A 56142-nucleotide genomic window follows, 5' to 3' on the forward strand; every position below is an offset into this window, starting at 1 on the left:
CAACGGGGGTGGGCGGGCGACACGAGATCCCAGATCGAGCCCCCAAGCATGAGGGCCAGACCGATATAGAGCAGCCAACCGCTCCGCCAGCCATAAGCCCGCATCAAAAACACCGCAGCCAAGACCAGGACAGGGCCTATCAGGCCGAGTGCAGTTCGCTGCCACTGCCGATGTTTGAGCCAGCCAAGGGAATTGACGAGCAGCGCCAGGGCCGCAAACAAGGGCAGTAGCGTGGTGATGAACAGGCCTTCCCACTGGCTCAAAAAGCCCAGACCGATTGCAGCGCCTAAGCTAGCCAGAGCAGGAAAACACGCGGCGCAGCCTAGGGCTGAAACCAGCACACCGACGGAACTGGCTTTGTCACCGATCCGCGTGAACAGATTGAGAGGATTTCTCATTGGTATTTCCTCCTATTGCTTGATGGTAGATGGATAGCCGGCATCCTCGGTCGCCTTGGTCAGGGCCTCGGAGTTGGTCTTGGCATCGTCGAAGGTCACGATGGCTTCGCGTTTCTCGAAACTCACCTCGGTCTTGGTCACGCCCTCGACCTGGGTCAGCGCTTTCTTGACCGTGATCGGACAGGCGGCGCAGGTCATGCCCGGTACCGACAGGGTGACGGTTTGGATGGCGGCCCACACCGGGGAAACCACGGCAATGAGCGCGAGAGCGGCAAACAGCTTTTTCATGGGAGACTCCTGCCTGATCAGTAAAACAACGGGAGGATGTAGGGGAAACCGAGCGCGACCAGCACGAGTGCCATCACGAGCCAGAAAATGAACTTGTAGGTAGTTCGTACCTGCGGAATTGCGCAGGTCTCACCGGGTTTGCAGGCTTGAGCCGGGCGGAAAATGCGCCGGTAAGCGAAGAACAGCGCCAACAATGCCGCGCCGATGAAAAACGGGCGGTAGGGCTCCAGAACGGTGAGATTACCGATCCAGGCGCCGCTGAAGCCCAGGGCAATTAGCACCAGCGGGCCCAGGCAGCAGGTGGACGCAAGGATCGCCGCCAGACCTCCAGCGAGGAGTGCACCACGGCCCTTTTGTGATTCAGACATGGGTTCAACCTTTCGAATGTTTGATCGATGGGTTAAGGTTATTTCCGTAGTCAGGTACGGAGTCAAGCGGTATGAAAAACACTGCGGAAAGCCTGACCATTGGCGTCTTTGCCAAGGCAGCCGGGGTTAACGTGGAAACCATTCGGTTCTATCAACGCAAAGGGCTGTTGCCCGAACCGGACAAGCCCTACGGCAGCATTCGTCGCTACGGCGAGGCGGATATTGCACGGGTGAAATTCGTGAAGTCCGCACAACGGCTGGGCTTCAGCCTCGATGAAGTGGCCGGACTGTTGCGGCTCGATGACGGTACGCACTGCAATGATGCGCGTGTGCACGCCGAGCAGAAGCTCGAAGACGTGCGGGGGAAACTTGCGGATCTGCGGCGGATCGAGTTGGTCCTGGCGCAGTTGGTTGATGACTGTTGCGCGAGCCACGGGACGGTTAGCTGCCCGCTGATCGATTCGCTGCATGGAATAGATAGCCACGAAAACTTCGCGCCTTAGCCTACGATTTCCCGTTTCATTGCCCCCCTGTTTGTCGGCTTGAACAGGAAAAGAGCGGCGCTCAATGAGCCCCGTTGACTGGCCAAACCTACGGTCTGCTTTTAGCCACGCTCTTACCCTACAGAGCCGAGAGTCCTGATCACTTCGAATGCAAATGATTGGTCAGTTGCAACGCAAATGGGTGGTCAAGTGGGGTGCAATTTCGCAGTTTTTGAGTGTGAGCGCGTCAATCAGCGGTTAAAGGGGATTAAGGTCTGAGATGCAAGGCGGTGTAGTTCGGACGCTTACTCTATACCGGGGTGAATGTGCAATCGGCTTCGCGTACGGCGGTGGACTATGCGAACAGCTTCTATGCGCCCTCCTACACAATCTTCGGGGCGAACGTGGGGTATGAAACGCCGAGCAAGGACTGGAAGGTGTCGCTGGATTTGAAGAACCTGACCAATCAGAAATACGTGACGGCGGTGCAGCCGTTGTATGACGCGAAGGGGCAGGATACGGCGTCGTTGTATCCAGGGGATGGGATTGGGGCTTATGTGGCGGTGGAAATGCGCTATTGAGGCCTCTGCGTCAACCGTCGACAGAACCCGTTAGGCGCTGTCGACGATTTAACTCAAATCTTGCCTAGAAGACGAATGACAAACACAGCCCCTTGCCCGACCGAATGATCTACCGCGTGCATCAACGCTTTCGCAGCATCTGAAGAGAAGCCAGCCGAAATGGTGACCGACGCCAGGATACCTAGAAAATAAATAACCCAATCTTTTCGGCTAAGACGGTTAGCTGCCTGTGCAGCCGTATCCAGTTGGTTTTTCAGTATCGCAAATTGTTGTGCGCTAACATCGGCATTGCTCTTTAACTCATCGAGTACCTGCTTAAACCCCTGCTGAATCCTGGCTATATCTTGGGGTGTAAACGAGGTTTGTTGACTCTCGATTTCGATGCTACCGAACAATTGAGCCTGAATCGACACGCCAGTAAGCAAAACATCTGCTTCGCTGTAACTGCTGCCCATGAGCCTTAGTTGTAAATAACCGTCGCTACCGGCGTCGACTAGAACAGATGTTCCAATAGTCAACGTCTCTTTCCGGTCCGGAAACTTAGCACCTCCGATCACAAAATCGGCACCGTCTGTTGTGCAGTTAATCGCGGTGATAACAACGTCGAAAGGGGTGAATTCTTCAGCTACTTTTTTTCGAAGTACCTTGCGGACAGGTTGAGATGGAGGGGTCATGAGCGTCCTTATGTATGGATTGCCTTAGGCGTTAGATGGTTACGGCGAAGCGCTGAGCATCAAGGGCAGGAACGGCCGAAAATCCGGCGCCCTTCTTGAAACTCATGTTATGGACAAAATTCCTCATAGCATCAGATGGATCGATGGTTTCGAGGTTAAGTCCGTCAACAGTTAACCTAGAGAACGCAACACTCAGAATTGGCTGTTCCTCCATATGACCTGTCGAGCTGTTGAGCACATTGTCAAGAGCGGTGACGATGACCAGGTCATCCGGCAGGATTGCCAACAACTCTCGACCTACTCGCAGCGCGCAGCTGCACACGTAGTCCTGATGGAGTTCGTTGAACCGACCAACTGGCATAGCTTTGGTCGACAACTTGCCGCTTTTGAGTAGAGATTTGATTTCGGCAGGAATCACGTCGGAGCCATGGATAGCGACTTTGGCTTCTAGGACACCACCTTCATGAACAATCATCTGAATAGCTGAGCCGAGGTGTGATATTTCTGCAAACGACTCGAAAGCTTCGATGGCATCTAGCTTGGCCTGACGATCACCATCAAGGATACGGATAGCAATGTCCCTCTCCTCTGCCCACTCGGTATGGGCAGTTTTCCATCCATCAAGCTGAGCCTGATATCGCCTTTCGTCTTCCGCCTTCGCGGCGCCAATCTTGCCTACCAGGGCTATACGCTGACGAGCCTCTAGCTTGAAGAGCCGAGCCCAGAAATTGGGGTGATATGTAGCGGCCGCATGCGTAGCTTCTTGCTCGAGAGTATTGCTTTTGAGTGGCTGTCCAGGTTCAGGGTTGGAGAGAAGTCGCTTCCATTTTACGGGCTCGGCACATTCCTTGTGCATCGAAAGGAGGATGTCTACGTGATTTTCGTAAACCTCACATTCATACGCTGCTTGCTCCAGCGCTTCCATCTTTGCGTACTCTTTCTGTCGCTTTTCAAGTTCGCGCTGACGGCGATGAGCGTTTCGTTCCGATCGCCGCGCAGACGCTTGCAGCGAACGTACAGTCCCTTTCCAACCCATCACGACTCTCCATAACGTTCATATGACGGCACATTAATATAACTCCTAGCGTTGCCTGAATCACCTGCGCATTTCGTAACCGAAACATCAGTTAGCCCATAAAAAACGCATTTGTACTCTACGCTTCTCAGAGCAAGGGCACGTTCAGTTTCCCAGAAGTAAGAGGACCTTCACGGCCCCCTTGTTTCTCGTTTACTCCGCCATTAGACGTACGGCCCTCTCAATCCGTTGACGTCCAGCATGAGCAAGCTTGCTTACACCAGCTTCCTTCGCGACCGCATATATTAGGGCCTCTCCTTCGTGCCCCCGCTGCGCCATCTCGTCAACCAAAGCACGTAGTTCTGGCAGGCAGATTTCAGATAGCCCTCTCGTGGTGTCTTCATCGCCGGGCTTACGAAAGACGACACTGGCATCCGACTCGATATGAGTCGGCCAGAAAAAGACTCCTGTCTGTTCCTCTTCATGTGAGCGGAATCGCGCCCGGGCAATTTGGTCAACGCGATCACGTATCCGTGAGCCGGTTCGTACCCAGCCATGAGCGCGGGCAATGCGCCTTGCAAGCGCCGTGTCCAGAACCGGTCCCTCTTCCGCCACGACATGAGCAATCATCTGCTCCAGCGTTTCCGTGTAGCTCGCCTCAAAGAACTGATCTGGATCGACCAACCTTACCGCCTGACGAGGGTCGGATTCTTTGTAAATCAAATATTCAAGGGGACGAGCAAAAGCCAGGACATCCTCATCTGGTTTGACAGATGCCGACTTGGCATACTTCAAATCAGGAAACGCACCTGAGGGGTCATTGGATTCGCCCACACTATCGACTGTGGCGACCACAGTAACCTGACTTACTACCTCAATGACCTCAGCCATAGCTGCGTCGATTTTCAGTCGCTCTGCCTCTTGAGCGGCGTCGATGACAGCCTGCTTGGCTCGGGACTCAGCAAGGAGTCCGTTCAGACGTTGATGTACCTTTTCGGCAGTTCCAATTGCATCAACCCACCAGTCCGTCGACCATATCCTAACAATCTCCCAGCCAAGTCCACGCAGTACAAACTCACGGAGTTTGTCACGATCACGAGCGGTCGCACTGCGGTGATAGGTAGCGCCGTCGCATTCAATCCCGGCAAGGTACCGTCCAGGTGCGTCAGGGTGGACAACCCCAAGGTCTATTCGAAAGGAGGAAACGCCAATTTGGGTAAATATCTGCCATCCCTTTTTAGCCAAGGCCGCTGCAACTGCCTCTTCGAATGGGCTGTCAAAACTACCCACGCTACCAAAGTCAGCTTCTGCGAGAGCCCGTGGACCACGCTCTGCAAACTCCAAGAAGTGCTTAAGATCTCGAACCCCGATCGCTTGCGTACGAGCTAGATCAATATGCTCTGGGCGCAAGGTCGAAAACACCACAAGCTCCTGGCGAGCACGGGTTATTGCCACGTTCAGTCGACGCTCACCACCAGGGCGGTTCATCGGACCGAAGTTCATGGACAGCACACCGGCAGCGTCTTTTCCGTAGGTGGTCGAGAAATAGATGATGTCTCGCTCATCGCCTTGAACGCTCTCAAGGTTCTTGACGAACACAGGCTCCAGCTCGGACTCAGCGAAATACGAATCGAGTGATGGGTCTTTCCGGCAAGCCTCATCCAGCATGTCCATGATGAGCTTCTGTTGCTCGCCGTTAAAGGTTACGACCCCCACGGTCCGACCGCTTTCGCGGAAGGCCGGAGACTGTAGGCGGGCAACCAAATCAGCAACTAAATATCTTGCTTCAATTAAGTTTGTTCGCGCCCCACCCTTGTCATATACACCCGGGACTGGGCATAACCGTACTGCTTTGTCGGCCGTAAACGGTGATGGGAAGGTCACCAGCTTCGACTGGTAGTATCGCTGGTTCGAGAAAGCGATCAGACTTTCGTGGCGGCTACGGTAGTGCCAGTTAAGATTACGCATTGGCAGATTGGCACTGATGCACTCGTCCAGAATACTCTCGAGATCAGCCTCTACATCCTCATCTTCAGCGGTCGACTCAGCGCGGTTAAAGAACGAAGTTGGAGGGAGCTGTTTGGGGTCGCCCACCATCACCACTTGCTTCCCTCGGGCCATGGCGCCGATGGCATCCCAGACAGGTATTTGAGATGCCTCATCGAAGATAACGAGATCGAATGGCGTTGAGGCAGGAGGCAGATACTGAGCAATGGATAGAGGACTCATGAGCAAGCATGGAGTCAGCTTGGTTAGCGCTTCTGGCGCACGACTCATCAGCTCCCGCAATGGAATGTGCTTAGTCTTCTTGCCCATCTCATGTCGCAGGACTCCCCACTCTGAAGAGCGACTTACACTGTCTTGGCTTGGTAGGTCGGAACATAGCCGAGCCCGGAGCCAGTCCTTGGTCAACTCGGTGAACTTGTCATCCAAAGCCCGGAAATCACGAATGCGCTGCTCATGCTCCACGCTGACGAACGTCCGGATCACCTCTTCGTTGTCGACCGTCGTGTTCAGCCACCAGCGAGCATAATTTACTTCTAATACACGACGGACCTTTCCAAAGGCGATGCCTCCTGTTTCCATAGCTTGAACAATCGGCGCCAGGCCGGCAGCGTAAGCTTCATCGCGAACCTTCCGCCAAGCACACCATGCCTTAAGGCGCGATTCAGACGAAACAACAGTTTCGCAGTTTGTCTTGATATCACGTAGCGCCAGGTGAGCGGTTTCGATGACGCCCATTTCGGTGAAATGACCGACAGCCGTCAGGTGCGCCGCTCGTGCCTGTAGCAACTCAAGCTTTTCTCGAAGAGCAACACCGGCATTGGCTATAGCAGCCTCCGGTTCAAGTAGTGCGTTACCATCCCCCAACAGAGTTTGAAGCGGTATTTTGTAGGCCGCGACCTGCTCAGGATTGAGTGCCAGCTTCGCCACCGCGGTAGCTATCTCCCCCTGAAACGCTGACGCACTGCGCACGACGTCAACTTTCGTCTTCAGGTCATTCCAGGCAGGAACGATTTCTCGCAAATCGGCCAGATCTACCAACTCTCGCTCAACTGCTGCTCTGTTCTTAAGCAACTCAAAATCTGCTTTTAACGACGAGCCACAACGCCCCTCCTCTACATAAGGATGGTCGTCGACAAGTCGGCCACATTCTTCTATGTCACGTCGTTCAGCCTGGAAGCGCAGAGCTGCAGTCAGCACGTCAATATCCGTGGTCAACCCGTTCCAAAGAGAGTTAGTTGCTGAGCTGAGATCAACCAGCTCATCTAACCCCGCATCGAGACGAGTCAGCGCACGCAGCCGGTGAAGTTCCTCTCTCAGCTCATCACCTAGCTGGCCCTGCTCAACCATCTGCAAGCCGTCATCGATCCAAGCAGCGTTACTTTTCTGAAGCCGAATAGCCTCTTGCAGCTTGATCGCTGTCGCGAGATGCGTTGCTTCGGATTTGGTACCTTGCCAAACAGCAACACACTCATGACCTGGCTCCAGCTCATCGATTGCTCTGCGCACCGACCGAATCTCTGACCAAGTAGCGAGATCCTTGCCATTGTCGACTTCACCTGTTGACGTCTGCGTCGGCGCCAATAGCCCAGCGATGCGGCGTTTTCCGAACCAGGACTTAGGCCAGAAAGACTCCTCCGCTTCTTTCCATTCGCGCAGTAGGAGTTCGGTATCAAGTACTTCAATCGCATCCCCGTAGGACGCCGTTAGCTGGTGCTTGAGGTCGTCTATCTGACGCAGCAATGTGACAGCTTGCCCGAGAACGTCAGTGACATTTTCTGGCCAGGCCGGGCCTAGATCAACGAATGTAGCGCGGCGTTGCTGCAGCAGATCAATGCCTTGTTTAGCTTCAGCAGTAATACGAGAGGACCAGAAGGATGAGAGTCTGGAGTTAATGTTCCGGTGTTCGTCGACCCAAGTGCAGCCGTCACTCAGGCGTTTAGAAATCGAGCGAGCATCGGGGCGCAGTGCGAAACGCCAATCATGCCCAGCGGCAGCAGGAAGTGCTCGAGAAAGGATCGATAGCCCCTCAAGCGCTGTTGGGGTGTACTCCGTAACAGGAAGCCCAGACAGCTCAACAAAGCGATCGGCAGCTCTCTGGACTTCAAGCACAGCGGGAAGCACGTCACGAGCCGCCTGCACGAATTGTTGCTGCCAATGAGGCGACCACTCTGCTTGGCCTACCCCGGACAAAGCGTTGCCTGCCAGCTGACTGTAACCCACAGCCTGTGCGTTCACTTCAAGGCGGTCGCCCAACTCTCGAAGTTCAAGCATGGCCTTCTGATCATGCGTTTCCGGAGATGGCCAACCAAGTGGAGCTACTGCCTCATCAACACCCGATGTCACCGTCCCGATGGCATCGTAGATGGTGTAGCCGTTGCGGTGCCGGCGATGCAGACGCTCGACATAAATATTGAGGCTGTCACGCAGGGACGCGAGCCGCTGCGCTTCCACCTCCCATGCGGCAGCATCTACCTGCCCTTTCGCTTCCCAAGCCGACTGTAACTGAGCAAGGACATCCGTTTTCCGAGCTTTGCTGGAGTGAAGTTCAAGGCAGAACTCACCCAGACCGATTTCACGCAAGCGCCGGTACACGACATCCAGGGCAGCAATTTTCTCAGACACGAACAGCACCCGGCGCCCTTGAGCGATCGACTGGGCGATCATGTTGGAAATCGTTTGGCTTTTACCCGTGCCAGGTGGGCCGATGAGAACGAAGTCTTTACCCTTGGCTGCGGCCATCACAGCCGCAAGCTGAGATGAATCAGATGGCAGTGGGCAGAACACATCAGTCGGGCCGTAATCACGGTCCAGAGACTCAGCCTCCGGAAACGGGGTATCGGAGATGAACGAATCCCGTGGCGTATCCAGAAGATGCTGGACTACTGGACTCTGTCGAAGGTGCTCTGCATTCTCGGCAAGATCCTTCCACATGAGATACTTGGCAAATGAGAACATCGAGAGCACAACGTCCTCGTTCAGCTCCCAGCCAGCGATGTCCTTAATCGCATGACCAACTTTGTTCCAAATGCCTACGATATCCAGACCGGAGTCGTCCCGAGGCAACTCCTGCTCCAGCGAACCTAAGCCCAGCTCAAAGTCTTGACGCAGCATCTCGATCAGAGTCGGGTTAAAACGAGGCTCATCATCGTGCAGCACCATGGTGAATCCGGAGCGTGCGCTCTTACGCTCCAAAGTGACAGGAACCAAGACCAGTGGCGCTTTGTACTTCTGCCCAGCTCTATCCTCACGCGTCCAACTAAGGAAACCGATGGCCAGGAAAAGCGTGTTGGAGCCACCCTCCTGCAAAGCAGTACGAGCGCTTCGATATAACTCAGTTAACCGGACATCCATTTCGGCGGACGTCAGCGCAACGAATACTTCCCTACGCTTGAGAGCATCTTCAGCATGACGACGGCGAACATCTTCTCGCTCACGCTGTTCATAGAGTGTGCGCTCACGCGGATCTGCGCCATCCATCAGGTCAGGCCTGGTAAGCAGCTTCAGAGACTGTCCACTTGCAAGAATGTCCTCAAGAGCACCGGGATCAGGAGATTCAAGCTTCAGCGCTCGCTTACCCATTTTGAAATTGAGCAAGTTATTTCGAAGCGACAGATCCAGAAGCTTTCGCTGCCACCGGCCGAGGCGATCTGCTGGGTCGAGCTTAGACAGATCCTCAACCTGCACCTTAATATTGTCATCGGCGATGCCAATCCCTTCCTCCACAAGAAGCGATGGGGCTTCATCAGACTCAGCAACGGCGACACGTGCAATCTGAGCCTCTGAGCTGGCGAGCGGTTTGATACGTTGCAAACGGGCGCGACGGATATCTAGCAGCATCTCGAAAACACTTTCAGCGTCTTCGGCTACCTGTTTCGTGCCCATCTCTACCGCATAAGAGAATGGCGGTATCGAGGCGTGGGTAATAAGAGTGGTCTCAAACAGCACGAGCTCCTGAAGCTTCACCCGCTTACGTACTGCAGTGACATCATCCACCACGGCAGTTGTAAACTCTTCTGGCTTAAGCCACAAACCAGCAAAAGCATGACCATGGGTGAATACGATCACGGGGTTAAGACCAATCTGCTCCAATGCTGCGCAGAAAAGCAGAGTCAGGTCGAGACAAGTAGCCAACCCGGAGTCAGCAAGCTGACTGGGGCTACGAATCTTCTGTCCTGATTGTTCAAAGCTGGCCGGCGGCAACGCATAGTCGAGCTTCATGCGCGCCACCGCGCCCCACACTGCCGACGCCAACTGCCAAGCTCTTTTGGGGCCACCCTCATATCCGTCAAGTGCGGACGGCTTATCGCTAAGACGAAGCAACTCGGCTGCCTGTTTGAGCAACCGCTCAACCGCTGCATCATTCGGCTGAACAAAAGCCGCAGTCATATCTGGTAAATGCCGCAATCCGCCCCACTGGTTTCTGGGCAAAAGGTCTACGACCTGTTCAAGCCGAGCAACTTCCTTGCGACCGCTCTTCGCCTCCTTGTCATCGGCTTCGAGGACAAACGTAAAGGTCGACATTTCTGACTCTGTCAGGCGACTCAACAACGGGCCGTCCAAGACAAGATCAAGCCCAGGTATGACCCGGAAGCTATCTGCAGCGATCTCGTCGATCCGCCAGATCTTAGACTTAAACACCTCGGGGGCCGAGCTAAGCGTAAGAGTCGCATTGACGAAACGATCACTCGTTTCGTTCGATATGCGAAGCTCGCGTATCACAGGAATGGCGTTCTGAAAATCCGCAAGGTTCAGCTTTGCCACCAGAGTGGCAAGGATTTTTACGTCTTTAGGCTGGATTTCTTCTGGGAGCGTGAGGGGCTGAACAATGTCGTCCATGCGCAACAATCCTTGTCGTGATGCTCGAGGGAGTGCCGGATTTGTCCGGCCAGGAGGCCCCTCTTGAGCTGATGGCGGGATGATATCTCTTCTAGGGAGAGCCGTAATGTGCCTTTGGTCGTCACTAACTTCTCATGCCGTCATCGGATCCCCATCTATTGATCTCTGATATCAGGCCGAGGCTGATGTTCGCAGAACAGATTCGATGGTAAATCCACATCCGAAAGCTATTCATAGCCGGCTGTTTTATGGGGAGGGGGTAAAAATGCAGGCAAATAAAAAGGCCGCGAGATAAATCTCGCGGCCTTTTTAAATTATATGGTCGGGACGGAGTGATTCGAACACTCGACCCCTAGCACCCCATGCTAGTGCGCTACCGGACTGCGCTACGCCCCGACTAGGCGTGTTACTGGGTTCGCTTCGCAACGAAGCGATCAGGAATATACCGCAAGCTTTTGAAATGTGGAAGTATTTTAAAAGCCGGAATTACTTCTTCAAAACCACCAGCACATCTTCGAGTTCGGAGATCATCTGGCGGATCATTTGCTTGTATTGGGTGGTGTCGTCTTTGGCTTCATCACCGGACATACGCTGGCGCGCGCCGCTGATGGTGAACCCCTGGTCGTACAGCAACGCACGGATCTGTCGGATCATCAGCACATCCTGGCGCTGATAATACCGACGGTTCCCGGTGCGTTTGACGGGGTTGAGTTGAGGAAACTCCTGCTCCCAATAGCGCAGCACGTGCGGCTTTACCGCACAAAGCTCGCTGACTTCACCAATGGTGAAGTAGCGTTTGCCTGGGATGACGGGCAGTTCGTCGTTATGACTTGGTTCCAGCATAAGCCTCAACTCGGGCCTTCAACTTCTGCCCTGGACGAAAGGTGACCACACGGCGAGCCGTGATCGGGATTTCTTCTCCCGTTTTTGGATTGCGGCCAGGCCGCTGGCGTTTGTCCCGCAGGTCAAAATTGCCGAAACCGGACAATTTGACCTGTTCGTTGTCTTCAAGTGCGTGCCTGATTTCTTCAAAGAACAGCTCGACCAATTCCTTGGCCTCGCGCTTGTTCAGGCCCAGCTCTTCATACAGACGTTCCGCCATCTCAGCTTTCGTCAAAGCCCCCATACGTCACTTCCTTAACGTGGCGTTCAACCTTTGTTCGAGCGAGGTGAGGATATTTTGCGTCGTCGTATTCACCTCATCGTCATTAAGAGTGCGCGATGGATGCTGCCAGGTCAAGCCAACTGCAAGGCTTTTTCTATGCGGATCAATGCCTTTACCCTGATAGACGTCAAATAGCCTGAGGTCTGTCAGCCATTCCCCTGCATTTTCACGGATTACGTCCAGAACAGCACTGGCCGCAACACCTTGATCGGCAATCAGCGCCAGATCACGTCGTACTTCAGGGAAACGCGACAACTCGCTGAATTTAGGCATTTTGCCCGAGGCCACTTCAGCCAAGACTAGCTCAAAAACGAAGACTGGACGGTCCAGCCCCAAGGTTTTCGACAGTTCCGGGTGAATCGCGCCAACGAAGCCCACCAGGCGACCTTCACGTTCGATACGGGCGGTCTGGCCCGGGTGCAACGCCGGGTGTTTGCCAGGGGTGAAAGTGAAGGCATCCAGCGCACCGGCAAAGCCCAGCACCGCTTCCACATCAGCCTTGACGTCGAAGAAGTCGACGGTGTCGCGACCTTGTGCCCAGCCTTCCGGCAGACGGCTGCCGCAAACCACACCAGCCAGCATCGGCTCTTGCTTCAGGCCATCCAGCTGACCGACGAAACGCAGGCCGCTTTCGAACATGCGCACGCGGTCTTGCTGACGGTTCAGGTTGTGGGACAGCGCCTTAACCAGACCCGGCCACAGCGACGAGCGCATGGCGGCCATGTCGTTGGAGATCGGGTTAGCCAGCAACAGCGGCTCGACACCCGGGTTGAACAGTTCGAATTGCTTTGGATCGATGAAGCTGTAGGTCACCGCTTCCTGATAACCACGGGCAACCAGCAGGCGACGCAGTTCCGGCAGGTGTGCACGGGCTTCGGCTTTCGGCTGCGGCGCCAGGCGCGCTTGCGGGTAACGAACCGGCAGGCGGTTGTAGCCGTACAGGCGGGCCAGTTCTTCGATCAGGTCGACTTCCAGGCTGATATCGAAGCGATGGCTTGGCACTTCTACGTGCCACTGCCCTGCTTCACCGGCCGAGATGCCGAGGCCGAGTGCCGACAGCAGGCGCTCGATTTCAACCGGCTCGATCACCAGGCCGAGCATTTGCTCAACGGCCTTGGCGCGCAGGATGATCGGTGCAACCGACGGCAGGTGCTGTTCGCTGACGGTTTCGATGATCGGGCCGGCTTCGCCGCCAGTGATTTCCAGCAGCAGGCCAGTGGCGCGCTCCATGGCTTCACGGGCCAGCTGCCAGTCCACGCCACGCTCGTAGCGGTGCGAGGCGTCGGTGTGCAGGCCGTAGGAACGGGCCTTGCCAGCAATGGCGATCTGATCGAAGAAAGCGCTTTCGAGAAAGATGTCGCGAGTGGTTGCGGACACGCCACTGTGCTCCCCCCCCATCACGCCGGCAATCGCCAGGGCGCGGGAATGGTCAGCGATCACCAGGGTGTCGGCACGCAGGCTGACTTCCTGGCCGTCGAGCAGTACCAGCTTCTCGCCTTCCTCGGCCATGCGCACGCGGATGCCGCCGTTGATTTCGGCGAGGTCGAAGGCGTGCAGCGGTTGGCCCAGTTCCAGCATCACGTAGTTGGTGATGTCGACGGCAGCGTCGATGCTGCGCACTTCGGAACGGCGCAGGCGCTCAACCATCCACAGCGGGGTTGGCTTGGACAGGTCGACGTTACGGATCACGCGACCCAGGTAACGTGGGCAGGCATTGGGGGCCAGCACTTCGATCGAACGCACTTCGTCGTGCACGGCAGGTACCGCTGCAACCACCGGGCGGGTCACGGTCGCGGCGTACAGTGCGCCGACTTCACGCGCCAGGCCCGCCAGCGACAGGCAGTCGCCGCGGTTCGGGGTCAGGTCGACCTCGATGCTGGCATCTTCCAGTTCCAGATAGACACGGATGTCCTGGCCCACTGGCGCGTCGGCCGGCAGTTCCATCAGGCCATCGTTGCCTTCACCGACCTGCAGCTCCGCCTGGGAGCACAGCATGCCGTTGGACTCAACGCCACGCAGCTTGGCCTTCTTGATCTTGAAGTCGCCTGGCAGCTCGGCACCGATCATGGCGAACGGAATTTTCAGGCCCGGGCGCACGTTTGGCGCTCCGCACACGACCTGGAAGGTTTCCGCGCCGTTGCTGACCTGGCACACACGCAACTTGTCAGCGTCCGGGTGTTGCTCGGTGCTCAGCACCTCACCCACAACCACACCACTGAAAACACCGGCGGCCGGCGTAACGCTATCGACCTCAAGGCCGGCCATCGACAGACGAGCAACCAGCTCGTCGCGACTTACCTGCGGGCTTACCCAGCCACGCAGCCATTGTTCACTGAATTTCATCCTGCTCTCCTAAAGATCCGTTACGACTAGCGAAATTGCGCGAGGAACCGCAAGTCGTTGTCGAAGAACAGACGCAAGTCGTTCACGCCGTAACGCAGCATGGCCAGACGCTCAACGCCCATGCCGAAGGCAAAGCCCGAGAATTCTTCCGGGTCGATCCCGGACATGCGCAGCACGTTGGGGTGAACCATGCCGCAACCCATCACTTCCAGCCAGCCGGTCTGTTTGCAGACGCGGCAGCCTTTACCGCTGCACATCACGCACTCCATATCGACTTCAGCGGATGGCTCGGTGAACGGGAAGAATGAAGGACGGAAACGTACCGCCAGCTCCTTCTCGAAGAACACCCGCAGGAACTCTTCGATGGTGCCTTTGAGGTCGGCGAAGTTGATGTCGCGATCAACCAGCAGGCCTTCGACCTGGTGGAACATCGGCGAGTGGGTGATATCGGAGTCGCTGCGATACACACGGCCTGGGCAGACGATGCGGATCGGCGGCTTCTGCGATTCCATGGTGCGGACCTGTACCGGCGAGGTATGGGTGCGCAGCAGCATGTTCGCGTTGAAATAGAAGGTGTCATGCATCGACCGGGCCGGGTGGTGGCCTGGGATGTTGAGCGCCTCGAAGTTGTGATAGTCGTCTTCGACCTCAGGGCCTTCGGCAATGCCGTAGCCGATGTGGGTGAAGAACTGCTCGATACGTTCCAGAGTCCGGGTAATCGGATGCAGGCCGCCCGAGGTCTGGCCACGGCCAGGCAGGGTCACGTCAATGGATTCGGCGGCGAGCTTGGCCGCAAGATCAGCCTCCTCGAGCGACGCCTTGCGCGCATTGAGAACCTCTGTAACACGCTCCTTGGCCACGTTGATCAGCGCACCGACTTGCGGACGCTCTTCAGCCGGCAAATTCCCCAGGGTCTTCATCACCTGAGTCAATTCACCCTTTTTGCCAAGGTAGTGAACCCGGATTTGCTCCAGGGCATTGATATCTTCTGCGCTTTGCACAGCCTCTAGTGCTTGAGAGACCAGCGCATCCAGGTTTTCCATGTACAGACTCCAGATACAAAATAGGGGAAGAGCTTGAAGGCTCTTCCCCTATTTAAGACGTTTAACACCGTGGGCCGCGGAAGCGACCCAGGGTGACTGTCGGGGGTACTTAAGCCAAGGTGGCTTTAGCTTTCTCGACAATCGCAGCAAACGCCGCTTTTTCGTTCACTGCCAGATCAGCCAGAACCTTACGGTCGATCTCGATGGACGCTTTTTTCAGGCCAGCGATGAAACGGCTGTAGGACAGACCGTTAACACGTGCACCAGCGTTGATACGAGCGATCCACAGAGCGCGGAACTGACGTTTTTTCTGACGACGGTCACGGTAGGCGTATTGGCCAGCCTTGATAACCGCTTGCTTGGCAACACGGAATACGCGTGAACGCGCGCCGTAGTAGCCTTTAGCAAGTTTCAGAATTTTCTTGTGGCGCTTACGCGCCATGACGCCACGCTTTACACGAGCCATGAGTTACTTCCTCTATTCTTGACTAAAATTAACGAAGGCGCAGCATGCGCTCGACTTTTGCCACGTCAGACGGATGCAGCAAGCTGCTACCGCGCAGTTGACGCTTACGCTTGGTCGACATTTTAGTCAGGATGTGGCTCTTGAAAGCGTGCTTGTGCTTGATACCGTTAGCAGTTTTCAGAAACCGCTTAGCAGCACCACTTTTAGTTTTCATCTTTGGCATGTTCGGTACTCCGCATTCAGTTGATAAACATAATCATAAGGCCTGCCGTGCCCTATTGATTACTTCTTCTTTTTCGGGGCGATGACCATAATAAGCTGGCGTCCTTCCATCTTAGGATGCTGTTCGACCGAACCGTACTCGAGCAGGTCAGCTTCAACCCGCTTGAGGAGTTCCATCCCCAGCTCCTGGTGGGCCATCTCACGGCCGCGGAATCGCAAGGATACCTTGGCCCTGTCCCCATCACTCAGGAAACGTACCAGGTTGCGCAGTTTTACCTGGTAATCCCCTTCCTCCGTCCCTGGACGAAACTTGATTTCTTTTACTTGAATCTGCTTCTGGTTCTTCTTCGCCGCGGCAATCTGCTTCTTCTTCTCGAAGATCGACTTGCCGTAGTCCATCACCCGGCAAACAGGTGGGATTGCGTCGGCGGAGATTTCCACCAGGTCCAATTTGGACTCTTCAGCAATACGAAGCGCTTCATCAATCGAGACGATGCCAATCTGCTCGCCGTCAGCGCCAATTAACCGAACCTCGCGTGCCGAGATATTCTCGTTGATCGGGGCTTTCGGTGCAGCTCGTTTATCTTGTCTCATTTCACGCTTAATAATAATTACTCCGAATCTGGGCGACCACGCCGGGAAACCGCTTGCGCGAGGAACTCAGCGAACTGGGCGACGGGCATCGAGCCCAGGTCAGCACCTTCACGAGTACGCACAGCGACAGTCTGCATCTCGACTTCCCGATCTCCGATAACCAAAAGATAGGGAACCTTGAGCAAAGTATGCTCGCGGATTTTAAAGCCGATCTTTTCATTTCTCAAGTCGGACTTGGCACGAAATCCGCTTTCATTGAGAGTTTTTTCAACTTCAGCGGCAAAATCTGCCTGTTTATCAGTGATATTCATGATCACTGCCTGGGTCGGAGCCAGCCACGCAGGGAATGCACCCTCGTAGTGCTCGATCAGGATCCCGACGAACCGTTCGAACGAGCCGAGGATCGCCCGGTGCAGCATAACCGGGTGTTTACGGCTGTTGTCTTCGGAGACGTATTCGGCTCCCAGACGGATCGGCAGGTTAAAATCGAGCTGCAGGGTACCACACTGCCAGACGCGACCAAGGCAATCTTTCAGCGAGAACTCGATCTTCGGACCGTAGAACGCGCCCTCGCCCGGCTGCAAGTCGTATGCAAGCCCCGCACTGTCCAGCGCTGCGGCCAGTGCAGCTTCGGCGCGATCCCACAGCTCGTCGGAACCGACGCGTTTTTCCGGACGAGTGGACAGCTTCATCTCGACTTCGGTGAAACCGAAATCGCGGTACACGTCCATGGTCAGCTTGATGAACGCAGCGGATTCGGCCTGCATCTGCTCTTCGGTGCAGAAGATGTGGGCGTCATCCTGAGTGAAGCCGCGCACGCGCATGATGCCGTGCAGTGCACCCGATGGCTCGTTACGGTGGCAGGCACCGAACTCGGCCAGGCGCATCGGCAACTCGCGGTAGCTCTTCAGGCCCTGGTTGAACACCTGTACGTGGCACGGGCAGTTCATCGGCTTGATGGCGTAGTCGCGGTTTTCCGACTGGGTGGTGAACATGTTGTCGGCGTAGTTGGCCCAGTGCCCGGATTTCTCCCACAGGCTGCGGTCAACGACTTGCGGCGTCTTGATCTCCAGGTAGCCGTTGTCGCGCTGAACCTTGCGCATGTACTGCTCGAGCACCTGGTACAGGGTCCAGCCGTTCGGGTGCCAGAACACCATGCCCGGCGCTTCTTCCTGGAGGTGGAACAGGTTCAGGCGCTTGCCGATCTTGCGATGGTCGCGTTTTTCGGCTTCTTCGATGCGCTGGATGTAGGCCGCCAGCTGCTTCTTGTCAGCCCAGGCAGTGCCGTAGATCCGCTGCAGTTGTTCGTTCTTCGCGTCACCGCGCCAGTAGGCACCGGACAGCTTGGTCAGCTTGAACGACTTGAGGAAGCGTGTGTTCGGCACATGCGGGCCACGGCACATGTCGACATATTCTTCGTGGTAATACAGGCCCATGGCCTGCTCGTCCGGCATGTCTTCCACCAGGCGCAGCTTGTAGTCTTCGCCGCGGGCGGTGAACACGTCGATCACTTCGGCACGCGGAGTGACTTTCTTGATGACGTCGTAATCTTTTTCGATCAGCGCGTGCATGCGCTGTTCGATAGCCGCCAGGTCGTCCGGGGTGAAAGGACGCTCGTAGGCGATGTCGTAATAGAAGCCTTCGTCGATGACCGGGCCGATGACCATCTTCGCGGTTGGGTACAGCTGCTTGACCGCATGGCCAATCAGGTGCGCGCAAGAGTGGCGAATGATCTCCAGCCCCTCTTGATCCTTGGGCGTGATGATTTGCAGGCTGGCATCGCCGGTGATCAGGTCGCTGGCGTCGACCAGCTTGCCGTCGACCTTGCCGGCCACGGTGGCCTTGGCCAGGCCAGCACCAATGGATGCGGCGACCTCGGCTACGGAAACCGAATGATCGAATGAACGTTGACTGCCGTCGGGAAGAGTAATAGTTGGCATGGCGCCTCCTCTCCTAGTGGTGACCCCTACCAAAGGTCACGTGGGTTGGGATGAGCCAGTACAAGATCCAATACCAGGCCGTTCAGTGATGAACGCCTGCCTTACAGCGGCAGGAGCCTTTCGGCCAACCGATAATCGAACCAGAGTGACTGGAGTTAAACAAAAAAGACCTTGGCAAGGCGGCATAGGGCGCGCCGGAAAATGGCCAAGCGAAAGATGCTAGCACAGATGAACGGTCATGGCGCCGAAGCCGCTTCAGGAAACGAAAATTCCCGGCTTTTAAGGGCAAAAGTGAACTTGAACTGTACGGCAACCCTCAAACACACCGAGAATCGCCGTTCGTCCACGACTCCAGGAGCATTTGATTATGCGTTTTACCTCGACTTTCGCCCTTGCTGCATCCCTGACCCTCATGTCCCTGGGTGCGCACGCCGCAGCCCCGTCGAACTGGCCTGCCGGTGCGCGGGACAGCTTCATCAAGGATTGCAGCGCAGCCGCCCAGCAAAGTGTTGATGCCAAAACCGCCAAAGACCACTGTGAATGTGGCGCGGACAAAATCAATGCCGAATTGAGCAGTGCCGAAATCAAGGAACTCATGACCAACCAGAACGCAGATCCCGCGCTCAAGACCAAAGCGGTGACGGCTATTTCGTCCTGCAAAGTCGTGAAGAAAAAGTAATTTTTACACCCTGCCAAACCGGCTGAAGGACCAGAAATCGCCATGAAAACTGCCATTTCTCACAAATTACGCAGCTTTTACGGCTTTTTTTAACAGCTGATATTTCGCCTGAAAGCCCCGTAGATCGGGGCTTTCAGCCAACCAAGGCATGAAACACAACGCGATTGATTAGCAAACAATGCCTTGGGGGGGCTCCCAAGCCGAACATTTCGACTATGATAGCTCGGTGTGCCCAGTTGGCCTGAGCAGCACAGCACTACTGAAAATATATGTTTCTTGGAGATACACCATGTCTAATCGCCAAACCGGCACCGTTAAATGGTTCAACGATGAAAAAGGCTTCGGCTTCATCACTCCTCAAGGTGGCGGTGACGACCTGTTCGTACACTTCAAAGCTATCGAAAGCGACGGTTTCAAAAGCCTGAAAGAAGGCCAAACCGTTTCCTTCGTGGCTGAGAAAGGCCAAAAGGGTATGCAAGCTGCACAGGTTCGCCCAGAGTAATTCTGCGCCGAACTAAAAAAACCCCGTCCATGTGACGGGGTTTTTTATGGCCTGGAGAAAAGCGCTGGAGCAATCAGCCGCAATTGACCCGATTGATCACAAGGTTGTCATCGGTATTGAGGTTCAGGCGATCGGAGCGGTATTCCAGCGTGACCATGTCATCTGGCTTGAGAATGCGTGCGTTCTGCGCTCCGGCGCGGCTACGGGCCTGTTCCAGCAATTGTGGCGAAGCTTTCTGGCCGATTGCGAACTCGGCAGCCTTCGCCTCACAGCGGCTATGACCAGCATCGGTCACGGCAGTGTCTTTGGCTGGCTCAGAGGTACCCGGGGTGCTGCAACCCGACAAGGCGAGCGCAGCCAACAAAGTACCGAATGATGCGAGCTTCCAAGGCATGAAGCCTCCTTTGAGAAAAAATGGACAGAGATCGTGCGACCGTGGTTTGGCCGATTGGTTTCAGAATTGTCACAATTGGCTGTGGGCCAGTCTGCCTGAGTCGACACCGGGCGCTGGCGAATCAATCGTCACCAGATATGAACGCACTCAGTAGATGTCGATGTAATCAAACGGCGGGGTTGGCCAGTTCTGCTTGAGCGCGTTGAAAATCTGCATCACCCACACCTCGTCGCTGGCTGCGACGTTGCCGACATAACCCGAACCCGCCGCCCAGGTCTCCAGGCGGAACAGAAGGCCGTCGATATCGACGCCACCCACCACGCCCGAAGAAATGTAGGCAATGCCGGCCTTCGTAACGCGCAATTGGGTGTGAACGTTGTCACTGGCGGACGCAAGCAGCTGCCGCACAGCATCCAGCGTCAGGTTGTCGGGGTTGTTCAAGTCGATCTGCACGCGGTTTGCCCTGGCAATTAAACAGGCGGACAGTGTCGCACAGCCCTCCCCTCATGCCTAAGTAGCAGTGCCAAACACGGCGCAAAATGGTTAACTCCACACGCAGAACGCACTAACCGCCTTTCAGCCTCGCGAGACACCCATGACCATCGTCACGATCCACGCCGACATCAAAGCCAAGTGGCCCCACGGGCAAAGCTCCTACAGCCCGGGCAGCCCGGAGGAGTTGGCAATCATCGGTATTGACCTGCTGGTCAAGGAACTGGGCACACAGGCCGCGCAGGCATTCATCGGCCAGGTATTCGAGAAGTACCCGGCCGATCACATGGGGGCGCCAGACCCCGAGCGCGAATAAGACCCGGCCGACGAACGTCGACCGGCAGGCTGTTTACTTCAGGCGACCAAGGCGTTCGGTCAGCAGATCGAAGAAGCCCTGGGCATCGCCACTTTCAACCCAGAACGCGTTCTTCGGTTGTTTCAGGCCATCGTACCAGTCGACGATGGTCTGGCCGAAGGTCGGGCCTTCACGGCTGTCCACCACCACGTTGACCTCACGGCCGCTGAACAGCGCAGGCTTGAGCAGGTAGGCAATGACGGTAGCGTCATGCACCGGGCCGCCCGGGATGCCGTAGTGCTCCATGTCGCCCTTGACGTATTCATTGAGAATATCGCCCACCACCTTGCTCGCGTTGTTGTTCAGCGCAGCGATTTGCTTCAGGCGTGCGTCGCTGGTCAGGACCTTGTGGGTCACGTCCAACGGCAGGTAGGTCAGCTTGACGCCGCTCTTGAGCACGATCTCGGCCGCGATCGGGTCGGCGAACAGGTTGAACTCGGCCACCGGCGTGATATTGCCGCCGTTGAAGTGCGCGCCGCCCATCACCACCACTTCCTTGATGCCTTGAGTGATCTCCGGCGCCTGGGTCAATGCCAGCGCCAGGTTGGTCTGCGGACCGAGCATGGCGATGGTGATGCTGTGGGGCTTGGCGGTGCTGAGGGTCTTGATCAGGTAATCAACGGCATTGCCTTCGGCCAGGCCTTTTTTCGGCTCATGCACGGTGACGCCGGAGATACCTTCCTTGCCATGGATGTTTTCAGCGTAGATCGGCGTGCGCAGCATCGGTTTCGGTGCACCGGCATATACCGGGATGTCCTCGCGCCCTGCCCATTCGCGGGCCAGGCGTGCGTTGCGGGAGGTCTTGTCGAGGCGCACGTTACCGGCAACGGTGGTCAGCGCGCGGATCTGCAGTTCATCGGGCGAAGCCATGGCGAACAGCAAGGCAACCACGTCGTCGGCACCGGGATCGGTGTCGATGATCAGGTCGATTTTTTCCGCCGCGTGGGCGCTTGCAGCAGTTAGCACGGACAAAAGCAGCACACTCCGGAACAGGTGTCGCAGGGTTTGGGTACCACGTTGCATGACGCACTCCTTGTCGTTGGGGAATTCTAGAACGTTACGCCGGAAACCAGCGCGATATTGCAGTAGGGCTGGCACTCGCCGGTGCGCACCACCGCCCTCGCCTTGCGGCTGAGCTGCTTGAACTCTTCATGGCTGACCAGGCGGCGCTCGCCGAGGGCGGCCTGTTCGGTCAGGGTATTGAGATCCGCCAGGGCCGGCGGTTGCTTGAGCAGGATTTCTTCCGCGAGCACGTGGCTTTCCACCTGCATCTCGCTGAGGACGATGCGCAAGGTACTGACGAAATCCGGAATGCCTTTGGTCAGCGCCAGGTCGATCAGCTCGACACCCGGCGGCACCGGCAAGCCGGCATCACCGATCACCAGAATGTCGCCATGGCCAAGGGATGCGATCACCCGCGACAGCGCGATATTGAGCAAGGGAGTCTTTTTCATGAGGGCACAAAACCTTGGACGTCATGCAATGTGGGAATAGAGGGTTGCGCACCCGCGCGGGTCACGGACAGCGCGGCGGCTAGCTGGCCGAAACGAATGGCCTCGGCCTCGCTCCTGCCGTTGGCCAGCGCGGCTGCGAAACCGCCGACGAAGGTGTCACCGGCAGCCGTGGTATCGACCGCCTTGACCTTGGGCGCGACCAGGTGCTCGAAGCCTTGGCCATCGGCAAACAACGCGCCTTCGGAGCCGAGGGTAATGATCACTTTGCCAGCACCGGCCTTGATCAGGCGTGTGGCGGCGGCCTTGGCGCTGTCCAGCGAGTCGACCACCACGCCGCTCAAGGCCGAGGCTTCGCTTTCATTGGGAATCAGGTAGTCGATGGCGGCGTACCAATCCTCGGGCAGCGGACCACTGGCCGGCGCCGGGTTCAGGATCACCGTCTTGCCCAGCTCGCGACCGCGCTTGAGGGCATGGCCGACAGTCTCCATCGGCGTTTCCAGCTGGCAGACAATCACGTCGGCAGCCTGCAGCACACTGTCAAATGCCTGTAATTTGGCTGGGGTCAGCTCGCCATTGCTACCGGCGACAATAACGATCGCATTCTGGCTGCTGTCATCCACCACGATCAGCGCCACGCCGCTGGAACCGTCGACGGTGCTGACGGCCTGGCAATCAATGCCCTCCACCAGCAACGCGTCGCGCAATTGCGCGCCATAGGCATCGGTGCCCACGCAGCCGACCATGGCGACCTCAGCCCCGAGGCGCGCCGAAGCGACCGCCTGGTTCGCGCCCTTGCCGCCGGGAACGGTGGAAAACGATTGGCCGATCAGGGTTTCACCGGCGCGGGGCAGCCGACTGGCCCGGGTGACCAGGTCCATGTTCAGGCTGCCTATTACCACTACTTTTGCTGGCATACATCAGTACTCATCAATTCGGTTCAGCGGTATTGGGCAAACACACCGGCCAACGGCGCCGTCGACTCGCGCAGGACAATACTCGGCGTCACGATGCGTTGATCGATCGGCAATTGGGGTGTCGCAATTCGTCGCAGTAAAAGCTCGGCCGCCATCTCTCCCAGCTGCAGGATCGACTGGCCCACGGTGGTCAGCGCCGGGTACACGTACTGGCTCATCTGGATATCATCAAACCCGATCACCGACAGCTCACCGGGCACCCGGATATTACGTTCGGCAGCGGCGCGCAAGACGCCGAAGCCAATCATGTCGTTGCCGGCAAAAATCGCGCTGGGGGGATTATCCGCCAGCAATTGCGCCGCGGCCGCGTAACCACCGGTACTGGTGAAATCACTTTCCAGCACACGGCCGGCCGGCACTTCGAGCCCCGCCTCGGCCAAGGCGCGGTAGTAGCCCGCCATCCGCATTTGCGCCACGCGGGTATGACTCGGGCCACCAATGCAGGCAATGTCGCGATGACCCAGATCGAGCAAGTGCCGGGTCGCCAGGTAAGCACCCTGTTCGTGGTCGATGCGCACCAGGTCGACATCGATCCCGTCCAGTGCACGGTCGACGATGACCATCGGCGTGCGCACCGCCTTGAGGCCTGTCGCCAGGCCGCTGTCGTCGCCGCCCACCGAGGTCACGATCAAGCCGTCGATGCGTTTTTCCAGCAGCACCCTCAGGTAGCTGCGCTGCTTTTCGGCATTATCGTCGGAGTTGCAGAGGATCACGCAATAGCCGTTACGCTCGCAGTAATCCTCGATGCCCCGGGCCAGTTCCGCAAAATACGGGTTGAGGCTGTTGGGCACCAACAGGCCGATGGTGGCTGTGGTCTTGGCCTTCAGCGAGCGCGCGACCGCACTGGGTACATAGTCGAGCTGCTTGATGGCCGCCTCGACCTTGATCCGTACCGGCTCGCTGACCGGGCGCGTCTTGTTCACCACATGAGACACCGTGGTGTAGGAAATCCCCGCCAGCGCGGCCACATCCTTGATCGTTGCCATGGCTCAGGCTCGCCGACTGGCGCGCTGGCTGCGGTAAGTATCGAGCACCACCGCGATCACGATCACGGCACCGGTGATGATACGTTTGGTCGGCTCGGTGGCGCCAATCTGCGCCAGCCCTGCCGCCAGTACCGAGATGATCAGCACGCCGAAGAAGGTACTGATGACCGAGCCACGCCCGCCCATCAGGCTGGTGCCACCGATCACTACCGCAGCGATCACTTGCAGCTCCAGGCCGGAACCGGCGTTGGGATCGGCCGCTTCCAGGCGCGAAATCTGGAACAGCGCCGCCACCCCCGCCAGCAGGCCCATCAGGCTGAACACCAGGATCTTGTAGGGCTTGGGATTGATACCCGCCAGGCGCACGGCCTCTTCGTTGGTGCCAATGCCGATCAGGTAGCGACCGAACACCGTACGGGTCAGCACCAGCTGCGCGGCGATGATCACCAGCAACGCGATGATGAACGAAGGTGAAATGCCGAAGGCCACCGGGTTGGACAGCCAGGCAAACGAATCACCGATGTATGCGGTACGCGAGCCGGTCATCTGGTACGCCACGCCGCGCGCCATTTCCAGCACGCCGAGGGACACGATGAATGACGGGATCCGCCAGGCCACTGTGATCGAACCGGTAATGGTCCCGGCCAACGCGGCGCAGCCCATGCCCAGCACGGCTGCCGGCAACACACTCCAGCCCCAGCCGAGAATCGCCACGCTGACGGCCGATGCGGCCAGGGCCAGCACGGAGCCTACCGACAGGTCGATGCCGCCGATGATCAGCACGAAGGTCATGCCGACTGCCAACACCATCAGGTCGGGAATCTGGTTGGCCAGGGTGCTGAAGGTGTCGTACGAGAGGAAGTGGTCGCTCAGGAACGAGAACAGCGCAATCATCGCCAGCAAGGCGCCGGCCAGGCCCAGGTAGGTGCCCAGGCCATAGAAGTTGCCGCCACGTTTTGCGGGGGAGGAAGTGGTTTTCATGGGGTATTCCTAGGCGCTGCGTCGTTGAGCAGCGCATCACGTTTCTGATAGCCGGCAAAAGCAGCGGCAAGCAATTCGTCCTGGGTCCAGCTGTCGCGCTCGAAGGTCTCGATCAGGCGCCCGGCGGAAAGTACGCCGATGCGGTCGCAGATCAGCATCAACTCACGCAGGTCGCTGGACACCACCACCAGCGCCTTGCCCTGGCGGGTCAGGTCGCCGAGCAACGCATAGATATCGAATTTGGCGCCGACGTCGATGCCTCGGGTCGGTTCATCGAACAGCATCACCGCGCAATCGCGCTCCAGCCAGCGGCCAATCACCACCTTCTGCTGGTTGCCACCCGACAGCTCGGACACCAGCTGCGCCGGACTGGAACTGCGGATACGCATGGCGTCGACCTGGCGCTTGGCCAAGGCCGTTTCGTCACGACTGTTCACCAGGCCACCGCTGGACACCTTCGGCATGTTGCCCAAGGCAATGTTGGCGCCGATGGATTGGGTCAGCAGCAGGCCCTCGCCCTTGCGGTCTTCGGTGATCAGGGCGATGCCATGGCCAACCGCGTCGACGGGCGAGCGAATGCTGACGACTTGCGCAGGTGTGCCCAGGGCCACGGTGCCGCTGTCGGCCAGGTCGGCGCCGAAGATCAGGCGCAGCAACTCCGTACGGCCCGCACCGATCAGGCCGGAGATGCCGTAGATTTCGCCGGCACGCACTTCAAACGACACGTCGCGGACCTTGTCCGAGCGGGTCAGGCCTTTTACCGTCAACAGCGGCGCGCCGATGGTGCGCGGGCCCAGGTCGATTTTCTCGCCCAGTTCGCGGCCCACCATCAGCGTGACCAGTTGCTCACTGTTGTAGTTGGCCATCGGCTCGACACACACCAGCTTGCCGTCACGCAGCACCGCAATGCGCTGGGCAACCCGGGCCAGTTCTTCGAGCCGGTGGGAAATATAGATAATCGCCACGCCCCGGGCCTGCAGGCGGGTGATTTGTTCGAACAGCATCTCGACTTCACGGGCGGTCAGCATCGCCGTAGGTTCATCGAGGATCAGTACGTGGCAGTCGCCAATCAGGTTGCGGGCGATCTCGACCATCTGTTGGTGGCCGATGCCGAGGCTGCCGACCAGGGTGTCCGGGTCGATAGCGTCCAGGCCGACCTGGGCCATGGCTTCAATGGCGGCCTTGCGCAGTTGCTTGCGGCTGATCCAGCCACCGTGGCTGGGCAGGTTATCGAGGAACAGGTTTTCAGCGACCGTCAGGGTTGGCAGCAGGTTAAGCTCCTGCATGACCATGCGGATGCCCTGCTCTTCAGCCTGGGTCCGGCTGCCTGGCGTGTAGGCCTGGCCATTGAACTGCATCTGGCCGTCGGTCGGGGTGACCAGCCCGCCGATGATTTTCGACAGGGTGCTTTTCCCCGCGCCATTCTCACCGGTAAGCGCCAACACTTCCCCACGGTTGAGCGTCAGGGTGATGTCGGACAGAACCGGTTGGGCATAGGTCTTGCCGATACCGCTGACCGAGAGGACAGCGTTCGGTGCGGAAGATGACATAGGAACGTCTCCAGGCGTCCGCTCGGGTGAGCGGACGCTGTTTTGTGCTGCCGGGGAATTACTTCTTGAGGATGAGTTCGACCGGGGTTTCGATCATGCCATCCACGGCATCGACTTTTTCACCCTTGACCAGCTTCAGAGCGTTCTGGATACCGAAAACGGCTTGCTGGGCAGCAGCCTGGTCGGCGGTGGCCAGGACACGGCCGTCCTGCAGCATCGGCTTGATGGCCTCGATGTTGTCGTAGCCTACGACCAGCACCTTGCCAGCCTTGCCGGCGCCACGTACGGCGGATACTGCGCCCAGTGCCATGTTGTCATTACCGGCCAGCAGTGCCTTGATGTTCGGGTTTGCCTGGAGCATGGCAGCGGCAATCGCGTTGCCCTTGTCGATTTCCCACTCACCGGATTGGGTGGAGACGATCTTCATGCCGGCGGCATCCATCGCGTCCTTGAAGCCAGCGGTACGCTGCTGGGCGTTGGTGGTGGTGGACACACCTTCGATGATGCCAACCTGGTCACCCTTGGTGAGGTGCTTGGCCAGTTCTTCACCGACCAGGCGCGCGCCCTTGCGGTTGTCTGGACCTACGAACGGGATATCAAGGTTTTTGCTTTTCAGTACATCCACATCAAGACGGTTGTCGATGTTGACGATCTTGATGCCTTTGTCGGAGGCCTTTTTCAGCACGGTGACCAGGGCTTTCGAATCGGCGGGAGCAATGACGATCGCGTCAACCTTGGACAGGATCATCTGATTGACGATATCGATCTGCGCACTGGTATCGGTTTCGTTCTTGATCCCGTTGGTGATCATGTCGAAGTCGGCGGCGTGGGCTTTCTGGTATTCCTTGGCACCGTCCTGCATGGTGACGAAGAATTCGTTGGCGAGGGATTTCATGACCAGGCCGACCTTGGGTTTGGCGGCGGTCTCGGCAGCAAATGCAGAGGAAAGAGGCAGGGCAGCGGATGCGGCAGCAAGCACAGCGACAGCAAGAAGACGTCCAGCAAATGGCAGCTTCATGGGTTCACTCCGATCTTATGATTATTGTGAGCAACGCTTGCACCGAAGAACGCTTCGGCAGCCAACCCACCCGGGCGGCTGATACGAGCTTTCACGACACTCGAGGAGTACCCCGTGAAACATCTCGCAAACGTTTGCGTTAGGTCAAACTATGAGAAGCTTGTCGAGATTTGTCAACGGGAGAAAACAGCCTTTTGGTGAATCCGCTTTACGCCCTGCCCTCGAAGCCATCCGGTACCCCCTTTAAACATCCGCGTTGCTGGATCGTTCTCTGAAACGACAGGTCGCGGCGTGCCTCCTGCGTTTAAAACCAAACTTTTCCGTCATCCTTTTCGGACAACCGAACACCCGCGCATCGCTTTGTTCGGAAAGCCGGACAGAAGACCAAGCCATTTACTTACAAATCAAACAAATATAGATATAAATCAATAGGTTAAATTCTATTGCCAAACAAAATCCCGCTGGTACAAATCCTGCTCTTACTCAGCACCTCGTGGCGTTCAGAACCGCCCGGGTGTTTCTAGATGAACCTGCATCAGCACTCATCAAAACTAGAGAGAAGAATAATGAAATCTGCGTTGAAAACTTTCGTACCGGGCGCGTTAGCCCTCCTGCTGTTGTTCCCCGTTGCCGCTCAGGCAAAAGAAGCTGAAACCCAGCAAAAACTGTCCAACGTGGTGATCCTTGCCACCGGCGGCACCATCGCCGGCGCCGGCGCCAGCGCGGCCAACAGTGCGACCTACCAGGCCGCCAAGGTCGGCATCGAACAATTGATCGCCGGTGTTCCTGAGCTTAGCCAGATCGCCAATGTCCGCGGCGAACAAGTATTGCAAATTGCCTCCGAAAGCATCACCAACGAAAACCTCCTGCAACTGGGTCGTCGTGTCGCCGAACTGGCCGACAGCAAGGACGTCGACGGCATCGTGATCACCCACGGTACCGACACCCTGGAAGAGACTGCCTACTTCCTCAACCTGGTGGAAAAGACCGACAAGCCAATCGTCGTGGTCGGCTCGATGCGCCCAGGCACCGCCATGTCGGCTGATGGCATGCTCAACCTGTACAACGCCGTTGCCGTCGCCGGCAGCAAGGACGCCCGCGGCAAAGGCGTACTGGTGACCATGAACGACGAGATCCAGTCGGGTCGCGACGTCAGCAAGATGATCAACATCAAGACTGAAGCGTTCAAGAGCCCATGGGGCCCGCTGGGCATGGTGGTAGAAGGCAAATCCTACTGGTTCCGCCTGCCAGCCAAGCGTCACACCATGAACTCGGAATTCGACATCAAGACCATCAAAAGCCTGCCGGACGTCGAAATCGCCTATTCCTATGGCAACGTAAGCGACACCGCCTACAAGGCCCTGGCCCAGGCCGGCGCGAAAGCCATCATCCATGCCGGTACCGGCAATGGTTCGGTGTCGTCCAAGGTGGTGCCTGCCCTGCAGGAACTACGCAAGCAAGGCGTACAGATCATTCGCTCTTCCCACGTGAATGCCGGTGGTTTCGTTCTGCGTAACGCTGAACAACCAGACGACAAATACGACTGGGTAGTTGCCCATGACCTGAACCCGCAGAAAGCCCGCATCCTGGCCATGGTCGCCCTGACCAAGACCCAGGACAGCAAGGAACTGCAACGGATGTTCTGGGAATATTGATCGCTCCCGGGCCCGGCCGGCAACGGTTGGGCCATCCCGCTCGTGGCGTACCGCGAGCGGGTCTGATTTCCTCCGCTTTACCCCCGCGCAAAAAACCTTTGAAAAACAAAGCGTTCCTACACCAAATCGGCAAAACCACTGTCAGAAGAAATTCTTGAATTTTAAGCAGTTGCGAAATTGCCCACAGTTAAATACTGTATGCACGTACAGCCAAATAAGGAATACTCCGTGGCAAAGCCCTCTTCCGCAGCACCAACACCTCCTGATGCCTACCAACGACTGGCCGTTCGCGTGCAAAAAATCATCAATTCCACCAATGCCCAAAAAAACAAGGCGGCGTTGATCTTCCGTTTGCCGGAGGAACCGGAAGACGAGTGGGCACGACTACTGGAGGAGATCGCAGAAAACGACAACGTCACCCTCGCCTATCGCGATGACGGTGGCGTGCAGATTTTCTGGGTTGTGCCGAAGGAAGATTGAGTCAATGAGTGTCCGTTTTATCAGTCTGTTGTGTGTGTTTTTTGCTGTTACCGCTCACGCCCAAGCCCCCAGGACATTCAGCGAAGCCAAGAAAATCGCCTGGAAACTGTATGAACCGCAATCCACGGAGTTCTATTGCGGCTGCAAATACAACGGCAACCGGGTAGACCTGAAAGCCTGCGGCTATATCCCGCGCAAAAACGCCAACCGGGCGGCACGTATTGAATGGGAACACATTGTTCCGGCCTGGCAGATCGGCCATCAGCGCCAGTGCTGGCAGGATGGCGGGCGCAAGAACTGCACCCGCAAGGACGCGGTCTACAAGCGGGCCGAAGCCGACCTGCACAACCTGGTGCCGAGCATCGGCGAGGTGAATGGCGACCGAAACAATTTCAGTTTTGGCTGGCTGCCGGTACAAAGCGGCCAATATGGATCATGCCTGACCCAGGTGGACTTCAAGGCCAAGAAGGTCATGCCCCGCCCTTCCATTCGCGGCATGATCGCCCGAACGTATTTCTATATGAGCAAGCAGTATGGCCTGCGCCTGTCGAAACAGGATCGCCAGCTGTATGAAGCCTGGAACAAGACCTACCCGGTACAGCCCTGGGAACGCCAGCGCAATCAAACCGTGGCGTGCGTGATGGGGCGCGGCAATGAATTTGTCGGCCCGGTGAACTTGAAAGCCTGCGGCTGAACGAAAAAAGCGGGAGCGCCATGGCCTCCCGCTTGTCGACTCTTTACTGCGCAACCTTGTGTTCGATGACCTCGGACACCGTGTCATTCTTCTTCGCAGTGGCCAGTTTCTCGGTCAACTGCGCTTGTTTCGCCTCGGCCTCGGCCTTGGTGCTGAATGGGCCCAGCAGCACCTGGTCCTTACCGTCTTCCTTCGCCAGATAGAAACTGAAACCGTGTTCCAGCAGCCACGCGGTCAGGTCAGTCATCGCCTGCAGCTTGTGATCCGGCGGCCCCACCCATACATCCCATTCTTGAGAGGCGATCGCGCCGACCGCAGGTTGCGCCTGGGCGGGCGCCTCGGCAACGGCAGGCCTGGCCTTGGGGGCGTCGACACTTTTACCTTCACCGCAACCGGCCAATGCCAACACCGCAATTGCCATCGCTACTTTACGCACTACCCTGCTCCTTAGAGGATCAAAGAGGCGACTTTATCATTCACTGTCTATTCTGGCCGTCATAAACGTTGGCTTAAACAATGCGAATGATGTATCGCAGACCTGTATGATGGCGGCATGGGAATTAATGCCGCCTCTATGCGTCCTAAAAGAGGCAGCCACAGGGAAGCGCTTCGCAGTAAGCTACACACATCCGACATCTGCCCTGTCTGAAACATGTGTCCTTCAAAGCAATCAAGGAGAAGTCCATGCTGATACTCACCCGCAAAGTCGGTGAAAGCATAAACATCGGTGATGACATCACGATCACCATCCTGGGCGTTAGCGGCCAGCAAGTAAGAATCGGCATCAATGCTCCAAAGGACGTTGCCGTGCATCGCGAGGAGATCTACCAACGTATCCAGGCGGGCCTGACGGCTCCGGATAAAAACCAGACACCTTGAAGCGCCTCCAGTAGCCAGCCCTTTCGTTCACTGTAACGGCTGGCGAAAACCTCTTTCAGCCTGCTCGCGGCTTCCCGCGGCCAGCGCGCCCTATTCCCTTGTTCCAGCGCCAGGCCAGCGTCATCCCAGGCCGACACCGCGTGCCATGCCACTCGCTGCAATCATCATCAGCACCAGCAGTAACGCCTGCACATGGCTGATGCGCGCAAAAAGACCTGCCTGGTGCAAATCGAGGCGCGTGCCACGCGCCAACGCGATGCGCCATTTGATAAAGCGAATCATCGGCGCGAGCTCCAGTAACAAAATTAATACAAGCAGCGTCATCTTCACGTGAAACAACGGCTGGTGCAGGTAATAATCACTGCCCTTTTCGTAGCCGCCGAAGGCCCGCAGGCCACCGGTTACCAATAACACCAGGGCACTGATTCCCCAGATGTTGTCCGCGATCAATACGCGGCGCAGGGTGGATGGGTCACTATCAGATACACCGCGCAATGCCTTGCCACGCGCAAGCACGGCCGACAATGCCATGGCGAATGCCAGTAAATGGACTGCTGCAAGAAACCACTGAACCAACATAAGGCGTACTCCCTTTTGTATGACACATGGCAGGAACACTTCTCAGTAATAGTCGCTGGCTGCGTTCAACGCATGAAACAGCCTGCAAACAAAGGGAACTTGTGGAGTTTTCCAGGGCCGAATCTCGTGACAAATCCCCTACAGTCTGCAGCGCGCCAAGGAGCACGTTGATGAGGCGTACCGTTAAACAGCCTTACTTATCCAAGTCTTGGTTGATTGTCACGCTGATCAGCGTGGCGTTTGTGGCGCTGGAGTATGGCCTCAAGTTCGAAATCGAAGGCTCCTCCGACAAAGCCTACTCATGGCTGGACCTGACGCTGTTCCTGAGCGCGTACTTGTTTTTCTTCTGCCTCAAGCCCATTCAGGTCGCCGTCCATCGCAGACTGTGCCGGCGCGCGCCTCACAGTGATCGCCGCAAAGCCTCATCCTGACGGCTTTGGGTTTCATCTTGAAGCTCGTTGCCCCAGCGCGGTGTATCCCGCAAGCGGGTTGAAACCGTCGCCGCAGTTGCTATCAGATCGCCGGTATTTACAGCTGCGCGACACAACCTATGCTTGGGCATGCACGGTCGGTGAAAGGTTGTAGCGCTGATGGACACACTGAGTAAAAGCGAAATCGAATCAGCACTGGCAGCGCGCCTGCCGAGCTACAAAATCGTCTGCACCCTGCATGCCGATGGCACGCTTTCCGCGATTCTCAGCGGCCCGGAAGCTGATCACTTTGCGGTGACCGGCATCGTCCGCGCACACCATCGAGGGCCGGAGGCGATTGCCAGGCTTGCCAGCGAAATCCTCAAGGAAATGGTCTTGTCCCGCCAGGGGCTCAAGGGCAACCGCCTGCAGACGCTGACTGGAAACAGCTCCAACGTTGAACCGCCCCTTTACGAAGAAGGCCGATCCGGGTAACCGGGTCGGCCTTTTTTTACGCCAGGCTCTGTAGATGCAACAGCCCGGCTTCGTCCCGCTGAACCTGTAGACGCTCATACCCGTCAATCGACGGATGCTCGGTGACCATGGGCACAAGGTGGGTCGACGTCACCACCATCACATCGGCCCCCGCCGCCTCGCCGGCGCGAATCCCGACGCTGGCATCCTCAAACACCAGGCAGTCTTGTACCGGTACTCCCAGCCGTTGCGCACCGAGCACATAACAGGCAGGGTCCGGCTTGCCGCTCGCAACATCCTCCGCGGTGACCAGCACCGCCGGCGGGTTGATCCCGGCCGCCTGCATACGGCGCAGAGCCAGTGCCTTGGGGGCAGACGTAACCAGCGCCCATTGATCGCCGGGCAATGCGTTGAGGAATTCCACCGCGCCCGCAATCGCCACCACCCCTTCCACATCCTCAAGTTCAGCCTCGGTAATCCACTGCGCCTCAGCCTGCGCGTCCACACCGGGCAAAGCCTGGCGGGTGATGGTATCGATGGCCCGGGCACCATGGATGGTCTTCAGAAAGGCCTCGACATCCAGCCCATGGCGTTCAGCCCAGGTGGCCCATACGCGCTCGGCGGCGGCAATGGAGTTCAGGAGTGTGCCATCCATATCGAACAGAAAGGCGCGGTAACGGTGGGCGAATACAGCTGAATCGCGGGTGGACACTGCTCGGCTTCCTCTTGCTTTCGTCACCCGGTCTTGGGCGCTGACGAACCACTTGCCTGGTGCAATCTACGGATCGGCCCAAACGCTGTAAACCTTCCCGTGGTTTGTATCGGACTGTATGGGAACCCCGCCTGGATACGCGAACCCGCATTTCGCCACGCCTGGGCACACATGGCAGATACACCCCGGCGATTAACTACGACCACCAGCCAATCCGGCTGACTCACGCGTAGGAGCCTCATCATGTTCAATCTCTCGAAAGCTTCGTCCCTGGTACTCGGCCTGACTGTCATCGCGGGCCTCGGGCTGTCATCCATGGCGTCGGCCGACACCCACGCTGGCGCGGTCAAAGACCAGCCATCCCACCTGCTCGCCGAGGGCGGCGCAGATCGCCTGCACGAACGCGGCCTGGCGGAAGGCGGCGCTGAACGCCTGCAAGCAGCCCGTACTGTCTGATGGGTCACCGTCCAACCAGGGCAGCCTTCCGGCTGCCCATTGCATTACAAACTTGTCATCAAGCTGTCAGTGTTGCCCGCACCCTCACTTCATACAGTGAAGTCGTCAGTCACCCACAGCGGGTGACCCAACTTCCCACTGAAAATGAAGCGAGCCCGCCCATGAAACCTGCAAGCAAACTCTGCCTGATCGCCGCCAGCCTGTTGATGCTGGGGACCGGCGCCGCCGTGGCCGGCCCGATTGCACCGGTGAAAGCCAATAACGTAGTGCTGGTACACGGCTCCTGGGCCGACGGTTCCAGTTGGTCCGAAGTGATTACCCGCCTGCAGGCCGCCGGCTTGCATGTAACCGCCGTGCAAAACCCGCTGACCTCGGTGGCGGATGACGTCGCTGCCACCAATCGCGTACTCGATCAACAGGACGGCCCTACCGTGCTGGTCGGCCATTCCTACGCCGGCACCGTGGTCAGCGACGCCGGGGCCAACCCCAAGGTCAGCTCCCTGGTATACGTCGCCGCCCGCGCTCCGGACGCCAACGAAGACTTCGTCGCCCTGTCCGCCAAGTACCCAAGCACACCCGTGCGGGCCGGTGTGGTGGAGCACGACGGTTACCTGACCCTGAACCAGGACGCCTTCCTCAAGTACTTTGCCGCCGATGTACCCCACGCCAAGGCCATGGAGCTGTACGCCGTGCAACAACCGATCGCCAAGACCCTGTTCAGCGGTCGCACCGTCAACGCCGCGTGGCACACCAAGCCGTCCTGGTATGCGGTGTCCAGCAATGACCAGACCATCAACCCGGACCTGGAACGCTTTCTCGCCAAGCGCATGAACGCCACCACCATCGAGCTGCCATCGAGCCACTTGTCCCTGGTTTCCCACGCCAAGGAAATCACCGACCTGATCCTCGAAGCGTCCGGCCGCCAGCCTTAAGCCCTTCATTACGATCTTGTCATCATCCTGTTGGCTGGCTGTTTGTGTCGCCTGGTTACTGTGAACTCACTGCCGGATACCGGCAGCCAACCTTTAAAGAGAGATACCGCCATGAAACTGTTTATCCTCGGCTTTGCTGCCCTCCTCGCCACCGGCTCGGCCTTTGCCGATACCACCGCCACCACCTCGGTGATCCATGACACCCCCGGCTTCTTCATGCACATGGACGTGGCCAAAGTACTGTCGAGCACCGATACCTACGGCCAGTGCGGCATTGTCCCTGCGCGCCTCGACTACCTCGACAGCCAGGGCCGCGAACACGTGCTGGACTATCAAGTACAGGGCATCGGCTGCCCCAATGACAATTGATCGGGCTACACTTGCGCCACGCAAGAACTGCACATCACCAGGGCGAATCCCATGAATATCCTCGTAGTCGAAGACGAGCCCAAGGCGGGCAACTACCTGCTTAACGGCCTGCAGGAACTGGGTTACTCCGTGAGCCTTGCCCGCGATGGCGTGGACGGTTTGCACCAGGCCCTGGAAACCCCGTTCGACGTGATCGTGCTGGACGTGATGATGCCGAAGATGGACGGCTGGGAAGTGCTGCGTCGCCTGCGCAAGGAAGCCGACACGCCGGTGCTGTTCCTGACCGCCCGGGACGATATTGCCGACCGCATCAAGGGCCTGGAACTGGGCGCCGACGATTACCTGATCAAGCCGTTTTCCTTCGCCGAACTGGTGGCGCGCCTGCGCACCCTGACCCGGCGCGGGCCAAGCCGTGAAGAAGAACACTTGCAGATCGCCGACCTGCAGATCGACGTGCTCAAGCGCCGCGTCAGCCGTGGCGGCGTGCGCATCACCCTGACCAACAAGGAGTTCGCCTTGTTGCACTTGTTCGCCACCCATCAGGACCAGGTACTCTCGCGCTCGCTGATCGCCTCAAGGGTGTGGGACATGAATTTCGACAGCGACACCAATGTGGTCGACGTGGCCGTGCGCCGCCTGCGCCTGAAAATCGACGACCCGTTCCAGCTCAAGCTGATCCATAGCGTGCGCGGCATCGGCTATCGCTTCGATACGCAACCATGAGCAAGCCCCGGCATTACTCCCTGACGCTGCGCCTGGCGCTGATCTTCGCCCTGCTGGCGTTCGCCCTGCTGGCAACCCTCGGCGTGGCGCTGTACCGCGACCTTGAGCGCGAACTGATCCACCGCGACGACGCTGCGCTGATCTACCGCGTCGACCAACTGCGCAACCTGCTGAACGACAGCAACACCCTGGACCTGATCAAGACCAAGCCCGAACTGTTCCAGAACATGCTCGGCAACCGCGAATCGGTGCTGAGCATCGCCGCACCCGGGCAGAAACCGCTGCTGGAAGTAAACCCCGGCAACATCGACATGCCCGACGTTGCACCGGTGCCCCGGGACCACGCCCTGGAATTCGCCGACGTGCAGCATTTACCCGGCGTCAATGGCGTCCCCTTCTCCACCCTCGCCGCCACCATCGATTCAGGCGACCTGGGCAGCCTGCAAGTCACTACCGGGCGGTTGATGACCGAGCGCACCGCAGTGCTCGCCAGCTACCGGCTGAGTGTCTATATCCTCGCCAGCATCGCGGCATTGGTACTGGCGGTGGTCGGTTACCTGATGGTGCATCGCGGCCTGCTGCCATTGCGGCGCCTGGCCGTGCATGCCCAGGGCATCGGCGTCGGCAACCTCGCCGCGCGCCTCGACAGCCACGGCGCCCCCAAAGAACTGCTGCCGATGATTGATTCGTTCAACACCATGCTCGAACGCCTGGCCAAAGGTTTTGTGCAACTGGGCCAGGTCTCCACCGACATGGCCCACGAACTGCGCACGCCGATCAATAACTTGCTCGGGGAAACCCAGGTGGCGCTGCAGCAACACCGTAGCATCGAGGCCTACCAGCAACTGCTGGCCTCCAACGTCGAAGAACTCGAACGCCTGGCGCGCATGCTCGACAACATGCTGTTCCTGGCCCGCACCGACCCGGCCAGTGCGCTGCGCCAGCGCCAGGAACTGGACGCGGCCGATGAAGTGGAACGCATGGCCGACTACTTCGAAGGCCTGGCGGGCGATGTCGATATCAGCATCCTCGCCCAGGGCGCCGGTGTGATCTGGGCCGAACCGATGCTGCTGCGCCGTGCCCTGGCCAACCTGTGCGCCAACGCCATCAAATATGGTGCGCCCGCCTCTGAACTGCTGATCCAGGCCACACCCTGCGCCGAAGGCATCAACCTGACGGTGACCAACCACGGCGCGACCATCCCGGCGGAGCACTTGCCCAGGTTGTTCGAGCGGTTTTATCGCGTGGATGAATCACGGGAGTGTTCGGCGCATTCCAATGGATTGGGGCTGTCGATTGTCGCGACCATCATGCAGTTGCATAACGGCCGATACAGCGTGAGCAGCGAGAACGGTGTGACCTGCTTCGCGTTGTTTTTCCCGGGACGCGAAGCCGAAAACCTCAGCTGACTTGCCCACCCGTTTCAGTGATATCCACCAGGGTATTCCAGGCCGTCAGCAGCGCAATCCGCAAGCCCTCGACCTGCATCGGCAACGCCATCGAGGCCGGCTCGGGTATTCGGCCCACCACCTGTTCGGGCAGCCACGGCACATGGATGAAACCGCTGCGTACCCCTGACCCGGCGAGCGCGTGCTGCAACAGATAGAACACCTGGTTGCACACGAAAGTGCCGGCGGTTTGCGACACGCTGGCCCCAATGCCGGCCTCGCGCACGGCCCTCACCATGGCCTTGCTCGGCAAGGTGCCGAAGTAGGCCGCAGGGCCGCCGGGTAGCACTTCCGTGTCGACAGGTTGCTCACCCAGGTTGTCCGGAATCCGCGCGTCGTTGAGGTTGATCGCGACCCGCTCGATGGAAATATCACTGCGCCCGGGGCCCAGCCCGACAGCAATGACCATCTGCGGGCGGTGTTCGGCCAACAGCTGAGCCAGGCGCTCGCCCGCCGTGGCAAAGGCACAGGGTAACTGCCGCGCGACAATCCGCACATCAGCGCCCAACTGCACACCCTCCAACAGGCGTACCGCCTCCCAGGACGGGTTGACAAGGTCTTGGTCAAACGGTTCGAAACCCGTCAGCAATACAGTGCGCATTACAGCCTCACATCAGCAGGTAGAGCAGGACAATATTGACCACCAGCATCATCAATGCGGTCGGCATCTGTGCCTTGATGACCGCGTTTTTATCCGGCAGCTCCAGCAACGCTGCCGGGACAATATTGAAGTTGGCCGCCATGGGTGTCATCAGCGTACCGCAGTAACCGGAGAACATGCCGATGGCAGCCATCACCGCCGGGTTGCCGCCGTAGATGCCTACCAGCACCGGTACGCCAACGCCGCCGGTCATCACCGGGAAGGCGGCAAAGCCATTGCCCATGATCACGGTAAACAGTGCCATGCCCAACACATACACCATCACCGCTACCAGCTTGTAATCCAGGTTGATATAGGTGGTGGTGATGTGCGCCACCGCTGTGCCCACGCCCGCTTCGTTGAACAACAGCCCGAGCATCGCCAGCATCTGCGGCAGCACCATCGCCCAGCCCAGCGCTTCGGTGAGGCGCCGGGATTCGCGAAGGGCTTGCACCGGGGTGTCCCGCGTCAGCCAGCAGGCCAGCGCCAGTGCAATCAGGCAGCCGATACCCAGGGAGACAAAGGTGGTGTTCTTCGGGTCCAGCAGCGGCACGCCGCCGATCTCGGTGTGTTTGAGCAATACCGAGCCGATCACCGTGGTCAACGGAATGGCCAATGCCGGGATAAACAATTTATGCCCCAGGCGACCAGCGCTGGCCCGTGCGGCCTTGTCATGCAACTGGGCATGCGCGCCGCGGCCTACGCCTCCCAGGCCCGCGATGAGTGCCATCACCACCACGCCCACGCCGACCACCACCGAGGGCAGGCGCTCCCCCACCAGGAACGGAATGGCAAACAGCAGCCAGAACAACGAACTCGACCAGCGCCTGGGGTGGGTGCGATCCATCAGGATCATCCCGGCGGTGATCACCAGCAGAACGCCGGCCAGCCAGTACAGGTATTGAATGGAAATGATCATTGCGCCGCCTCCGCTGTGTTGGCCGGCAACAGCTCTCGGGTCAGCATTCGGTCAAAGCGGTGCAAGCGGATGGCGTGAATGATGAAGGCGCAGATCGCCGTCGGGATGCCCCAGACCGCAATGTGCAGAGGCTCGACATCAATCCCCGAACCCAACAGGAAGGTGTGCATCAACGCAATCGCACCAAAGGCGACGAAGATATCCTCGCCAAAAAACAGCCCCACGTTGTCGGTCGCGGCACACATGGCCAGGACCTTGTGGCGAAGCTTGTCGGGGAGTTTGCCATAGCGTTTTTCCGCCGCGCCTTCCGCCATCGGCGCCAGCAACGGGCGCACCATCTGCGGATGCCCGCCCAGGCTCGTCAGGCCCATGGCCGCTGTGGATTCACGCACAAACAGATAGATGATCAGCAAGCGCCCAACCGTGGCCCGCTCAAAGCGCGCGATCCAGTTTTGCGCATGCAGGCGCAAGCCATGGCGCTCCAGCAAGCCGATGACAGCCAGGGGCAACAACAGGATCAATTGCAAGGCGCGAGTCTGGAGAAAGCCGTCGCCCATGGTGGCGAGGATCTTTTCCAGTGGAAAGTGGGCGGCAAACCCGGTGGCAATCGCTGCCGCCGTGACGACCAGCAGCGGATTGAAGCGCAACACAAAGCCGACCACGATGACGAGTACGCCAATCAGCGGCCATAGGTTCACAACAGTTTGCATGGTGGTGAGGTCCTTAAGTGCGCGCTGCGGCGCCAGTAAAGCAGGTAGTGAACAAAGGGTTCACTGCAAGAAAACGGCGTGCAGCCCGGCTCGATTTTTTATTGTTGACCTGGAAGGTCGAGCGTCAGTGGCGGCATCTTTGCTGCTTGGGGAGGGAGGTGTCCAACAAGAAAAATTGTTGCTGCAATCCAATAAAGTTTGTGGGTGTTTGAAGCGTTAGAGGGCATTTGTATCGCAGCGGCTGGGTGGTGCGCCTTACCGCCGATAACGACAAAGCGTTTGGCGAACGGGTTGCGCAACTGCGGGCGCTCGATGTGCCCACCGTGCTCGATGAGCCGCCTCACGCCTTTGTCGGCCCGTTTGAAGAGAAGGCCCAGGCGCAGAACGTGCTCAGGTACTTGAAGTCCGATAAAGGGCTGGACGGCTTGGTCACGTGGCGGTCGGTGACCCGCTAGCCCTCAGCCCAGGTGCTTCTGGAAAAAGTGGCGCGTGTGTCCTGGCGGGTACTCGGCAATATGCCCGAACTCGCTGAAACCCAGCTTCCGGTAGAACCCGGGCGCCTGGAAGCTGAAGGTGTCCAGCCAGATCCCCGCACACCCTTTCTCCCGTGCCAGCTCCTCAGCCGCGCGCATCAGCCGCGAGCCCATGCCTTGAGTGCGCATTGACTCAGGCACGCTCAACAGCTCAATGAACATCCAGCCATAGGAAATTTTCCCGTACAGGCCGCCCACCACTTCCTGGCTGGCGGGATCACGCAGTAACAGCCCGAACGTTTCGAACGGGTTCTCGCCGCATTGGCTGATGTTGTATGCCCTCAGCGGCTGGAGGATGGCCTGGCGCTCTTTCTCCGTCACCTCAAACGACAGTTCCATTGCCACGTCCATCTTGATCGTCCTGTGTTGAATTCCAGATCAGCCCACAAAAACACCACCCCTTCAAGGATTGAGTTTTTCCAGGGCCGCTCGCAACTCGGTGTTGTTGCCCCCCAACGCGCTGGTGGCGATCGCCGCGTTGCGCAGCAGGATCGATGCGGCGTGGGGGATGTGTTCTTTCAGCAATCGGTCGGAGGGGCCCGACAGCGTCAACGCGCCCTTGAGCTCACCGCCCATTGCAAACACGGGGACGGAGACGGCGGTGGTTTCCGGGTCGCGTTCACCGAACGAGCAGGCCCAGCAGCGTTCACGCTCCTGAGTCAGTGTGGCGTCACCCTGGCGTGAGAACGCGCGCAGGACCTTGCCGGAAGCCCCGGCATGCAGCGGGAACCGCGCGCCTTCCAGCACCGAGACCCGCACCGCGCGCTTGGGCTCGACACGGAACAACACCACCCGGCTGCCGTTTTCATAGACGTAAAAAGACGAGGTCTCGCCGCTCTCTTCGGTGATGGATTCCAGCAGCGGCAGGATCACATCCCGCAAGCGGAACGAGGCTTGATATAGCTGGGACAGGCGCAGAGGTTCAGGCCCGACGGCGTATTGGCCGTCACTCAAGCGCCGCACAAACCCGGCTTTTTCCAGCGAGGTGATCAGGCGCAGGATGGTGCTTTTATACAAGCCGGTGCGCCGGGCGATCTCCGCCAGGCTCAAGCTCTCCTGGTCGATATTAAAGGCCGCGAGAATGGAAAACGCGCGATCGACTGCAGCAACGCCGCCTTCCGGACTGCCGGCTTGATCAGCAAGACTGTTGTTGGGTTCGGTACTCATGGCCACTCATTGGGTATTCATCGCCGGCGCAAGCGGCGGCATCATTGCCGTCCCGGTCGCGCCAGACACTTTCAGTCGCCGTAACATACCCTTTTGCGCCGGGGTGCAGCCACCGCATTATGCGTCCCGCAGGAAAAGCCGCAGCGACATAACCATCGCGGCCGCGACGAACATGATGCACCCCATCACCATCAGGCCCGCCGTGAACGAGCCGGTGTAATCCTTGAGAAAGCCCATCAGGTAGGGCCCGACAAAACCGCCAAAGGCACCAATCGAGTTAATCAGCGCAATACCACCGGCAGCGGCCTGGCCACGCAGGAACTTGCCCGGCAAGGTGTAGAAAATGGTCTTGCCGGCAATCGTCCCCACCAGCGCCAGGGTGATCCCGGCCAGGGCGGCCACCAATGTGTCCATCTGCAAGGCGACCAATAGCGCCAGGCCAGCCAGCAGCATGGCCACGGTCAGGTTGAAAATCCCCTTGCCGGTGCGGTCCACGTGTTTCGCCCAAACCAACAGGCCGATGGTTGCAAAAAAGTAGGGAATCGCCGCCACCCAGCCAATCATGCTGATCTCGACACCGTGGGCCTTGAGCATCTGCGGCAGCCAGATTCCAATGCCGTAGGAGCCCAGGGTAAAACTGAAGGTAATCGAGCTGAGGATCCACACCCGAGGGTCTTTCAGGGCAGCCTTGAAGCCGTGGCGGTGCTGGCCCTGGCTTTGCTCTTCAGCCAGCAAGCCGGTGAGCACGGCACGTTCCTGTGCCGACAGCCATTTGGCTTCGGAAGGCTGGTTGGTCAGCACTTTCAACGTGATCAGCCCGAGGATGCACGCCGGGACGCCCTCGATCAGAAACATCCATTGCCAGCCTGCCAAACCCCAGATGCCGTGCATTTGCAGGAGCCACACCGACAGCGGGCCACCCACCAAGAATGAAATCGGCGTGGCCGCGGTAAACCATGCCAGCACCCGCGTGCGGTACTGCGCAGGAAACCACAGGGTCAGGAAAAAGATCACCCCGGGAAAGAACCCGGCCTCGGCCACACCCAGCACCAGGCGCATTGCGTAGAAGCTGTAGGGGCCGACGACCCAGGCCGTGGCAGCCGCCGCGATCCCCCAGGTAATCATGATGCGCGCCATCCACCGCCGGGCGCCAAAGCGGTACATCGCCAGGTTGCTCGGCACCTCACACAGGCAGTAGCCAACGAACATAATCCCCGCACCCAGGCCGAATTGCGTGGCGGTCAAACCCAGCTGTTCGGTCATTTGCAAGGCGGCGTAGCCAACGCTGGTGCGGTCCAGGTAGTTGAAAAAGTAAGCCAGGGCGAGCAGCGGGATCAGACGCCAGGCGGCCTTGTGCAGGACGCGGGTTTGCTCTGCATCCAGCACCACGGCGGTGATGGCTGGGGCGCCTGATGCAGGTGTCGTGACAATTGCCATGACGGGTTTCCTCGACATTATTGTTATTGGAATGGCGACAAAAGGACCTAGCGGACCACGCCACGAGCGCGCAAGGCGTCGACATCCCTGGCGGCATAACCCAGCTCTTCAAGCAACGCCTGCGAATGGCTGCCCAGTTGTGGCACGTTCAGGCGCGTATCGAAACGCCGGCCATTCATTTCAAACGGCAGCATCGGCACCTTCACTTCCTCGCCGTTATCCAGCGTCAGGTGCGCCAGGCCGCCGGAGGCATTCAGGTGCACATCGTCAAACAGATCCTGAGGCCGCTGGATCGGCGAGAACGGCAAGCCGGCCTGCTCGCACATGTCCATGATTTGCTGCTTGGGCAGCGTGGCCAGCCGCTCCCGCACCAGCGGCAGGATTCGCGAACGGGCATGCACACGCTGGGTGTTGCGCGCCAGTTCGGGGTCGCCGCCCAGTTGTTGAAAACCAAACGCCTGGCAGAAGCTCAGCCATTGGCTGTCACTCACCACGCCCATGAACACCTGCTCGTCATCCCGGGCGTTGAACACGTCATAGATCGCCCACGCTGAAAGACGGCTGGGCATCGGCGCTGCCGGCTGGCCGGTGGTCGCCATCTGCATCATGTGCTGGCCGACCAGGAACGCGGAGTTCTCGAACAGGCCGGTCTGCACAAACTGGCCCTCCCCGGTCGCCTTGCGTTGCCACAGTGCGGCCAGGATCGAGATGGCGCTGAACATCCCGCCCATCACGTCATTCACCGAGGCACCAGCGCGTAGCGGGCGGCCTTCGGGGCCGGTCATGTACGCGAGCCCGGACATCATCTGCACCACCTCATCCAGTGCAGTGCGGTGTTCGTAAGGGCCCGGCAAAAAGCCTTTCATGGAGCTGTAGATAACGTCGGGCTTGATCGCCTTGACCTGCTCAAAGCCCAGGCCGAGTTTTTCCATGGCGCCTGGACGAAAGTTTTCGGTGACCACGTCGGCGCTTTCGATCAGCTTGCGCACCGCCGCCATCCCTTCCTCGGTCTTGATGTCGACGGCGAAGCTTTTCTTGTTGCGGTTGTAGGTCATCCAGTAGCCGGCGCCCGAACCGGTCAACCGCCGGGTGTTGTCGCCAGCCGGCGTCGGTTCGACCTTGATCACTTCGGCACCAAGATCGGCCAGCACCAGCCCGCAGGTCGGGCCCATGACCATGTGCACAAACTCGACCACGCGGATGCCCGCCAATGGCAGCGCCTGGATCTTGTGATTCTGCGTGTTCATCGTGCAGCCCCTGCGTAGTGGAAGTTCTTGCCCACGCCGGCATCCGGAATGAACCCGTAGAGCGGCTCGCCTGGCAGGCCTTTTTGCAGCCATTCACGTGCCGCCACCAGCTTGTCGATATCGACGCCGGTACGCAGGCCCATGGATTCGAGCAGGTAAACCAGGTCTTCGGTCACGATGTTGCCCGACGCGCCCGGCGCATATGGGCAGCCGCCAATCCCGCCCTGTGAGGCGTCGAACGTGGTGACCCCCACATCGAGCGCCGCCACCACATTCGCCAGCCCCTGGCCGCGGGTGTTATGGAAATGGGCACTGCCAGCCTTGGCGCCGATTTCGCTGTGCAAGCGGATAAACGCCCGGCGCACCTGAGCCGGGTTGGCATAGCCGACGGTGTCCGCCAGCCCTACCTCATCCACGCCCAGCTCGGCCATGCGCAGCGCCATGCGAATCACATCGTCCTCAGGCACTTCGCCCTGGATCGTGCAACCGAATACCGTCGACAACCCAGCCTCCACTTGCACCTTCGGGAAGTGTTCGTTGCGCAGGGCAATGACCTGGCGAACCTCCTCGAACACCTGTTGATGAGTCTTGCGGATATTGGCCAGGGAATGCGGCTCGCTGACGGAGATCGGCAGGGTGATTTTCTGCACGCCGGCGTCGAAAGCGGCCTGGGCGCCCTTGAGGTTCGGCACCAGCGCCGTGACAAACACGTCCCGGCGTTGACGCATATGCACCACTAAGTGCGCCGCATCGGCCATCTGCGGCAGCAGCTTGGGGGAGACGAATGAGCCTATCTCGATTTCCTTGAGGCCGGCGTCGGCCAAAGCCGTTAGCCACTGCAATTTCAGCGCGGTAGGCATCGTCGCGGCGACGCTTTGCAGGCCATCACGCGGGCCTACCTCGCTGATCAGAATGTCGATGTTTTTATTAGGGGTCATCACCAGGCCTTTAAAGGTCAATTCGCACTTGTTCTATCTGACAGAACGATGTTCTGAAATAAATAATGAGCGCGTTAATTTTCACTGTCAACATCCGAAAAGCGCCCAGCGCTTTTTACTTATATTTGGTTGATCAACGGGCAAGCCAATTCATTGCATTGGTCTGATATGGCAAAAGACAGGGTTGACAGCCCAAGAAATAACCTCGACATTTGTTCTATTAGAAAGCACATTGTTCTATCTAGCAGAACAAAACAATAATGAGACAAGGCTTACCTCCTTTTCAGAGGTGCCTTGCCCGTTCCGTAGGAGTTGATCCTGTGAGCCTGTATGCCCCGCCTCGTGATTTGCCCACTCGCGTCTTCAGCACATTGCCGCAGGTTTTCTGCAAGGACGGAGACTCCGAGTGGGTGCACGCCAACAAACCCGGCCAGCGAGTGAAAAGCTTCCTCGAAGGACCGTCCTTCGATGTGCAGGGCAATCTCTATGTCACGGACATTCCCTACGGCCGGATCTTTCGCATCGACCCGCACGGCAACTGGACCCTGGTGGTGCAATACGACGGCTGGCCCAACGGCCTGAAGATCCATCGCGATGGGCGTATTTTCATTGCCGACTACAAGCACGGCATCCTGACCCTGGACCCTGCCAGTGGCGTCATCACACCGTTTCTGACTCACCACCGCAGCGAAGGCTTCAAGGGTGTGAACGACCTGTTCTTCGACACTGGCGGCAAGCTCTACTTCACCGACCAGGGGCAGACCGGCCAACAGGATCCCACCGGTCGTGTATTCGCCTACGACCTGGAAAATGAGACGCTCACCTGCCTGATCAACAACGGCCCGAGCCCCAACGGCCTGGTCATGGACCTGGCGCAAAACGCGCTGTTCGTCGCCATGACCCGGGGCAACGCGGTGTGGCGCCTGCCGATCCAGCGCGACGGCGGCACAAGCAAAGTCGGGATCTTCACCGCACTGGCGGGCGGCGTGAGTGGCGCCGACGGCATGGCCCTCGACGCGCTCGGCAACCTCTACGTGTGCGATGCCGGCAATGCCTGCGTCTGGGTATTCGATCCCCACGCCGTACCGCTCTATCGCATCCGCAGCTGCACCGAGGGCCGCACCCTGACCAACCTGGCGTTCGGCGGCGAGGGCAACCGGCAACTGTTCATCACCGACTCATCGACCGGCTCGATCCTGGTCGCCGACCTGGAGCACGCCGGCCAACCGATGTTTTCCCACCGCTGAATCCACCGGCACTGAACGCTGCGCGCAGCACGCAGGGACTTCGTTCGCCCTGAAAAAAGCCGGCAGTCACTTGCCTGGCGCCCTATAAGACCAACAAGAAGGCACACCCATGTTGATATTCCTGAGCTACGCCATGATCGTCTGCTTCATGTACCTGATCATGAGCAAGCGCCTGTCACCGCTGGTGGCGCTGCTGCTGGTACCGATCGTCTTCGGCTGCCTGGCCGGCTTCGCCCCGCAACTGGGCGGCATGATGTACGACGGCCTGAAGATGCTCGCCCCCACCGGCATCATGCTGACGTTCGCGATCCTGTATTTCTGCCTGATGACCGACGCAGGCCTGTTCAACCCGCTGATCAAAGTGATCCTGCGCCTGGTCAAGGGCGACCCGCGCAAGATCGTGGTCGGTACCGCCGTACTTGGCCTGTGTGTAGGCCTGGATGGCGACGGCGCCACCACTTACATCATTGCGACCGCTGCGTTTTTGCCGCTGTACCGGCTGACCGGCATCCGCCTGCAAGTCATGGCCACCGTGCTGCTGATGTCGATTGGCGTGATGAATATCCTGCCGTGGGGTGGGCCGTTTTCCCGGGCGGCCAGTGCGATGCATGTGGACATCACCGAGCTGTTCGTGAGCATGGTACCGATCATGCTGGCCGGTGCAGTGTGGGTGTTGTTCGCCGCCTGGTGGCTGGGGCGCATGGAGTTCCGCCGCCTGGGCAGAGTGAGCATCAGCGAGGAAGAAGTGCTCAAGGGCTATGCGCATATTCGCCTGGGCGATCCGCGTTTTCTGTTCAACGTGGTGCTGACCATCGCCCTGATCACCTGCATGATGATCAGCCTGATGCCCTTGCCGATCCTGTTCATGATCGCCTTCGGCCTGGCCTGCCTGGTCAACTTCCCGTCCATCAAGCAGCAAAAGGAAGTCATCGCGCGGCATGCCGACAACGTGATGGCGGTGACCTTGCTGATCTTTGCCGCGGGGATTTTTGTCGGGATCATGGGCGGCACCGGCATGGTCAAGGCGATCTCCGACAACCTGATCGCGCTGCTGCCGCAACAGTCCGGGCCCTACCTGTCGGTGATCACCGCGCTGCTGAGCATGCCGTTCACCTATGTGCTGTCCAACGATGCATTCTATTTCGGCGTACTGCCCATCTGGGCACAGACCGCTGCCCACTACGGAATTGATGCGAAGGAAATGGCGATTGCCTCGCTGATCGGTCAGCCGGTGCACTTGCTCAGCCCGTTGGTGGCCTCGACGTACCTGCTGTGCGGCCTGCTGGACATCGACTACGGCGACAACCAGCGCGTCTCGCTGAAATGGACCGTGGGCACGGTGATGGTGATGTTGCTGGCGGCGATTGCGATAGGTGCAATCACCGTCATCAACTGAGGAACGACTGTCGCGGGCGGGACAGTCCTGCGGCAGAGTCGATGCTTGTTAAGTCCAAAAAGTGAGTGCGGGCGATAGCCCGCCGTAACGTATCCCTATCTACAAGCTACTGCTACTTGAGTCTTTTCCAACATAATTACACTTTATATCATCGGGACCTATGCCATAAAGCTCCTTGAAAATCCGCTTAACTTCCTTCTTCATATCAGCGGGCGCGTGCTGCTCAGTCAACCATGAATAGTCATAATTAAACGGACGATCAGAAAACGTCCACTGCCTAGTCATATCATAGGTTATGCAAGAAGCGTAAAACTGACTATACGTCTCATGTATAATTTCGGGACTTTTCCCGGGAAAGTCTCTAACAAATATCCCATTATCGTCTTCTTTATCTGTGAACAGTGATAAATTTTTCAGCCACAACTGCTTATCCTTCTCTCTATCACTGCTTTTAGCCAGGTGGTAGCCAGCCCAGCAAAAAAACTGAGGTTCCTTAAACTTATCAACATTGAACGCTACAAAACTCGAAAAAACAACTCTCACCAGCATATTTTCCCTTGCAAACTTAAACTCCTCCCGTTCGGACAGAAGCTGCACAATATTCTCCTGCGTCAACGCCCAATCCGCTATCTGCTCTGATATTTCCAGCGGGTGATTATAATCACACAACGACGTTAACACACGGGCAGCCTCTATATACTCTTCACGAGTGTACCCCATTATAATCTCACTTAACGACTCCAATTCAAAAGCCGCAGCACCGCACAACATTACAAATCGATACTTCGGATCAGCATCATATATAAATCTATCAAAATCGACTATTTCAAAAGGCAGCCCCACCCCTGAATTTAGTGATATATCACAAATCAGAAGAAATATTGCGATCAGCGGATCCTCAACTGAAACTGGGCACTCACATCCAACCTTGCTGAGAAAGTATTCAAATGCCTTGCCATACACCCCCTTAAGGTATCCATCTTGAGCTGCTTCACCAAAGGTCGGACTCGATGCATGGCTCAAACATAAAAACTGAAGTTGAATTAACCTAGCCTGACCTTCAAGAATGTCCAGGCCAGTTATCTGATATAGTGCGACGGTTTTCTCCCGGTTCACTTCCCCTGACTTCTCATTGGCCAGTTCGGTAAAACCCTCATTCCAACTATCTATTCCTGGCAAATAATTGCCTTCGGGATCGAAGGTCGCCTTCAACAAGCCAACCACCAACTGATAGGCCATAGAAAAAGAGTGGTCAACCGATAAGAAATAAGGATCTCCGAGTATCTCCCTTATATTTTCAGGCTGAATAACAAGCGCCCTGAAAAATTCAAAATCTTTAGCATTATTAATGACAATGTTTGCATGCTTAATATCATCATCCAGACCATTGCCGGGCGTAAACCCTCGCTCAGACCATGACCTTATTGATTTACTGACTTCTCTGGACTTTGCCAAATGAAGTAAAGACTTTATACTTTCATGTGTTTGCGCGGGGTACCCAAGACTAAGAATCAACCCTACCGTTGACCCAACATGCTGCCACCAATGAACATTCTCATGAATAAACGTAGCATAGGCGGATATCTCTTCATATGTTATCTCTTGCCCCTCTGTCTTGCTCGTAATGCTATCAACCAGCCCATGCACAACTGGGCTGAGCCTTAAGACAAACTGAGCTGAATGATAGAGCCCACGCTCATTATAACAAGCAAAAAATGTATTTGGAGCATATAACTGCTGCGGCTCTAACGCGTTAAACAACTTATCACAAAAAACATATCCATCCGACATTACACTAATCCCTTAAAACATTATTCACCATGGAGCTTGCTAATAACTGGATCGCCACAGTTACACCATAAATGGAATGCATTGTTTTGCTGCCATTCCTCTGCGCGAATATCACACGATGCAGATTGTATTGTAGCCAAATAATGGCCATTAGACATCAGTACATACCGGTCGCCTGCCGATACTGGCGCGGCGTAAACCCGGTCAACGCCTTGAACTGCCGGGTAAACGCACTGTGATCGGTATACCCACACTGCAACGCCACCTCAGTGATCGGCAGCTCGGTATGCAGCAGCCGGTGCGCATGTTCCAGGCGTACCTTCTGGATCATCTGGCGCGGTGTCAGGTGGAACACGCGCTTGCAGTAGCGCTCCAGCTGCGCCACGGAAATCCCGGCAATCCGCGTCAACTCACCCAACGTGACCCGCCGATTGAAATGCGCCCGGATGTGCTCGTCCACCGCCGCCAGCCGTTGATAGGCCGGGTGGGTTTCGCTGGCGGTTTGCAGGTCGACCGAGATGCCCGCCAGGCCGATGATTGCAGCGTCGCGGCTGTACAGCGGCCATTTGTGGGTCAGGCACCAACCCGGCTCGCGGGTACCGTAGAGGTGCAATTCCAGCTGGTCTTCGAGGACAAATCCCTGCTCCAGCACCCGCCGATCCTGCTCGGTATAGCCGGGCCCCAACTGCGCGGGAAATACCTCGGCGCTGGTTTTTCCCAACAGCGGTTGCAAGTCCTTCAAGCCGCACCGCTGCACCAGGGTGCGGTTGGCCAATACGTAGCGCGCCTGCACGTCCTTGATAAAGATCGCGGCATTGGGAATCACGTCCAGCATCGGCAACAGCAACCCCACGCCGGCCAGTAATTCTTCGATGGTCTGTGGACGATTCGACTCGCTCCCTTGGCATAGGGTCGCGAACGCGCTCTGCATCATGACGCTCTCTCCTGCATTTTGCGGACAGGCCAGGCGCCCGGCGGGCGGTGCCTGGCGAGCAGATTGCCGCATGGCGGTGGCCCTGTCGAGCACTCGCAATTGTGCTGATTTCGTCATCGCAGCCTGCGCAAAACATCAATCGCGGCGCCGTTGATGGGTTCACTGTATGGCCACTGCATGCCTATCCAATAACCCACAAGAAGGCGCCGCCATGTCAGCCCAAGGCAAGTTCAAGAAACAGCTTTCATTGATCGACCTCACCTTTATCGGACTGGGAGCGATCTTCGGTTCGGGCTGGCTGTTCGCGGCCAGTCACGTCTCCGCCATCGCCGGGCCGGCGGGGATTTTTTCCTGGTTGCTGGGCGGCTTCGCCGTGTTGCTGCTGGGCATTGTGTACTGCGAACTGGGGGCGGCATTGCCCCGCGCCGGCGGCGTGGTGCGCTACCCGGTCTATTCCCACGGCCCGCTGCTGGGCTACCTGATGGGCTTTATCACGCTGATCGCGTTTTCAAGCCTGGTGGCAATTGAAGTGGTCGCCTCGCGCCAATACGCCGCGGCGTGGTTTCCCGAGTTGACGCAGGCGGGTTCCAGCAACCCCACCGTCCTCGGCTGGTTCGTGCAGTTTGCGCTGCTCTCGCTGTTTTTCGCCCTCAACTACCGCAGCGTGAAGACCTTCGCCATGGCCAATAACCTGGTCAGCGTGTTCAAGTTCATCGTGCCGCTGCTGGTGATCGGCGTGCTGTTCACCTTTTTCAAGCCGGAGAATTTCCACGCCCAGGGCTTCGCGCCGTTCGGCCTTTCGGGGATTGAAATGGCCGTGTCTGCCGGCGGGGTGATTTTCGCCTACCTGGGTCTGACGCCGATCATCTCGGTGGCCAGCGAAGTGAAGAACCCGCAACGCACCATTCCAATTGCACTGATCCTGTCGGTGCTGCTCTCCACTGCAATCTACGTGCTGTTGCAGACCGCTTTCCTCGGCGGCATTCCCACCGAAATGCTCGCCAACGGCTGGGCCGGCGTCGCCAAGGAACTGGCCCTGCCGTACCGCGACATCGCGCTCGCCCTGGGTGTGGGCTGGCTGGCGTACCTGGTAGTCGCCGACGCCGTGATCTCCCCCAGCGGCTGCGGCAATATCTACATGAACGCCACGCCACGGGTGATCTACGGCTGGGCGCAAACCGGAACCTTCTTCAAGATCTTCACCCGCATCGACGAAAAGTCCGGCATCCCGCGCCCGGCGCTGTGGCTGACCTTTGGCCTGTCGGTGTTCTGGACCCTGCCCTTCCCGTCGTGGGAAGCGCTGATCAACGTGGTGTCCGCCGCGCTGGTGTTGAGCTACGCCGTGGCGCCGGTGTCCGTGGCCGCCCTGCGCCGCAATGCGCCTGACCTGCCGCGCCCGTTCCGGGTCAAGTGGATGGGCCTGCTCGGCCCGCTGTCGTTCATCATCGCCGCGCTGATCGTCTACTGGTCCGGCTGGAGCACCGTGTCGTGGCTGCTCGGCCTGCAAATCCTGATGTTCGTGGTGTACCTGCTGTGCGGGCGCTTTGTGCCGACCCTGCACCTGAGCCTGGGCCGCCAGGTTCGCTCCTCCGCCTGGCTGATCGGCTTCTACGCCGTGACCATCATCCTGTCGAAGCTCGGCAGCTTCGGTGGCCTGGGCATCCTCGGCCATCCCTTCGACACCGTGGTCGTCGCCGCTTGCGCGCTGGGGATTTATTACTGGGGCGCGGCCACCGGCGTGCCGGCGCACCTGGTTCGCCTGGAAACCGAAGACGACGAAAGCGAAGCCCCTGAGCCCGATATCGGCCGGGCACAGCTGGCTTCCTGAGCCTCAGCCAACCACTGGATGGATTGTTCTATGAAACGAGTGCACATCATTGATTCCCACACCGGCGGCGAGCCCACGCGCCTGGTGATGACGGGGTTTCCCACGCTGGCCGGCGAGACCATGGTCGACAAGCTCGACGACCTGCGCACCCGGCATGACCAATGGCGCAGGGCGTGCCTGCTGGAGCCCCGTGGCAACGATGTTCTGGTGGGCGCGCTGTATTGCGCGCCGGTCTCGGCCGATGCCACCTGCGGCGTGATTTTCTTCAATAACGCCGGCTACCTCGGCATGTGCGGCCACGGCACCATCGGCCTGGTTGCCTCGTTGCACCACTTGGGGCAGATCGCGCCGGGGGTGCACAAGATCGACACGCCGGTCGGCCCGGTCAGCGCCACGTTGCACGCCGACGGCGCGGTCACGTTGCGCAATGTGCCCGCCTATCGCTATCGCCAGCATGTCTCGGTGCAAGTGCCTGGACATGGCTTGGTCTACGGCGATATCGCCTGGGGCGGCAATTGGTTCTTCCTGGTTTCCGATCATGGCCAAGCGCTGGAAATGAACAACGTCGAAGCCCTGACCGACTACACCTGGACAATGCTCAAGGCCCTCGAAGCCCAGGGCATCCACGGCGAAGACGGCGCCCTGATCGACCATATCGAACTGTTCGCCGACGACCCCCAGGCCGACAGCCGCAACTTTGTCATGTGCCCAGGCAAGGCCTACGACCGCTCGCCCTGCGGCACCGGCACCAGCGCCAAGCTCGCATGCCTGGCGGCCGACGGGAAACTCGCCGCCGGTGAGCCGTGGATACAAGCCAGCATCACCGGCAGCCAATTCGAAGGCAGCTATGAATGGGAGGGCGAACGTGTGCGCCCTTCCATCACCGGCCGCGCCTACATGACCGCCGACAGCACCTTGCTGATCGACGAACAGGACCCCTTCGCGTGGGGCATCTGAACCGCCCCCGCCCCTTCAATCAAACTGGAGCTGAAACAATGAATACCACTATCTTCACCGGTTGCATCCCTGCATTGATGACGCCGTGCACCGCCCAGCGCAAACCGGACTTTGACGCACTGGTCGCCAAGGGCCGCGAACTGATCGATATCGGCATGAGCGCGGTGGTGTACTGCGGCTCCATGGGCGACTGGCCGTTGCTGACCGAGGCCGAGCGCCAGGAAGGCGTGGCGCGCCTGGTGGCCGCCGGTGTGCCGACCATCGTCGGCACCGGCGCGGTCAACAGCCGTGAAGCCGTGGCCCATGCAGCGCATGCGGCGAAGGTCGGCGCCCATGGTTTGATGGTCATCCCGCGGGTGCTGTCCCGTGGCGCATCGGCGACGGCGCAAAAGGATCACTTTGCAGCCATCCTCAAGGCCGCGCCAAACCTGCCGGCGGTGATCTACAACAGCCCTTACTACGGCTTCGCCACCCGCGCCGACCTGTTCTTCGAACTGCGTCGCGAGTACCCGAACCTGATCGGCTTCAAGGAATTCGGCGGTGCTGCAGACCTGCGCTACGCGGCCGAACACATCACCTCCAAGGACGATGACGTGACCTTGATGGTCGGCGTGGACACCCAAGTGGTGCACGGCTTCGTCAACTGCAACGCCACCGGCGCAATCACCGGCATCGGCAATGCACTGCCACGGGAAGTCCTGCAACTGGTGGCCTTGAGCAAGAAAGCCGCCAAGGGCGACGCCACTGCACGTCGCCAGGCGCGGGAGTTGGAGTCGGCGCTGGCGGTGCTGTCGTCCTTCGACGAAGGCTGCGACCTGGTGCTGTTCTACAAGCATCTGATGGTGCTCAACGGCGACAAGGAATACACCCTGCACTTCAACGACACCGATGCCCTCAGCGATGCCCAGCGTCGTTATGCAGAGAACCAGTACGCGCTGTTCCGCCAGTGGTACGCCAACTGGTCGGCCGAGCAGAACGTCGTTTAACACTATTCAAGGCAGCAAAGATCAAATGTGGGAGCTGTCGAGCTCCGGCGAGGCTGCGATGGGATCACTGCGGTGTACCTGCCAGACCGCAGCGCCTGCATCGCAGCCTCGCTGGGGCTCGACAGCTCCCACAGTGGATTCTCTTCGCCAAGCCCATCTTTACTTTCCAGGACTACGCCATGACTCTGACGGGCACCATGCTGATTGGTCAGCACTCCATTCCAGGCAGCCGCGAGGCCATCCGGGCGATCAATCCTGCCACCAACCTTGCGTTGGAACCCGCCTACGCCGGCGGCACCGCCGAACATGTCGAACACGCCTGTGCGTTGGCCTGGAGCGCCTTCGATAGCTATCGCGAAACGCCGTTGGCCGCTCGCGCCGAATTCCTTGAAACCATCGCCAACGAAATCGAAGCCCTGGGCGATGAACTGATTGAACGGGCGATGGCCGAGACCGGCCTGCCCCGCCCACGCATCCAGGGCGAACGCGGGCGCACCTGCCAGCAATTGCGCACCTTTGCCCGCACCGTGCGCGCGGGTGAATGGCTGGATGTGCGGGTGGATACTGCACAACCGGAACGCCAGCCGCTGCCTCGCTCGGACCTGCGTCAACGCCACGTACCGCTGGGGCCGGTGGCCGTGTTCGGCGCGAGCAATTTTCCGCTGGCATTCTCGGTGGCGGGCGGTGATACCGCGTCGGCACTGGCGGCCGGTTGCCCGGTGATCGTGAAGGCACACGGCGCGCATCCTGGCACCAGCGAACTGGTGGGCCGCGCGGTGGCCAGGGCCGTTCAGCAATTTGGCCTGCCTGAGGGTGTGTTTTCGCTGTTGTATGGCTCGGGCCGCGAGGTCGGTATCGCGCTGGTCTGCGATCCGCGCATCAAGGCCGTGGGTTTCACCGGCTCGCGCAGCGGCGGTATTGCCTTGTGCCAGGCGGCCCAGGCGCGCCCCGAGCCGATCCCGGTGTATGCAGAGATGAGTTCGATCAATCCGGTCTACCTGTTTCCCGCTGCGTTGAGCGCACGCGGTGAAGCATTGGCACAAGGTTTTGTCGCGTCCCTGACCCAGGGTGCCGGCCAGTTCTGCACCAACCCCGGGCTGGTGATTGCCGTTGCAGGGCAAGCGCTGGACCACTTCGTCGGCACGGCTGCCAACCTGCTTCGATACAGCACTGCCCAGACCATGCTGACACCGGGGATCTTCAAGGCTTACGAATACGGCGTCAGCGCCCTGACCCGGCATGCTCAGCTCGCAGGTACCGGTCTGCCGGCCGAAGGGCCGAACCAGGGACAGGCCCATTTGTTCGTGACCCAGGCCCGGGACTTTCTCGCCAATCACAGCCTGCAAGCCGAGATATTCGGCGCCGCGTCATTGATCGTGCAATGTGCCAACGTCGATGAGGTCCGCCGGGTCAGCGAACACCTGGAGGGCCAACTGACCGCCACACTGCATCTGGATGACGACGACCTGGCAACTGCCCGCGCGTTGCTGCCGACCCTGGAACGCAAGGCCGGCCGCCTGCTGGTCAACGGCTGGCCGACCGGCGTTGAAGTGTGTGATGCGATGGTGCACGGAGGACCATTCCCGGCCACCTCGGACTCACGCACCACCTCGGTGGGCACCGCCGCGATCCTGCGATTCCTGCGGCCGGTGTGCTACCAGGATTTCCCGGATAGCTTGCTGCCGACGGCCCTGCAACACGGCAACCCGTTGCTGCTGCGGCGCTTGCTCGACGGTCAGAGGGAAGCCTAGAACATGTCCGATAACGTCATGCCAGACGTCGCCGTAGTGGGCG

The 56142-nt window shown here is 58.6% G+C and carries 60 protein-coding genes and 1 tRNA gene (1 of these 61 only partly in view); 24 read left to right on the forward strand and 37 right to left on the reverse strand.

All coding sequences use genetic code 11. The features are described 5' to 3' along the window. The 3 genes from merC to merT all read right to left on the reverse strand — a co-directional run. Positions 1-398, reverse strand: a 398-nt coding sequence (merC, locus tag AC3WKX_RS22135) for an organomercurial transporter MerC (protein ID WP_078467800.1), incomplete at its 3' end; no start/stop codon positions are given. 12 nt (positions 399-410) lie between these two features. After that, the gene (gene merP / locus AC3WKX_RS22140; protein ID WP_003425048.1) at positions 411-686 is read right to left on the reverse strand and encodes a mercury resistance system periplasmic binding protein MerP; all 276 of its coding nucleotides are present in this window, start codon (positions 684-686) and stop codon (positions 411-413) included. Between the two features lie 17 nt (positions 687-703). Continuing rightward, positions 704-1054, reverse strand: coding sequence for a mercuric ion transporter MerT (merT, locus tag AC3WKX_RS22145; RefSeq protein WP_003425049.1), 351 nt, complete (start codon positions 1052-1054; stop codon positions 704-706). Between the two features lie 71 nt (positions 1055-1125). On the opposite strand from merT, the gene merR reads away from it, so the two are divergent. Continuing rightward, entirely contained in the window at positions 1126-1557 is a 432-nt protein-coding gene (gene merR / locus AC3WKX_RS22150; protein ID WP_003425050.1) for a mercury resistance transcriptional regulator MerR, read from the forward strand. Between the two features lie 305 nt (positions 1558-1862). Beyond that, the gene (locus AC3WKX_RS22155; RefSeq protein ID WP_256579801.1) at positions 1863-2117 is read left to right on the forward strand and encodes a TonB-dependent receptor; all 255 of its coding nucleotides are present in this window, start codon (positions 1863-1865) and stop codon (positions 2115-2117) included. A gap of 53 nt (positions 2118-2170) precedes the next feature. Here the strand turns inward: AC3WKX_RS22155 and AC3WKX_RS22160 are convergent, their stop codons facing one another. The 12 genes from AC3WKX_RS22160 to thrS all read right to left on the reverse strand — a co-directional run bounded on the left by AC3WKX_RS22160 (position 2171) and on the right by thrS (position 18422). Then, a complete protein-coding gene (locus AC3WKX_RS22160) occupies positions 2171-2791 on the reverse strand; it encodes a hypothetical protein (RefSeq protein WP_102605109.1) in 621 nt (206 codons plus the stop codon). Positions 2792-2822: 31 nt separating this feature from the next. Beyond that, on the reverse strand, positions 2823-3716 hold the full coding sequence (locus AC3WKX_RS22165; RefSeq protein ID WP_256344009.1) for a hypothetical protein: 894 nt from the start codon (positions 3714-3716) through the stop codon (positions 2823-2825). Positions 3717-4019: 303 nt separating this feature from the next. After that, a complete protein-coding gene (gene proA, locus AC3WKX_RS22170; protein WP_102605111.1) occupies positions 4020-10649 on the reverse strand; it encodes an anti-phage protein ProA in 6630 nt (2209 codons plus the stop codon). A 319-nt stretch (positions 10650-10968) separates the two neighbouring features. Further along, positions 10969-11045, reverse strand: a tRNA-Pro gene (locus AC3WKX_RS22175). A 90-nt stretch (positions 11046-11135) separates the two neighbouring features. Beyond that, positions 11136-11492 carry a MerR family transcriptional regulator gene (locus tag AC3WKX_RS22180; RefSeq protein WP_003219935.1) on the reverse strand — a complete coding sequence of 119 codons (357 nt, stop codon included), beginning with the start codon at positions 11490-11492 and terminating at the stop codon, positions 11136-11138. Continuing rightward, a complete protein-coding gene (gene ihfA / locus AC3WKX_RS22185) occupies positions 11473-11775 on the reverse strand; it encodes an integration host factor subunit alpha (protein ID WP_002553164.1) in 303 nt (100 codons plus the stop codon). Before ihfA ends, AC3WKX_RS22180 begins: the two co-directional genes overlap by 20 nt. Before the next feature lie 3 nt (positions 11776-11778). After that, on the reverse strand, positions 11779-14157 hold the full coding sequence (gene pheT, locus AC3WKX_RS22190; RefSeq protein WP_003219937.1) for a phenylalanine--tRNA ligase subunit beta: 2379 nt from the start codon (positions 14155-14157) through the stop codon (positions 11779-11781). A 26-nt stretch (positions 14158-14183) separates the two neighbouring features. Beyond that, the gene (gene pheS, locus AC3WKX_RS22195; protein ID WP_003219939.1) at positions 14184-15200 is read right to left on the reverse strand and encodes a phenylalanine--tRNA ligase subunit alpha; all 1017 of its coding nucleotides are present in this window, start codon (positions 15198-15200) and stop codon (positions 14184-14186) included. Positions 15201-15309: 109 nt separating this feature from the next. Beyond that, the gene (gene rplT, locus AC3WKX_RS22200; RefSeq protein WP_003219940.1) at positions 15310-15666 is read right to left on the reverse strand and encodes a 50S ribosomal protein L20; all 357 of its coding nucleotides are present in this window, start codon (positions 15664-15666) and stop codon (positions 15310-15312) included. Between the two features lie 28 nt (positions 15667-15694). Then, positions 15695-15889, reverse strand: a complete 195-nt coding sequence (gene rpmI, locus AC3WKX_RS22205) for a 50S ribosomal protein L35 (protein WP_002553160.1) — start codon at positions 15887-15889, stop codon at positions 15695-15697. A 59-nt stretch (positions 15890-15948) separates the two neighbouring features. Then, positions 15949-16500 (reverse strand): translation initiation factor IF-3, encoded by a 552-nt coding sequence (infC, locus tag AC3WKX_RS22210; protein ID WP_169875357.1) that lies wholly within the window; start codon positions 16498-16500, stop codon positions 15949-15951. Then, positions 16500-18422, reverse strand: coding sequence for a threonine--tRNA ligase (thrS, locus tag AC3WKX_RS22215; protein WP_003219944.1), 1923 nt, complete (start codon positions 18420-18422; stop codon positions 16500-16502). Before thrS ends, infC begins: the two co-directional genes overlap by 1 nt. 364 nt (positions 18423-18786) lie before the next feature. Here thrS and AC3WKX_RS22220 point away from each other — a divergent pair, with 364 nt between their 5' ends. Further along, positions 18787-19101: a hypothetical protein gene (locus tag AC3WKX_RS22220; RefSeq protein WP_080673250.1), complete on the forward strand. Its 315-nt coding sequence runs from the start codon at positions 18787-18789 to the stop codon at positions 19099-19101. Positions 19102-19390: 289 nt separating this feature from the next. After that, on the forward strand, positions 19391-19603 hold the full coding sequence (locus tag AC3WKX_RS22225; RefSeq protein ID WP_003179963.1) for a cold-shock protein: 213 nt from the start codon (positions 19391-19393) through the stop codon (positions 19601-19603). Positions 19604-19676: 73 nt separating this feature from the next. Here the strand turns inward: AC3WKX_RS22225 and AC3WKX_RS22230 are convergent, their stop codons facing one another. Continuing rightward, positions 19677-19997: an I78 family peptidase inhibitor gene (locus AC3WKX_RS22230; protein WP_008438688.1), complete on the reverse strand. Its 321-nt coding sequence runs from the start codon at positions 19995-19997 to the stop codon at positions 19677-19679. Positions 19998-20144: 147 nt separating this feature from the next. Then, on the reverse strand, positions 20145-20450 hold the full coding sequence (locus AC3WKX_RS22235) for a hypothetical protein (RefSeq protein ID WP_008438689.1): 306 nt from the start codon (positions 20448-20450) through the stop codon (positions 20145-20147). A gap of 142 nt (positions 20451-20592) precedes the next feature. Between AC3WKX_RS22235 and AC3WKX_RS22240 the strand changes: the two genes are divergently transcribed. Continuing rightward, positions 20593-20805, forward strand: a complete 213-nt coding sequence (locus AC3WKX_RS22240; RefSeq protein WP_003219951.1) for a hypothetical protein — start codon at positions 20593-20595, stop codon at positions 20803-20805. Between the two features lie 33 nt (positions 20806-20838). Here AC3WKX_RS22240 and AC3WKX_RS22245 read toward each other — a convergent pair whose 3' ends face one another. Genes AC3WKX_RS22245 through AC3WKX_RS22275 form a run of 7 tightly spaced genes read right to left on the reverse strand, consistent with a single transcriptional unit; the run spans position 20839 to position 27807 of the window. Further along, positions 20839-21867 carry a nucleoside hydrolase gene (locus AC3WKX_RS22245; RefSeq protein ID WP_102605112.1) on the reverse strand — a complete coding sequence of 343 codons (1029 nt, stop codon included), beginning with the start codon at positions 21865-21867 and terminating at the stop codon, positions 20839-20841. 26 nt (positions 21868-21893) lie between these two features. Continuing rightward, positions 21894-22298, reverse strand: a complete 405-nt coding sequence (gene rbsD, locus AC3WKX_RS22250; RefSeq protein WP_008438690.1) for a D-ribose pyranase — start codon at positions 22296-22298, stop codon at positions 21894-21896. Continuing rightward, a complete protein-coding gene (rbsK, locus tag AC3WKX_RS22255; RefSeq protein WP_102605113.1) occupies positions 22295-23212 on the reverse strand; it encodes a ribokinase in 918 nt (305 codons plus the stop codon). Before rbsK ends, rbsD begins: the two co-directional genes overlap by 4 nt. A 23-nt stretch (positions 23213-23235) precedes the next feature. Then, positions 23236-24258 (reverse strand): LacI family DNA-binding transcriptional regulator, encoded by a 1023-nt coding sequence (locus tag AC3WKX_RS22260; RefSeq protein ID WP_003219958.1) that lies wholly within the window; start codon positions 24256-24258, stop codon positions 23236-23238. A 3-nt stretch (positions 24259-24261) separates the two neighbouring features. Then, complete coding sequence (locus AC3WKX_RS22265; protein WP_003219960.1) at positions 24262-25239, reverse strand: ABC transporter permease; 978 nt, start codon at positions 25237-25239, stop codon at positions 24262-24264. After that, positions 25236-26789 (reverse strand): sugar ABC transporter ATP-binding protein, encoded by a 1554-nt coding sequence (locus AC3WKX_RS22270; protein WP_008438693.1) that lies wholly within the window; start codon positions 26787-26789, stop codon positions 25236-25238. The genes AC3WKX_RS22265 and AC3WKX_RS22270 overlap by 4 nt, the downstream gene beginning before the upstream one ends. Positions 26790-26847: 58 nt before the next feature. Continuing rightward, entirely contained in the window at positions 26848-27807 is a 960-nt protein-coding gene (locus tag AC3WKX_RS22275; protein ID WP_003219963.1) for a sugar ABC transporter substrate-binding protein, read from the reverse strand. Positions 27808-28373: 566 nt separating this feature from the next. Here AC3WKX_RS22275 and AC3WKX_RS22280 point away from each other — a divergent pair. The 3 genes from AC3WKX_RS22280 (at position 28374) to AC3WKX_RS22290 (ending at position 30636) form a co-directional block, all read left to right on the forward strand. Beyond that, on the forward strand, positions 28374-29462 hold the full coding sequence (locus tag AC3WKX_RS22280; protein WP_003219965.1) for an asparaginase: 1089 nt from the start codon (positions 28374-28376) through the stop codon (positions 29460-29462). A gap of 228 nt (positions 29463-29690) precedes the next feature. After that, the gene (locus tag AC3WKX_RS22285) at positions 29691-29942 is read left to right on the forward strand and encodes a DUF1654 domain-containing protein (protein WP_023659007.1); all 252 of its coding nucleotides are present in this window, start codon (positions 29691-29693) and stop codon (positions 29940-29942) included. A 4-nt stretch (positions 29943-29946) separates the two neighbouring features. After that, positions 29947-30636, forward strand: coding sequence for an endonuclease (locus AC3WKX_RS22290; RefSeq protein WP_102605114.1), 690 nt, complete (start codon positions 29947-29949; stop codon positions 30634-30636). 43 nt (positions 30637-30679) lie between these two features. Here AC3WKX_RS22290 and AC3WKX_RS22295 read toward each other — a convergent pair whose 3' ends face one another. Beyond that, positions 30680-31057: a hypothetical protein gene (locus AC3WKX_RS22295; RefSeq protein ID WP_032899812.1), complete on the reverse strand. Its 378-nt coding sequence runs from the start codon at positions 31055-31057 to the stop codon at positions 30680-30682. Between the two features lie 263 nt (positions 31058-31320). Here AC3WKX_RS22295 and csrA point away from each other — a divergent pair, with 263 nt between their 5' ends. Then, positions 31321-31515: a carbon storage regulator CsrA gene (gene csrA, locus AC3WKX_RS22300; protein ID WP_003192511.1), complete on the forward strand. Its 195-nt coding sequence runs from the start codon at positions 31321-31323 to the stop codon at positions 31513-31515. A 120-nt stretch (positions 31516-31635) separates the two neighbouring features. Here csrA and AC3WKX_RS22305 read toward each other — a convergent pair whose 3' ends face one another. After that, entirely contained in the window at positions 31636-32094 is a 459-nt protein-coding gene (locus AC3WKX_RS22305) for a DUF2214 family protein (RefSeq protein ID WP_008438699.1), read from the reverse strand. Between the two features lie 170 nt (positions 32095-32264). Between AC3WKX_RS22305 and AC3WKX_RS22310 the strand changes: the two genes are divergently transcribed. Further along, entirely contained in the window at positions 32265-32525 is a 261-nt protein-coding gene (locus AC3WKX_RS22310) for a hypothetical protein (protein WP_003219977.1), read from the forward strand. Between the two features lie 159 nt (positions 32526-32684). Next, complete coding sequence (locus AC3WKX_RS22315) at positions 32685-32999, forward strand: hypothetical protein (RefSeq protein WP_003219980.1); 315 nt, start codon at positions 32685-32687, stop codon at positions 32997-32999. Between the two features lie 16 nt (positions 33000-33015). On the opposite strand, the gene AC3WKX_RS22320 is transcribed toward AC3WKX_RS22315, so the two are convergent. Further along, positions 33016-33690, reverse strand: a complete 675-nt coding sequence (locus tag AC3WKX_RS22320; RefSeq protein ID WP_102605115.1) for an HAD-IA family hydrolase — start codon at positions 33688-33690, stop codon at positions 33016-33018. Between the two features lie 243 nt (positions 33691-33933). Between AC3WKX_RS22320 and AC3WKX_RS22325 the strand changes: the two genes are divergently transcribed. From AC3WKX_RS22325 to AC3WKX_RS22345, 5 genes are all read left to right on the forward strand, one after another. Beyond that, on the forward strand, positions 33934-34146 hold the full coding sequence (locus AC3WKX_RS22325; RefSeq protein ID WP_003219983.1) for a hypothetical protein: 213 nt from the start codon (positions 33934-33936) through the stop codon (positions 34144-34146). 161 nt (positions 34147-34307) lie between these two features. Then, the gene (locus AC3WKX_RS22330; RefSeq protein WP_003219984.1) at positions 34308-35078 is read left to right on the forward strand and encodes an alpha/beta fold hydrolase; all 771 of its coding nucleotides are present in this window, start codon (positions 34308-34310) and stop codon (positions 35076-35078) included. A gap of 111 nt (positions 35079-35189) precedes the next feature. Next, complete coding sequence (locus AC3WKX_RS22335; protein ID WP_003219985.1) at positions 35190-35447, forward strand: DUF2790 domain-containing protein; 258 nt, start codon at positions 35190-35192, stop codon at positions 35445-35447. A gap of 51 nt (positions 35448-35498) precedes the next feature. Beyond that, positions 35499-36170, forward strand: coding sequence for a heavy metal response regulator transcription factor (locus AC3WKX_RS22340; protein WP_003219986.1), 672 nt, complete (start codon positions 35499-35501; stop codon positions 36168-36170). Then, positions 36167-37579 carry a heavy metal sensor histidine kinase gene (locus tag AC3WKX_RS22345; RefSeq protein WP_102605116.1) on the forward strand — a complete coding sequence of 471 codons (1413 nt, stop codon included), beginning with the start codon at positions 36167-36169 and terminating at the stop codon, positions 37577-37579. The genes AC3WKX_RS22340 and AC3WKX_RS22345 overlap by 4 nt, the downstream gene beginning before the upstream one ends. On the opposite strand, the gene pcp is transcribed toward AC3WKX_RS22345, so the two are convergent. From pcp to AC3WKX_RS22360, 3 genes are read right to left on the reverse strand one after another with little or no spacing between them, the layout of a single operon-like run. Next, positions 37572-38219: a pyroglutamyl-peptidase I gene (gene pcp / locus AC3WKX_RS22350; protein WP_008438704.1), complete on the reverse strand. Its 648-nt coding sequence runs from the start codon at positions 38217-38219 to the stop codon at positions 37572-37574. The genes AC3WKX_RS22345 and pcp overlap by 8 nt on opposite strands. A 7-nt stretch (positions 38220-38226) precedes the next feature. Beyond that, on the reverse strand, positions 38227-39177 hold the full coding sequence (locus AC3WKX_RS22355; protein WP_102605117.1) for a DUF979 domain-containing protein: 951 nt from the start codon (positions 39175-39177) through the stop codon (positions 38227-38229). Continuing rightward, the gene (locus tag AC3WKX_RS22360; RefSeq protein WP_003219990.1) at positions 39174-39887 is read right to left on the reverse strand and encodes a DUF969 domain-containing protein; all 714 of its coding nucleotides are present in this window, start codon (positions 39885-39887) and stop codon (positions 39174-39176) included. The genes AC3WKX_RS22355 and AC3WKX_RS22360 overlap by 4 nt, the downstream gene beginning before the upstream one ends. Positions 39888-40114: 227 nt before the next feature. On the opposite strand from AC3WKX_RS22360, the gene AC3WKX_RS22365 reads away from it, so the two are divergent. Then, the gene (locus AC3WKX_RS22365; RefSeq protein ID WP_003219991.1) at positions 40115-40342 is read left to right on the forward strand and encodes an SPOR domain-containing protein; all 228 of its coding nucleotides are present in this window, start codon (positions 40115-40117) and stop codon (positions 40340-40342) included. A gap of 3 nt (positions 40343-40345) precedes the next feature. Here the strand turns inward: AC3WKX_RS22365 and AC3WKX_RS22370 are convergent, their stop codons facing one another. The 5 genes from AC3WKX_RS22370 to AC3WKX_RS22390 all read right to left on the reverse strand — a co-directional run bounded on the left by AC3WKX_RS22370 (position 40346) and on the right by AC3WKX_RS22390 (position 45209). After that, the gene (locus tag AC3WKX_RS22370; RefSeq protein ID WP_102605118.1) at positions 40346-40771 is read right to left on the reverse strand and encodes a GNAT family N-acetyltransferase; all 426 of its coding nucleotides are present in this window, start codon (positions 40769-40771) and stop codon (positions 40346-40348) included. A gap of 51 nt (positions 40772-40822) precedes the next feature. Next, positions 40823-41587, reverse strand: a complete 765-nt coding sequence (locus AC3WKX_RS22375; protein WP_102605119.1) for an IclR family transcriptional regulator — start codon at positions 41585-41587, stop codon at positions 40823-40825. A 117-nt stretch (positions 41588-41704) separates the two neighbouring features. Further along, positions 41705-43024, reverse strand: coding sequence for an MFS transporter (locus tag AC3WKX_RS22380; RefSeq protein WP_256344772.1), 1320 nt, complete (start codon positions 43022-43024; stop codon positions 41705-41707). A 47-nt stretch (positions 43025-43071) separates the two neighbouring features. Further along, positions 43072-44271 (reverse strand): CaiB/BaiF CoA transferase family protein, encoded by a 1200-nt coding sequence (locus tag AC3WKX_RS22385; RefSeq protein WP_102605120.1) that lies wholly within the window; start codon positions 44269-44271, stop codon positions 43072-43074. Further along, on the reverse strand, positions 44268-45209 hold the full coding sequence (locus AC3WKX_RS22390) for a hydroxymethylglutaryl-CoA lyase (RefSeq protein ID WP_102605135.1): 942 nt from the start codon (positions 45207-45209) through the stop codon (positions 44268-44270). The genes AC3WKX_RS22385 and AC3WKX_RS22390 overlap by 4 nt, the downstream gene beginning before the upstream one ends. A gap of 320 nt (positions 45210-45529) precedes the next feature. On the opposite strand from AC3WKX_RS22390, the gene AC3WKX_RS22395 reads away from it, so the two are divergent. Together AC3WKX_RS22395 and AC3WKX_RS22400 are read left to right on the forward strand one after the other, a co-directional pair. Continuing rightward, positions 45530-46456: an SMP-30/gluconolactonase/LRE family protein gene (locus tag AC3WKX_RS22395; RefSeq protein WP_008438710.1), complete on the forward strand. Its 927-nt coding sequence runs from the start codon at positions 45530-45532 to the stop codon at positions 46454-46456. Between the two features lie 109 nt (positions 46457-46565). Further along, positions 46566-47852 (forward strand): CitMHS family transporter, encoded by a 1287-nt coding sequence (locus AC3WKX_RS22400; RefSeq protein WP_102605122.1) that lies wholly within the window; start codon positions 46566-46568, stop codon positions 47850-47852. Positions 47853-47951: 99 nt separating this feature from the next. Here AC3WKX_RS22400 and AC3WKX_RS22405 read toward each other — a convergent pair whose 3' ends face one another. Then, positions 47952-49643, reverse strand: coding sequence for a hypothetical protein (locus AC3WKX_RS22405; RefSeq protein ID WP_102605123.1), 1692 nt, complete (start codon positions 49641-49643; stop codon positions 47952-47954). 157 nt (positions 49644-49800) lie between these two features. Then, the gene (locus AC3WKX_RS22410; protein WP_173883040.1) at positions 49801-50577 is read right to left on the reverse strand and encodes an AraC family transcriptional regulator; all 777 of its coding nucleotides are present in this window, start codon (positions 50575-50577) and stop codon (positions 49801-49803) included. A gap of 211 nt (positions 50578-50788) precedes the next feature. Between AC3WKX_RS22410 and AC3WKX_RS22415 the strand changes: the two genes are divergently transcribed. The 5 genes from AC3WKX_RS22415 to AC3WKX_RS22435 all read left to right on the forward strand — a co-directional run. Continuing rightward, on the forward strand, positions 50789-52405 hold the full coding sequence (locus tag AC3WKX_RS22415) for an APC family permease (protein WP_102605124.1): 1617 nt from the start codon (positions 50789-50791) through the stop codon (positions 52403-52405). Positions 52406-52435: 30 nt separating this feature from the next. Continuing rightward, the gene (locus AC3WKX_RS22420; RefSeq protein ID WP_102605125.1) at positions 52436-53362 is read left to right on the forward strand and encodes a 4-hydroxyproline epimerase; all 927 of its coding nucleotides are present in this window, start codon (positions 52436-52438) and stop codon (positions 53360-53362) included. 38 nt (positions 53363-53400) lie between these two features. Continuing rightward, positions 53401-54348, forward strand: coding sequence for a dihydrodipicolinate synthase family protein (locus AC3WKX_RS22425; RefSeq protein WP_102605126.1), 948 nt, complete (start codon positions 53401-53403; stop codon positions 54346-54348). Positions 54349-54527: 179 nt separating this feature from the next. Next, positions 54528-56099: an aldehyde dehydrogenase (NADP(+)) gene (locus AC3WKX_RS22430; protein WP_102605127.1), complete on the forward strand. Its 1572-nt coding sequence runs from the start codon at positions 54528-54530 to the stop codon at positions 56097-56099. Between the two features lie 3 nt (positions 56100-56102). Then, positions 56103-56142, forward strand: partial view of an NAD(P)/FAD-dependent oxidoreductase gene (locus tag AC3WKX_RS22435; protein WP_102605128.1) — the start only. It continues 1220 nt past the right edge of the window; only the first 40 of its 1260 coding nucleotides appear in the window; the start codon lies at positions 56103-56105; its stop codon lies off the right edge, out of view.

The organism is Pseudomonas sp. GP01-A4, from assembly GCF_058780865.1.

Coding starts and splice junctions, on each gene's coding strand:
- merP (WP_003425048.1), bottom strand. CDS start 686: ATGAAAAAGCTGTTTGCCGCTCTCGCGCTCATTGCCGTGGTTTCCCCG.
- merT (WP_003425049.1), bottom strand. CDS start 1,054: ATGTCTGAATCACAAAAGGGCCGTGGTGCACTCCTCGCTGGAGGTCTG.
- merR (WP_003425050.1), top strand. CDS start 1,126: ATGAAAAACACTGCGGAAAGCCTGACCATTGGCGTCTTTGCCAAGGCA.
- AC3WKX_RS22160 (WP_102605109.1), bottom strand. CDS start 2,791: ATGACCCCTCCATCTCAACCTGTCCGCAAGGTACTTCGAAAAAAAGTA.
- AC3WKX_RS22165 (WP_256344009.1), bottom strand. CDS start 3,716: ATGGAAGCGCTGGAGCAAGCAGCGTATGAATGTGAGGTTTACGAAAAT.
- proA (WP_102605111.1), bottom strand. CDS start 10,649: ATGGACGACATTGTTCAGCCCCTCACGCTCCCAGAAGAAATCCAGCCT.
- AC3WKX_RS22180 (WP_003219935.1), bottom strand. CDS start 11,492: ATGCTGGAACCAAGTCATAACGACGAACTGCCCGTCATCCCAGGCAAA.
- ihfA (WP_002553164.1), bottom strand. CDS start 11,775: ATGGGGGCTTTGACGAAAGCTGAGATGGCGGAACGTCTGTATGAAGAG.
- pheT (WP_003219937.1), bottom strand. CDS start 14,157: ATGAAATTCAGTGAACAATGGCTGCGTGGCTGGGTAAGCCCGCAGGTA.
- pheS (WP_003219939.1), bottom strand. CDS start 15,200: ATGGAAAACCTGGATGCGCTGGTCTCTCAAGCACTAGAGGCTGTGCAA.
- rplT (WP_003219940.1), bottom strand. CDS start 15,666: ATGGCTCGTGTAAAGCGTGGCGTCATGGCGCGTAAGCGCCACAAGAAA.
- rpmI (WP_002553160.1), bottom strand. CDS start 15,889: ATGCCAAAGATGAAAACTAAAAGTGGTGCTGCTAAGCGGTTTCTGAAA.
- thrS (WP_003219944.1), bottom strand. CDS start 18,422: ATGCCAACTATTACTCTTCCCGACGGCAGTCAACGTTCATTCGATCAT.
- AC3WKX_RS22225 (WP_003179963.1), top strand. CDS start 19,391: ATGTCTAATCGCCAAACCGGCACCGTTAAATGGTTCAACGATGAAAAA.
- AC3WKX_RS22230 (WP_008438688.1), bottom strand. CDS start 19,997: ATGCCTTGGAAGCTCGCATCATTCGGTACTTTGTTGGCTGCGCTCGCC.
- AC3WKX_RS22240 (WP_003219951.1), top strand. CDS start 20,593: ATGACCATCGTCACGATCCACGCCGACATCAAAGCCAAGTGGCCCCAC.
- AC3WKX_RS22245 (WP_102605112.1), bottom strand. CDS start 21,867: ATGCAACGTGGTACCCAAACCCTGCGACACCTGTTCCGGAGTGTGCTG.
- rbsD (WP_008438690.1), bottom strand. CDS start 22,298: ATGAAAAAGACTCCCTTGCTCAATATCGCGCTGTCGCGGGTGATCGCA.
- rbsK (WP_102605113.1), bottom strand. CDS start 23,212: ATGCCAGCAAAAGTAGTGGTAATAGGCAGCCTGAACATGGACCTGGTC.
- AC3WKX_RS22260 (WP_003219958.1), bottom strand. CDS start 24,258: ATGGCAACGATCAAGGATGTGGCCGCGCTGGCGGGGATTTCCTACACC.
- AC3WKX_RS22265 (WP_003219960.1), bottom strand. CDS start 25,239: ATGAAAACCACTTCCTCCCCCGCAAAACGTGGCGGCAACTTCTATGGC.
- AC3WKX_RS22270 (WP_008438693.1), bottom strand. CDS start 26,789: ATGTCATCTTCCGCACCGAACGCTGTCCTCTCGGTCAGCGGTATCGGC.
- AC3WKX_RS22275 (WP_003219963.1), bottom strand. CDS start 27,807: ATGAAGCTGCCATTTGCTGGACGTCTTCTTGCTGTCGCTGTGCTTGCT.
- AC3WKX_RS22280 (WP_003219965.1), top strand. CDS start 28,374: ATGAAATCTGCGTTGAAAACTTTCGTACCGGGCGCGTTAGCCCTCCTG.
- AC3WKX_RS22290 (WP_102605114.1), top strand. CDS start 29,947: ATGAGTGTCCGTTTTATCAGTCTGTTGTGTGTGTTTTTTGCTGTTACC.
- AC3WKX_RS22295 (WP_032899812.1), bottom strand. CDS start 31,057: ATGGCAATTGCGGTGTTGGCATTGGCCGGTTGCGGTGAAGGTAAAAGT.
- csrA (WP_003192511.1), top strand. CDS start 31,321: ATGCTGATACTCACCCGCAAAGTCGGTGAAAGCATAAACATCGGTGAT.
- AC3WKX_RS22305 (WP_008438699.1), bottom strand. CDS start 32,094: ATGTTGGTTCAGTGGTTTCTTGCAGCAGTCCATTTACTGGCATTCGCC.
- AC3WKX_RS22310 (WP_003219977.1), top strand. CDS start 32,265: ATGAGGCGTACCGTTAAACAGCCTTACTTATCCAAGTCTTGGTTGATT.
- AC3WKX_RS22315 (WP_003219980.1), top strand. CDS start 32,685: ATGGACACACTGAGTAAAAGCGAAATCGAATCAGCACTGGCAGCGCGC.
- AC3WKX_RS22325 (WP_003219983.1), top strand. CDS start 33,934: ATGTTCAATCTCTCGAAAGCTTCGTCCCTGGTACTCGGCCTGACTGTC.
- AC3WKX_RS22330 (WP_003219984.1), top strand. CDS start 34,308: ATGAAACCTGCAAGCAAACTCTGCCTGATCGCCGCCAGCCTGTTGATG.
- AC3WKX_RS22335 (WP_003219985.1), top strand. CDS start 35,190: ATGAAACTGTTTATCCTCGGCTTTGCTGCCCTCCTCGCCACCGGCTCG.
- AC3WKX_RS22340 (WP_003219986.1), top strand. CDS start 35,499: ATGAATATCCTCGTAGTCGAAGACGAGCCCAAGGCGGGCAACTACCTG.
- AC3WKX_RS22345 (WP_102605116.1), top strand. CDS start 36,167: ATGAGCAAGCCCCGGCATTACTCCCTGACGCTGCGCCTGGCGCTGATC.
- pcp (WP_008438704.1), bottom strand. CDS start 38,219: ATGCGCACTGTATTGCTGACGGGTTTCGAACCGTTTGACCAAGACCTT.
- AC3WKX_RS22355 (WP_102605117.1), bottom strand. CDS start 39,177: ATGATCATTTCCATTCAATACCTGTACTGGCTGGCCGGCGTTCTGCTG.
- AC3WKX_RS22360 (WP_003219990.1), bottom strand. CDS start 39,887: ATGCAAACTGTTGTGAACCTATGGCCGCTGATTGGCGTACTCGTCATC.
- AC3WKX_RS22370 (WP_102605118.1), bottom strand. CDS start 40,771: ATGGACGTGGCAATGGAACTGTCGTTTGAGGTGACGGAGAAAGAGCGC.
- AC3WKX_RS22375 (WP_102605119.1), bottom strand. CDS start 41,587: ATGAGTACCGAACCCAACAACAGTCTTGCTGATCAAGCCGGCAGTCCG.
- AC3WKX_RS22380 (WP_256344772.1), bottom strand. CDS start 43,024: ATGGCAATTGTCACGACACCTGCATCAGGCGCCCCAGCCATCACCGCC.
- AC3WKX_RS22385 (WP_102605120.1), bottom strand. CDS start 44,271: ATGAACACGCAGAATCACAAGATCCAGGCGCTGCCATTGGCGGGCATC.
- AC3WKX_RS22390 (WP_102605135.1), bottom strand. CDS start 45,209: ATGACCCCTAATAAAAACATCGACATTCTGATCAGCGAGGTAGGCCCG.
- AC3WKX_RS22400 (WP_102605122.1), top strand. CDS start 46,566: ATGTTGATATTCCTGAGCTACGCCATGATCGTCTGCTTCATGTACCTG.
- AC3WKX_RS22405 (WP_102605123.1), bottom strand. CDS start 49,643: ATGTCGGATGGATATGTTTTTTGTGATAAGTTGTTTAACGCGTTAGAG.
- AC3WKX_RS22410 (WP_173883040.1), bottom strand. CDS start 50,577: ATGATGCAGAGCGCGTTCGCGACCCTATGCCAAGGGAGCGAGTCGAAT.
- AC3WKX_RS22415 (WP_102605124.1), top strand. CDS start 50,789: ATGTCAGCCCAAGGCAAGTTCAAGAAACAGCTTTCATTGATCGACCTC.
- AC3WKX_RS22420 (WP_102605125.1), top strand. CDS start 52,436: ATGAAACGAGTGCACATCATTGATTCCCACACCGGCGGCGAGCCCACG.
- AC3WKX_RS22425 (WP_102605126.1), top strand. CDS start 53,401: ATGAATACCACTATCTTCACCGGTTGCATCCCTGCATTGATGACGCCG.
- AC3WKX_RS22430 (WP_102605127.1), top strand. CDS start 54,528: ATGACTCTGACGGGCACCATGCTGATTGGTCAGCACTCCATTCCAGGC.